The sequence below is a fragment of the Nonomuraea sp. NPDC003201 genome (assembly GCF_053590415.1).
This window is the reverse complement of record NZ_JBSFTC010000038.1, coordinates 1-57,671: the sequence shown is the minus strand read 5'-3', so window position 1 is coordinate 57,671 and position 57,671 is coordinate 1. Positions and strand designations below refer to the sequence as shown.

Annotated in this window: 45 protein-coding genes (1 of these 45 running past the window's edge); 26 read left to right on the top strand and 19 right to left on the bottom strand. The window is 69.2% G+C overall.

Annotated elements, in window-relative coordinates:
- On the bottom strand, positions 1 to 385 hold the 5' portion of the coding sequence (locus ACWDX9_RS17190) for an SDR family oxidoreductase (protein ID WP_449954582.1). It extends 377 nt beyond the left edge of the window; only the first 385 of its 762 coding nucleotides appear in the window; it begins with the start codon at positions 383 to 385; its stop codon lies off the left edge, out of view.
- Between ACWDX9_RS17190 and ACWDX9_RS17185 the strand changes: the two genes are divergently transcribed.
- The 3 genes from ACWDX9_RS17185 (at position 292) to ACWDX9_RS17175 (ending at position 4,982) form a co-directional block, all read left to right on the top strand.
- Entirely contained in the window at positions 292 to 807 is a 516-nt protein-coding gene (locus ACWDX9_RS17185) for an RrF2 family transcriptional regulator (protein WP_449954580.1), read from the top strand. The two genes, ACWDX9_RS17190 and ACWDX9_RS17185, sit on opposite strands and share 94 nt — an antisense overlap.
- Before the next feature lie 61 nt (positions 808 to 868).
- Positions 869 to 1,363, top strand: a complete 495-nt coding sequence (locus ACWDX9_RS17180; protein ID WP_350724303.1) for a hypothetical protein — start codon at positions 869 to 871, stop codon at positions 1,361 to 1,363.
- A 73-nt stretch (positions 1,364 to 1,436) separates the two neighbouring features.
- Positions 1,437 to 4,982: a WD40 repeat domain-containing serine/threonine protein kinase gene (locus tag ACWDX9_RS17175; protein WP_449954577.1), complete on the top strand. Its 3,546-nt coding sequence runs from the start codon at positions 1,437 to 1,439 to the stop codon at positions 4,980 to 4,982.
- 57 nt (positions 4,983 to 5,039) lie between these two features.
- On the opposite strand, the gene ACWDX9_RS17170 is transcribed toward ACWDX9_RS17175, so the two are convergent.
- Positions 5,040 to 5,585, bottom strand: a complete 546-nt coding sequence (locus tag ACWDX9_RS17170) for a helix-turn-helix domain-containing protein (RefSeq protein ID WP_449954574.1) — start codon at positions 5,583 to 5,585, stop codon at positions 5,040 to 5,042.
- 46 nt (positions 5,586 to 5,631) lie between these two features.
- Here ACWDX9_RS17170 and ACWDX9_RS17165 point away from each other — a divergent pair, with 46 nt between their 5' ends.
- Positions 5,632 to 6,792: a pyridoxal phosphate-dependent aminotransferase gene (locus ACWDX9_RS17165; RefSeq protein WP_449954571.1), complete on the top strand. Its 1,161-nt coding sequence runs from the start codon at positions 5,632 to 5,634 to the stop codon at positions 6,790 to 6,792.
- A gap of 26 nt (positions 6,793 to 6,818) precedes the next feature.
- Here ACWDX9_RS17165 and ACWDX9_RS17160 read toward each other — a convergent pair whose 3' ends face one another.
- From ACWDX9_RS17160 to ACWDX9_RS17145, 4 genes are all read right to left on the bottom strand, one after another.
- Positions 6,819 to 7,571 carry a hypothetical protein gene (locus ACWDX9_RS17160; RefSeq protein WP_449954569.1) on the bottom strand — a complete coding sequence of 251 codons (753 nt, stop codon included), beginning with the start codon at positions 7,569 to 7,571 and terminating at the stop codon, positions 6,819 to 6,821.
- Between the two features lie 65 nt (positions 7,572 to 7,636).
- Positions 7,637 to 7,903, bottom strand: a complete 267-nt coding sequence (locus ACWDX9_RS17155; RefSeq protein ID WP_350724289.1) for a hypothetical protein — start codon at positions 7,901 to 7,903, stop codon at positions 7,637 to 7,639.
- Positions 7,896 to 8,441 carry an RNA polymerase sigma factor gene (locus tag ACWDX9_RS17150; RefSeq protein ID WP_449954566.1) on the bottom strand — a complete coding sequence of 182 codons (546 nt, stop codon included), beginning with the start codon at positions 8,439 to 8,441 and terminating at the stop codon, positions 7,896 to 7,898. Before ACWDX9_RS17150 ends, ACWDX9_RS17155 begins: the two co-directional genes overlap by 8 nt.
- Positions 8,442 to 8,728: 287 nt before the next feature.
- A complete protein-coding gene (locus ACWDX9_RS17145; protein WP_449954563.1) occupies positions 8,729 to 9,469 on the bottom strand; it encodes an AfsR/SARP family transcriptional regulator in 741 nt (246 codons plus the stop codon).
- A gap of 164 nt (positions 9,470 to 9,633) precedes the next feature.
- Here ACWDX9_RS17145 and ACWDX9_RS17140 point away from each other — a divergent pair, with 164 nt between their 5' ends.
- The 9 genes from ACWDX9_RS17140 to ACWDX9_RS17100 all read left to right on the top strand — a co-directional run bounded on the left by ACWDX9_RS17140 (position 9,634) and on the right by ACWDX9_RS17100 (position 21,670).
- Positions 9,634 to 12,492 (top strand): tetratricopeptide repeat protein, encoded by a 2,859-nt coding sequence (locus tag ACWDX9_RS17140; RefSeq protein ID WP_449954560.1) that lies wholly within the window; start codon positions 9,634 to 9,636, stop codon positions 12,490 to 12,492.
- Entirely contained in the window at positions 12,489 to 12,800 is a 312-nt protein-coding gene (locus ACWDX9_RS17135; RefSeq protein ID WP_449954557.1) for a hypothetical protein, read from the top strand. Before ACWDX9_RS17140 ends, ACWDX9_RS17135 begins: the two co-directional genes overlap by 4 nt.
- A gap of 76 nt (positions 12,801 to 12,876) precedes the next feature.
- Positions 12,877 to 13,896, top strand: a complete 1,020-nt coding sequence (locus tag ACWDX9_RS17130; RefSeq protein ID WP_449954555.1) for an aKG-HExxH-type peptide beta-hydroxylase — start codon at positions 12,877 to 12,879, stop codon at positions 13,894 to 13,896.
- A 47-nt stretch (positions 13,897 to 13,943) separates the two neighbouring features.
- Positions 13,944 to 15,053 (top strand): ThiF family adenylyltransferase, encoded by a 1,110-nt coding sequence (locus ACWDX9_RS17125; protein ID WP_449954553.1) that lies wholly within the window; start codon positions 13,944 to 13,946, stop codon positions 15,051 to 15,053.
- 4 nt (positions 15,054 to 15,057) lie between these two features.
- Positions 15,058 to 16,260: a YcaO-like family protein gene (locus ACWDX9_RS17120; RefSeq protein WP_449954549.1), complete on the top strand. Its 1,203-nt coding sequence runs from the start codon at positions 15,058 to 15,060 to the stop codon at positions 16,258 to 16,260.
- Positions 16,261 to 16,272: 12 nt separating this feature from the next.
- Positions 16,273 to 17,274 carry an aspartyl/asparaginyl beta-hydroxylase domain-containing protein gene (locus ACWDX9_RS17115; RefSeq protein ID WP_449954547.1) on the top strand — a complete coding sequence of 334 codons (1,002 nt, stop codon included), beginning with the start codon at positions 16,273 to 16,275 and terminating at the stop codon, positions 17,272 to 17,274.
- Between the two features lie 15 nt (positions 17,275 to 17,289).
- Positions 17,290 to 19,188 (top strand): prolyl oligopeptidase family serine peptidase, encoded by a 1,899-nt coding sequence (locus ACWDX9_RS17110; RefSeq protein WP_449954545.1) that lies wholly within the window; start codon positions 17,290 to 17,292, stop codon positions 19,186 to 19,188.
- Positions 19,188 to 20,417, top strand: a complete 1,230-nt coding sequence (locus ACWDX9_RS17105) for a cytochrome P450 (RefSeq protein WP_449954542.1) — start codon at positions 19,188 to 19,190, stop codon at positions 20,415 to 20,417. Before ACWDX9_RS17110 ends, ACWDX9_RS17105 begins: the two co-directional genes overlap by 1 nt.
- Before the next feature lie 11 nt (positions 20,418 to 20,428).
- The gene (locus ACWDX9_RS17100; RefSeq protein ID WP_449954539.1) at positions 20,429 to 21,670 is read left to right on the top strand and encodes an MFS transporter; all 1,242 of its coding nucleotides are present in this window, start codon (positions 20,429 to 20,431) and stop codon (positions 21,668 to 21,670) included.
- A 48-nt stretch (positions 21,671 to 21,718) separates the two neighbouring features.
- On the opposite strand, the gene ACWDX9_RS17095 is transcribed toward ACWDX9_RS17100, so the two are convergent.
- The 3 genes from ACWDX9_RS17095 to ACWDX9_RS17085 all read right to left on the bottom strand — a co-directional run bounded on the left by ACWDX9_RS17095 (position 21,719) and on the right by ACWDX9_RS17085 (position 25,977).
- Entirely contained in the window at positions 21,719 to 22,642 is a 924-nt protein-coding gene (locus ACWDX9_RS17095) for a MarR family transcriptional regulator (protein ID WP_449954536.1), read from the bottom strand.
- Between the two features lie 162 nt (positions 22,643 to 22,804).
- Positions 22,805 to 23,230 (bottom strand): roadblock/LC7 domain-containing protein, encoded by a 426-nt coding sequence (locus tag ACWDX9_RS17090; protein ID WP_449954534.1) that lies wholly within the window; start codon positions 23,228 to 23,230, stop codon positions 22,805 to 22,807.
- Entirely contained in the window at positions 23,227 to 25,977 is a 2,751-nt protein-coding gene (locus ACWDX9_RS17085) for a sensor histidine kinase (RefSeq protein WP_449954531.1), read from the bottom strand. The genes ACWDX9_RS17090 and ACWDX9_RS17085 overlap by 4 nt, the downstream gene beginning before the upstream one ends.
- A gap of 425 nt (positions 25,978 to 26,402) precedes the next feature.
- Between ACWDX9_RS17085 and ACWDX9_RS17080 the strand changes: the two genes are divergently transcribed.
- From ACWDX9_RS17080 to ACWDX9_RS17065, 4 genes are read left to right on the top strand one after another with little or no spacing between them, the layout of a single operon-like run.
- The gene (locus ACWDX9_RS17080; protein WP_449954529.1) at positions 26,403 to 27,371 is read left to right on the top strand and encodes an ABC transporter substrate-binding protein; all 969 of its coding nucleotides are present in this window, start codon (positions 26,403 to 26,405) and stop codon (positions 27,369 to 27,371) included.
- Positions 27,368 to 28,144, top strand: coding sequence for an ABC transporter permease (locus tag ACWDX9_RS17075; RefSeq protein ID WP_449954526.1), 777 nt, complete (start codon positions 27,368 to 27,370; stop codon positions 28,142 to 28,144). The genes ACWDX9_RS17080 and ACWDX9_RS17075 overlap by 4 nt, the downstream gene beginning before the upstream one ends.
- Positions 28,141 to 28,920 (top strand): ABC transporter permease, encoded by a 780-nt coding sequence (locus ACWDX9_RS17070; protein ID WP_449954525.1) that lies wholly within the window; start codon positions 28,141 to 28,143, stop codon positions 28,918 to 28,920. Before ACWDX9_RS17075 ends, ACWDX9_RS17070 begins: the two co-directional genes overlap by 4 nt.
- Positions 28,917 to 29,942 carry a methyltransferase gene (locus tag ACWDX9_RS17065; RefSeq protein WP_449954522.1) on the top strand — a complete coding sequence of 342 codons (1,026 nt, stop codon included), beginning with the start codon at positions 28,917 to 28,919 and terminating at the stop codon, positions 29,940 to 29,942. Before ACWDX9_RS17070 ends, ACWDX9_RS17065 begins: the two co-directional genes overlap by 4 nt.
- A gap of 35 nt (positions 29,943 to 29,977) precedes the next feature.
- On the opposite strand, the gene ACWDX9_RS17060 is transcribed toward ACWDX9_RS17065, so the two are convergent.
- Both ACWDX9_RS17060 and ACWDX9_RS17055 read right to left on the bottom strand, forming a co-directional pair.
- Positions 29,978 to 30,622 carry a TetR/AcrR family transcriptional regulator gene (locus tag ACWDX9_RS17060; RefSeq protein WP_449954519.1) on the bottom strand — a complete coding sequence of 215 codons (645 nt, stop codon included), beginning with the start codon at positions 30,620 to 30,622 and terminating at the stop codon, positions 29,978 to 29,980.
- The gene (locus tag ACWDX9_RS17055) at positions 30,622 to 31,224 is read right to left on the bottom strand and encodes an NADPH-dependent FMN reductase (RefSeq protein WP_449954516.1); all 603 of its coding nucleotides are present in this window, start codon (positions 31,222 to 31,224) and stop codon (positions 30,622 to 30,624) included. Before ACWDX9_RS17055 ends, ACWDX9_RS17060 begins: the two co-directional genes overlap by 1 nt.
- A 58-nt stretch (positions 31,225 to 31,282) precedes the next feature.
- Here ACWDX9_RS17055 and ACWDX9_RS17050 point away from each other — a divergent pair, with 58 nt between their 5' ends.
- A complete protein-coding gene (locus tag ACWDX9_RS17050) occupies positions 31,283 to 31,798 on the top strand; it encodes an MFS transporter (protein ID WP_449954513.1) in 516 nt (171 codons plus the stop codon).
- A complete protein-coding gene (locus ACWDX9_RS17045; protein ID WP_449954511.1) occupies positions 31,798 to 32,388 on the top strand; it encodes an MFS transporter in 591 nt (196 codons plus the stop codon). The genes ACWDX9_RS17050 and ACWDX9_RS17045 overlap by 1 nt, the downstream gene beginning before the upstream one ends.
- Here the strand turns inward: ACWDX9_RS17045 and ACWDX9_RS17040 are convergent.
- Positions 32,324 to 33,520, bottom strand: coding sequence for an MFS transporter (locus ACWDX9_RS17040; RefSeq protein WP_449954595.1), 1,197 nt, complete (start codon positions 33,518 to 33,520; stop codon positions 32,324 to 32,326). The two genes, ACWDX9_RS17045 and ACWDX9_RS17040, sit on opposite strands and share 65 nt — an antisense overlap.
- A gap of 61 nt (positions 33,521 to 33,581) precedes the next feature.
- Here ACWDX9_RS17040 and ACWDX9_RS17035 point away from each other — a divergent pair, with 61 nt between their 5' ends.
- The 3 genes from ACWDX9_RS17035 (at position 33,582) to ACWDX9_RS17025 (ending at position 37,469) form a co-directional block, all read left to right on the top strand.
- Positions 33,582 to 34,616 (top strand): LacI family DNA-binding transcriptional regulator, encoded by a 1,035-nt coding sequence (locus ACWDX9_RS17035; RefSeq protein WP_449954508.1) that lies wholly within the window; start codon positions 33,582 to 33,584, stop codon positions 34,614 to 34,616.
- Between the two features lie 93 nt (positions 34,617 to 34,709).
- Entirely contained in the window at positions 34,710 to 35,996 is a 1,287-nt protein-coding gene (nhaA, locus tag ACWDX9_RS17030; protein ID WP_449954505.1) for a Na+/H+ antiporter NhaA, read from the top strand.
- A gap of 228 nt (positions 35,997 to 36,224) precedes the next feature.
- The gene (locus ACWDX9_RS17025) at positions 36,225 to 37,469 is read left to right on the top strand and encodes an esterase/lipase family protein (RefSeq protein ID WP_449954502.1); all 1,245 of its coding nucleotides are present in this window, start codon (positions 36,225 to 36,227) and stop codon (positions 37,467 to 37,469) included.
- 23 nt (positions 37,470 to 37,492) lie between these two features.
- On the opposite strand, the gene ACWDX9_RS17020 is transcribed toward ACWDX9_RS17025, so the two are convergent.
- The 3 genes from ACWDX9_RS17020 to ACWDX9_RS17010 all read right to left on the bottom strand — a co-directional run bounded on the left by ACWDX9_RS17020 (position 37,493) and on the right by ACWDX9_RS17010 (position 41,155).
- Positions 37,493 to 39,055 (bottom strand): DUF4214 domain-containing protein, encoded by a 1,563-nt coding sequence (locus ACWDX9_RS17020; protein WP_449954499.1) that lies wholly within the window; start codon positions 39,053 to 39,055, stop codon positions 37,493 to 37,495.
- 142 nt (positions 39,056 to 39,197) lie between these two features.
- Positions 39,198 to 39,884, bottom strand: coding sequence for a hypothetical protein (locus ACWDX9_RS17015; protein ID WP_449954496.1), 687 nt, complete (start codon positions 39,882 to 39,884; stop codon positions 39,198 to 39,200).
- Between the two features lie 392 nt (positions 39,885 to 40,276).
- Complete coding sequence (locus ACWDX9_RS17010) at positions 40,277 to 41,155, bottom strand: potassium channel family protein (protein ID WP_449954493.1); 879 nt, start codon at positions 41,153 to 41,155, stop codon at positions 40,277 to 40,279.
- 372 nt (positions 41,156 to 41,527) lie between these two features.
- Between ACWDX9_RS17010 and dnaE the strand changes: the two genes are divergently transcribed.
- Positions 41,528 to 45,082, top strand: a complete 3,555-nt coding sequence (gene dnaE, locus ACWDX9_RS17005; protein WP_449954490.1) for a DNA polymerase III subunit alpha — start codon at positions 41,528 to 41,530, stop codon at positions 45,080 to 45,082.
- A complete protein-coding gene (locus ACWDX9_RS17000; RefSeq protein ID WP_449954488.1) occupies positions 45,007 to 45,420 on the top strand; it encodes a DUF6300 family protein in 414 nt (137 codons plus the stop codon). Before dnaE ends, ACWDX9_RS17000 begins: the two co-directional genes overlap by 76 nt.
- 42 nt (positions 45,421 to 45,462) lie before the next feature.
- Here ACWDX9_RS17000 and ACWDX9_RS16995 read toward each other — a convergent pair whose 3' ends face one another.
- From ACWDX9_RS16995 to ACWDX9_RS16985, 3 genes are read right to left on the bottom strand one after another with little or no spacing between them, the layout of a single operon-like run.
- Positions 45,463 to 47,928, bottom strand: a complete 2,466-nt coding sequence (locus tag ACWDX9_RS16995; RefSeq protein WP_449954485.1) for an NACHT domain-containing protein — start codon at positions 47,926 to 47,928, stop codon at positions 45,463 to 45,465.
- A complete protein-coding gene (locus tag ACWDX9_RS16990) occupies positions 47,925 to 48,578 on the bottom strand; it encodes a hypothetical protein (protein ID WP_449954482.1) in 654 nt (217 codons plus the stop codon). The genes ACWDX9_RS16995 and ACWDX9_RS16990 overlap by 4 nt, the downstream gene beginning before the upstream one ends.
- 29 nt (positions 48,579 to 48,607) lie before the next feature.
- The gene (locus ACWDX9_RS16985; protein WP_449954479.1) at positions 48,608 to 52,132 is read right to left on the bottom strand and encodes an nSTAND1 domain-containing NTPase; all 3,525 of its coding nucleotides are present in this window, start codon (positions 52,130 to 52,132) and stop codon (positions 48,608 to 48,610) included.
- Between the two features lie 184 nt (positions 52,133 to 52,316).
- Here ACWDX9_RS16985 and ACWDX9_RS16980 point away from each other — a divergent pair, with 184 nt between their 5' ends.
- Both ACWDX9_RS16980 and ACWDX9_RS16975 read left to right on the top strand, forming a co-directional pair.
- On the top strand, positions 52,317 to 53,612 hold the full coding sequence (locus tag ACWDX9_RS16980; protein WP_449954477.1) for an NB-ARC domain-containing protein: 1,296 nt from the start codon (positions 52,317 to 52,319) through the stop codon (positions 53,610 to 53,612).
- A 28-nt stretch (positions 53,613 to 53,640) separates the two neighbouring features.
- Positions 53,641 to 54,090, top strand: a complete 450-nt coding sequence (locus ACWDX9_RS16975; RefSeq protein ID WP_449954475.1) for a TetR family transcriptional regulator C-terminal domain-containing protein — start codon at positions 53,641 to 53,643, stop codon at positions 54,088 to 54,090.
- A 223-nt stretch (positions 54,091 to 54,313) separates the two neighbouring features.
- Here ACWDX9_RS16975 and ACWDX9_RS16970 read toward each other — a convergent pair whose 3' ends face one another.
- Entirely contained in the window at positions 54,314 to 57,385 is a 3,072-nt protein-coding gene (locus tag ACWDX9_RS16970) for an NACHT domain-containing protein (protein ID WP_449954473.1), read from the bottom strand.
- Positions 57,386 to 57,671: the final 286 nt, after the last annotated feature.

Below are 57,671 nucleotides of genomic sequence, written 5' to 3'. Positions count from 1 at the left end.
CCGGGCCCTCGGCCACCAGGCGTTCCTGCTCCCGCTTGCCTGCGTAGTGCGCATTGCCGTCGATCCGGCCCACCCCGGCGATCGACAGCAGCACATGGTGGCGCACGCCGGGCCGCTCCTCGGCGGCGAGCAGGTTACGGGTGGCCGCCGCGAAGTAGGCCACCGTCTCGGCCCGATCCCCCTCCGGCCCGTTGGTGACGTCGATGACGGCCTCGACCCCGGCGAGGGCGTCGTCGAGCCCGTCACCGGTGAGCAGGTCCAGGCCGACGAACGGCTGATGCGTACGACGTCGTGCCCGTCCCGTTCGAGGGCGGCCACGGTCAGGGAACCGATGTTGCCGGTCGCGCCGGCGACGGCGCGCAGCTCGAACCGGGGACCACCGCATCGGCCGCCCAGCTGGCGGACTACTACGACCTGCCCGCGCCCTACCTCGCCAAGCAGCTCCAGTCGCTCGTCAAGGCGGGCGTGCTGTCGGCGACGACAGGGCCGCGCGGCGGGTTCCGGCTCGCGCGCGAGCCCGCGGAGATCACGTTGCTGCAGATCGTGGAGGCGGTGGACGGAGCCTCCGCTCCGTACGAATGCCGCGAGATCCGCAGGCAGGGCCGCGGCGCGCTTCCGGCCGAGGAGTGCCGGCAGGCCTGCATCCTCGCCGTGAAGATGGCCGAGGCGCATCGGCTGTGGCGCGGCAGCCTGGCCGGGGTCTCGCTCGCCGATGTCCTCGCCGACCTGCCTCCGTCGGCGCCGGCCCGCACTCGATCGCTGCTCACCGGGCAGACCCGTCCCCCTGAAGATGACGTCCTCCGCTGAGAGATCCATCCCATTGCGTCATGGCAGGATCTGTGGAGGACTGCGAAGTTCGGAGGACGTGATGAACGACGAGACGGCCACGTTGCTCTTCGACGTGATCGGCCGGCTGGAGAAGAGCATCCTCGCCCGCGACTGCCCGGCCATCGTGGCGCTCCAGGGTGAACGCCAACTCGTGCTCAGCGACTACGACTACCTTCGCGATCAGCAGTCGGCCACGGACTTCGAGAATCGAGCCGCCACCAGGGCCCAGGAGATCGCCGCGACGCGATGGATCTTCGCGGTCCCCCAGGTGTGGGTGATCACGCCGGACAAGGTCTTCAGCCGGGCCGTCTCCAACCTCCCGCTGCTCGAAGGGGAGCAGGAGGCGATCACCTGGATGAGCTTCGACCAGAGCGACGGCGTGGACTACGGGCGCGTCCCGTACGCACGCCGCCCGAACGGAGAGCCGGTGTTCGACGAGCCGGAGATGTTCACGGTGAGCGTGCGTCCGGCCGAACGCATGCCGGGCTACACGCTCCTTCAGGGGCTCTTCCCCGACCATGGCGCCGCCGGGTGATCGACGAAGGACAACTTCCGCCGCCGGGGCCGCATCTAAGGACGTAGAAGATCCGAGATGACGGGGTGATCAGATGGCGTCGGCCCTGCTGCCTGGGGATCCTCTTCGGCTGGGGGACTTCTGGCTGGCCGGGCGGCTGGGTGCCGGGGGCCAGGGGGTGGTCTACGAGGCTTACGACGCGCAGGGCGACCGGGTGGCCGTCAAGGTGCTGCACGGTGACGCCGCCGGCGATCCGGATCTGCGGTCGCGCTTCGGCAAGGAGGCCACGGCGGCCCGGCGGGTGGCCTCGTTCTGCACGGCACGCGTGCTGGCGGTCGATCTGGACGCGCCCAAGCCGTACATCGTCAGCGACTACGTCGAAGGGCCGAGCCTGCGTCAGGCCGTCGCCGACGGGCGCCGCTTCAGCGGCGACGAGCTGCACCGCCTGGCCACCGCGGTGGCCACGGCGCTGACCGCGATCCATGACGCCGGCGTCGTGCACCGCGACCTCAAACCGGACAACGTGCTGCTCGGCCCCGACGGTCCGCGCGTCATCGACTTCGGGGTGGCGCGGACCCTGGAGATGTCGCTGACCGCCACCGGTCTGGTGGCCGGCACCCCGACCTACATGGCGCCGGAGGTGTTCACCGGCCAGCGTGCCGGTGCTCCCGCCGACGTGTTCTCCTGGGGTGCGATCGTGCTCTACGCCGCCAACGGCGACGACCCCTTCCGGGCCGAGAGCCTGGGCGCGGTCATGCACCGCGTCCTGTCCGCCGAACCCGACCTCTCCGCGTTGCCGCCTTCGCTGCGGCCGCTGGTCTCGGCAGCGCTGGCCAAGGACCCACTCGCCCGGCCTACCGCGCGCGAGCTGTTGCTCGGCCTGATCAGCGGGTTCCAGGGCGGCCAGGCCGACCTGCTCACCGTCGGCAGCGCCGAGGCCGGGCTGCTCAGCCGGGGAGCCGCGGCCGATCCCGCCCTCGGCACGCTTGCGGAGGACGCCTACGGCTTTCTCAGCCCCGGCGAACGCGACCTGGTGCCCGACCTGTTCCTGCGCATGGTGGCCGTCACCGACGCCGGTGAGGTGACCGTACGCACCGCGTCGCATGAGGAGCTGTTCGAGGCGAGGACACCGGACGAGCGGGCCGCGCTCGAACGGGTCCTGGAGGTCTTCTCCTACGTGATCGCCGTTCGAGGCGACGACGTCGCGCTGGCCCGGCCCGCCCTGTTACAGGCCTGGCCACGGCTGCGGTCCTGGGTCGGCGACGAGCGCGAGGGCCTGCCCACGCACGACCTGATCCGCGCCACCGCACGCCACTGGAAGACCCACGGGCGCCGTGAAGGCGACGTATTCCAGGGCAGCCGCCTGGAGACGGCCCTGCGCTGGGCCGCCACCGGACGCCGCCATCTCACGCTCAGCAAGCTCGAACGCGACTTCCTCGACGCCTGCAACGCCGCCACCCGCCACCGGATCCGGCGCCGCCGTCTCCTCACCGTCACCCTGTCCGCCCTGCTCGTCCTCGCCCTGATCGGCGGCGGCGTCGCCGTACGGCAAAGCCTCGTCATCTCGGAGCAGAGCAGGATCGTCGCCGCGCAGCGGGACGAGGCGGTCGCGGGCAAGGTGGCGGCACAGGCCGACGCGATGCGCACGGCGGACCCGGTACGGGCGATGCTGCTCAGCGTCGCCGCCTGGCGGCTGGCCCCGGTCACCGCGACGCGGGCGACGCTGCAGAACGCCTGGGCGCAGCGCGAGCGCGCGGCGTTCTCCGACCCGGACTCGGGCGCGGAGACCGTACGGCAGATCACCAGGGACGGGCGCACGTTCGTCAGCGTGTCCCCGCAGGGGGTGCGGATCTACGACCTGCGGACCGGGAAGAAGACCGGCGGCTGGGACGACCTGAAGATCGGCGGGGAGAAGTTCCTGGGCGCCGGCCTCAGCCCGAGCGGCCGGATGCTGGCCGTGGCGGCGGGCGATGAGATCCATGTCTGGGACACGAGCACCGGCAGGCAGACCGGAGCCGGACGCAGGATCGATATGCCGGAAAACTTCAACGGGGTCAAGTTCCAGACCGGCGACCGGTACGTCAACGTGCTGGGATCCCAGGCCGGCAGCCTCTGGGACACGCGGACCGGCGCGGACATCGAGGCGGAGGACGGCATGCTCGAACCCTCCGTCACCCTGGCCAACGACCTGGTCGTGAACGGGGGTGTCATGGGCCGGTTCAGCCTGCTGAGGCTGCCGAGCGGGAAACCGGTGGCACCATGGCCCCGCTCGGGTGGCTGCGCCAAGAAGGTGTGGACGGCTGCCATCAGCCCGGACGGACGGACCATCGCCTGCGCCACCGATTCAGGGGTCTCCCTCGTCGACGCACACACGGGACGCGACCTCGCCGGCCAGCCGGCGCTCGGGGGGAACGGCTACGGCGGCACCAGAATGTGGTTCAGCCCGGACGGCCGCTACCTCGTGGTCAGGAAGAACAACAACCTTGAGCTTGTCCGGGTCTCGGACGGGAACACCGTGCTCTCCTACCGGAGCGCACCCGAGAGCGTGGGCTTCGACGGCACGACCCTGCGTTACCTGACCGACGAGACCGTGGTGAGCCTGGACATCTCCGATGTCCTCCACCGCACGCGGCTGCCCGGCCACGCCCCTGAGTCCGCCGTGTTCAGCCCTGATGGACGGTTCCTCGCCACGCACCAGTACGAGGCGAAGCAGCTCGTGCTCTGGGACGCGGAGAAGCTCCGCCCGCTGGGATCGCCCCTGAAGATAAGGATCGGGGACGGCACCCTGGGCTTCGCGTTCAGCGGAGACGGGCGGCTGCTGGCGGCCTTCAGCGGCATGGGGAAGCCGCTGGAGATGTGGGACACCGCGCAGCCGTCGCGCGTCACCAGGGCCCAGTTGCCGGGTGAGTGGATGGCGGACGCCGTGGCCGTGAACGAGCACGGGACGCTTGTCGCGATCGCCGCCACCGATACCAGCGGCGCATCCCGAAACCGGCTTTTCGTCTGGGACGTGCCGCATCACAAGTGGTTGCGGCCCATCGACACGAACTACCTGGTGGGCATCGTGTTCCGGCCGGGCGGCACGATCATCGCTCCGATGAGCGACTCGGCCAACCACCTGATCGATCTCTCCTCAGGGCAGCCGGTCGGCCCCGCCTTCGGTCCAGGAGGGCTGAGCAGCGGTTTGAGGAGCATCGCCTTCAGTCCTGATGGGGCGAGCCTCGCCGCCTACAGCCAGTCGGGCAGGCTCGCGTTCTGGGATCTGCGCACGGGTAAGAGGCGTGGTCCGACGTTGCGTCCGTATCCGGACGACGCCACCGGGATCATCCAGCTGGTCTTCTCCCGTACGGGCGGCGTGACCGCGTCCCTCACTGAGAGGGAGGTCCAGCTCTGGGACCCCATCACGCCTCGCAAGCTCGGGACGTCGATCGCAGGGGCGGACGAGCCGCTGATGGCGGCCGGGTTCGGAGCCGGTGGCGCGGTGCTCCGTACCATCGACGAGGCGGGTGTGCTGCGCGCGGTCTCCGTCGATCCGGAGCGCACGGCCGCGGCCGTCTGCACCCGGGCCGGGCGCTCGCTGACGCGCGCGGAGTGGCAGGAGTATCTGCCCGGCTTGCCGTACCGGAAGATCTGCCCCTGATGTCCTCGAACAGCCGCTCGTGCGCAGTTCGGACACATCGGGGACGGTCATGACGGGTCAGCCCTCCGGGTGGACCATGAGAAGCACAGCACGATTGTCCGGGGTGTGGCCTCGGTACAGGTGCGGGTGAGCGGCGTCGAACCGGATGGAATCGCCTTCGGCCAGGTCGGTGGGGGAATCGGCGGGTCCGGTGGTGACGCGTCCGTGGGTGAGCACGAGGCACTCCTCGACGCCGGGCAGGTGGGCGTCGGAGTGCTGGGCACTCTCGGCGATGGCGATCTCGTAGACCTCCACGGTGCCGCGCACCCTGATGCGGTGCAGGAGACGCGCGCTGACCGCGTCGCCCTCGACCCGCGGCCGCCTGTCGTCGGCGCGTACCACCTCGACCGTCGTGGCGGGCGCTTCCAGCAGCTCGCCGAGGGACGCCTTCAGCGCGGTGGCCAGGGCCCACAGGGTGCTCAGGGTCGGGTTGCCCTGGCCCTGCTCGATGCCGTGCAGGGTGGTCTTGCTGATGCCGCCGGCGGACGCCAGGTCGGCCAGCGATATCCCGGCCGCCGTACGCAGCCGGTGCACGTTCGTCCCCACCACTTGCGCGAGCTCCATGCGTATCAGCATAGTGGTATGAACGTACCAATATAAAGGAGGCGGCATGACGGTGACGCGGCTGCGCGACATCCCGGGCATCGGCGTGGACGCCGTCGGCGACGCGGCCGACGCCGTGGGCGACCCGGAGTTCCTGCGGCTGGAGAACCTCGACACCGACCTGCGGCCGCCCGCCGTCGCCGTCGCCGCCACGCATGCCGCCGTCGACGACGACGCGGCCAACAGCTATCTGCCGTTCCAGGGGCGCCGCTCGCTTCGCGCGGCCGCCGCGGCGCACGTCGGGCGCATCTCCGGGCACGTCTACGACGCCGACACCGAGTGCGTCAGCGTGGCCGGCGGGCTCAACGGCATCCTCAACACGCTGCTGGCGACCGTCGAGCCCGGGCAGGAGGTCGTGCTGTGCGACCCCATCTACGCCGGCCTGGTCAATCGGGTCCGGCTCGCGGGCGGCATCCCCCGCTTCGTCCCCGCTCAGCCCACCGCGGACGGCTGGACCGTCGACGCCGAACGGCTCGCCGACGCCGTCGGACCCGACACGGCGGCGGTCCTGATGATGGGGCCGGCGATGCCGACCGGCCTCGTCCTGGACGAGCGCCACTGGTCCGCCCTCGCCGACGCCTGCGAACGCCACGACGCCTGGTTGATCTACGACGCGGCCATGGAACGCATCCGCTTCGACGGCCGCCCTCCCAGCCACCCGGCGGCCCACGAGGGCCTGGCACGGCGCACCATCACCGTCGGTTCGGCCTCCAAGGAGCTGCGGCTCATCGGCTGGCGCGTCGGCTGGGTGACCGGCCCCGCCGACATCGTCGCCGACATCCGCCTGGTGGGCCTGACCAACGTCGTCTGCCAGGTCGGCCTGGCACAGGACGCCGTGGCCGCCGCGCTGGACGCGCCCGACGCCGATGCCGACGTCGCCGCCGCCACCGCCGAGTGGCAACGGCGCTGCGAGACGGTCCTGCGCCGGCTCGCCGCGTACCCGGTCGTCCGGCCGCACGGCGGGTGGTCACTTCTCATCGACACCAGGCCCCTGGAGCTGACCCCCGCCGAGCTGTCCCGGCGCCTGTTCGACCGGGCGAAGGTCGCCGCCACCCCCATGGACGGTTGGGGTCCCAGCGGTGGGCACTACCTGCGGCTCGTGTTCGCCAACGAACCCGTCGAACGCCTCGCCGACCTCGGCGACCGCTTCCGCCTGGCCATCGGCTGAACCATGGACGTTTCGGACGCAGCCAGCTAGGCGTGAGTCAGCCGGATGTATCCGTACGGGTTGAAGAACAGATCGTCCTCGTCATAGCGGTCGCACGCGCCGGTGCGCAGCAACCAGCGCGGAGCGTCCTCGGCCATCCGGAACCCGGCGCCGTCCTCGATCTCCTCCGCGCGGGGATCGGTCAGCAGGTAGATGGCGAGCGTGTCCAGGTGCGCGACGAGCTCCGCCAGCCTGTCCTCCGTCGGAAGCTCCGCACCGACCTCGATCTCCACATCCGGCGCGCCGAGCAGGTGCATGCCGCAGCTGTAGAGCACCTGACCGTCGTGGAGCGGCCGCTGCACCCAGGCGCTGACCAGCGCGTCGGCCAGGGCCTCGTCCGTGGCCTCGGCCGCGCGATCGGCCAGCGCGAGCCAGCGGTCCCGGCCGTGCGCGATCCCGCTGCTCTCGTTCTTCACCGCCGTGGCTCCGGACCGCAGCAGCGCGGCCGTCACCGCCAGCAGCCGCCGGGAGGTGTCGAACGCCAGCTCCCGCATCATCGGCGCGGACAGCAGGTAGCCGACGGTGTCATGGGACTCCACTGCGGCCCAGTCCGCCTCGTCGAACGAGGCCGCCGCCATGCTGGCCTCGAACGCCTCCGGCATCCGGGGGTCGGGCTCGGCCTCGGAGTATTCGCGGTCGAGGACGAAACCGCCGAAGCCGGCCGCAGTCCGTTCTATCTCCGACAGGTCCAGCCCGGCGCCGAGCACGCAGAGCACGTGCCGAGGAAACGCATCACTCATCCCGGCACGCTATCGATCATTGCCGACGTCTCGGGGCGATTCCCCCGATCTCCCGGAGATGCCGGCTACGTCCTCTTGGCGACGTGCAGCTCGCACACGCCGTCCGTACACGACCGCCGTAACCGTCCCATCGAGACGGTCTGCGCCAGACCGATCAGCCAGCACGTCGGGCACCCGCGGAAGGCCAGGAGCGCCACCGGCGCCAGCACCAGGCTGACCGGCCCGATCACCGGGATCAGCGCGACCGAGCCGATCAACGCCCCGAACCCCACCACGCCACGCGCCAGATGCCGAGGCAGCGACGCGCTGGCGAACTCGTGTCCGTCAGTCATCGCACACCCCCTCGCCCAGCCGGTCCCGCACGGCCGCGCGGGCGCGGTGCAGGCGCGACTTCATCGCCGCCACGCTCAGGCCCAGCGCGTCGGCGGTCATCCGGCCGCTGAGGCCCTGGACGTCCCGCATGATCAGCACCTGCCGCTGGTCGGCCGGCAGCGCCGCGATGGCCGCCGCCACCCGCGCCGCCTCCAGCCGCTCGAACACCTCTTCCTCCGCGGACCGCATGGCGGCGCCGTGAAGGGGAGGCGGTGGCCGCAGCTGCCAGCCTGCCCGGCGTACGCATTCGTTGCGGATGATCCGGAACATCCACGACACCAGGGCGCCGGTGGCGCGCAGCGTACCGATCTTGCGATAGAGGACGATCAACGCCTCCTGCGCCGCGTCCTCGGCATCCTCCGGCGTGGCGCACAGGTGGCGGGCGAAGCGCCGCACGTGCGGGTGCGCGCCCGACACCAGCGCGGCGATCGACTCGGCGTCGCCGTCGCGGGCCGCCGCGATCACCGCCTCGTCCGGCCAGGTCGTCGTCTCAGCCACGCGTACGCCTCCTCCGCCGCAGCACGACCACGCTACAGGTGCAGATGAGTACGACGGCGACCGCGACTCCCACAGCTACGATCACGACAACCTCTCCTTCGTCGATGACGGAACGCATATGAGAGGCGCCGGACCCGCCAGAGGATTCACCCGCCACGCGCGTCATCGATGGTGCGGGCTCGTGCCGGGGTGGCTGCGCCGACGGCAGCACGACGGGGAGATCAGCGACGCGCCATCACCGGAGCTGAAGCGGACGAAGCAGGCGGGGCGCCGGTGGGTGCGCACTCTCACCGCTGGAGATTGGTGACGGGCCACTGAACCGCGGAGTCGAGGGCAGGATCAGCTGCGAGGATTCTCCGATGGAGTTCCTGTACAGCCCTGCCCGGCTCCAGGCCCAGCTCGTTGATCAGCGTTGCCCGTAGGCCGGCGTACACGGACAAGGCCTCAACCTGGCGTCCCGACCGGTACAGGGCGAGCATGAGCAGCGCATGCAGCGGTTCCCGCAGAGGGTGGGCGGCAGTGAGTTCGCGGAGCACGGGGATCACCACCGTCTGCCGGCCGAGTTCGACATCGGCCTCAAGCGTGGCCTGGACGGCGAGTAGACGCGCCTCCTCCAGCCGGTTGGCATGCGCCTGGACCAGTGGGCCCGCAGGCACATCGACGAGCGCGGGTCCGCGCCAGAGAGACAGTGCGGCACCCAGCCGCTTGTGGGCCAGCTCCGGGTCATGGGCTCGAAGTGCCGTCTGACCGTCGGCGAGCAGCCGCTCAAAGCGGGCGGCGTCAGTCGCATGCGGGGTTTCGCGCAGTTCGTAGCCACCCCCTTGGGTGATCAGGTATTCGCCGAGGACACGGCGCAACCGCCAGATGTATCCCTGCAGCGTCTTACGAGCGAACTTGGGTTCGGAGCCCTGCCAGAGCTCCTCGATGATCCGGTCGGCCGGGACCGGACGGCCGAAGTTGATCGCGAGGACGGCGAGGACGGCACGGTGCTTGGGCGCGGGAATCGAGATCACACCTGCGCCGCTCACGACCTGGAGTGGGCCGAGCAGACCGAGCTGGGGTCCGCGGGGCGTCAAGGGCACGGGCACCTCCTGAACTAGGACAGGCCGAATCCGTGTTATTGGACGGCGCCAATGTTGATCTAGACTGCCATGCCAGACTTGCGTGGGGCTTGCGCGCTCAAGGGGGCAGCGTGGAATTCCGCATCCTCGGGGCTCTGGAACTCTGGCGCGAGGGCCTCCAGGTGCCGCTGACCGCGCCGAAGCAGCGTGCGCTACTGGCGATCCTGCTGATCAAGGCGGGACGAACCGTTCCCGTCGAACGCCTGGTCGACGAGCTGTGGGGGACGGTACCGCCGCCGAGTGTGGAAAGCACCCTGCACTCGCTGATTTCTCGGCTGCGCGCGAAGGGCGTCACCCGGCTGGTCCGGGAGCCGGGCGGCTATCGACTGGGGCTCGAGGACGCCACGCTGGACGCCTGGACCTTCGAGCAGTTTGCCGTCCAGGCACGGGAACTGGCGCAGGCCGGCGACCTGGAGCAGGCCGTCCAACGCCTCCAGGAGGCCCTGGGCCTGTGGCGGGCAGGAGCGCTCGCGGACGTGCCCGAGTCATCGCTGGTCGCGGCAGAGCGGATCCGGCTCGACGGACTTCGACTGGTCGTCTTCGAGGAGTACGCCGACACGCTGGCCAAGCTCGGCCGGCACGCCATCGTCGCCGGAGATCTTCGCGGGATGCTGGCGGAACACCCGCTGCGCGAGTCCCTATGGAGCAGGCTGATCGACGCCCTTGACCGCTCGGGGCAGCCCAGGGAGGCGCTGGCCGCCTACGACGAAGCGCGCAGGGTGTTCGCCGAGGAACTCGGCCTGGATCCCGGACCGGAGCTGCGCCGCTTGCAGACCAGGATCCTCCAGCGGGAAGAGGCTCGTCAGAAGTGTGCCGATCCGCCCGTACCGCAGCAGCTTCCGCCCGACCTGGTCAACTTCACCGGGCGGGGTACCGCTCTGCGAGAACTTACCGAACTGGCCGAGACCAGCCTGGCGGCGGTGGCCGTAGTCAGCGGCATGCCCGGCGTCGGCAAATCCGCCTTCGCGGTGCACTGGGCTCACCGGATGGCCGAGCGCTTCCCCGACGGGCAGCTCTTCATCGACCTGCGTGGACACCGGCCGCACGAGGCGATCACCTCCCGGGAGGCGCTGGATCGGTTCGTCCGTGCCCTGGGCATGCCCCCGGAACAGGTCCCCACGAGGGAAGCCGAACTGGCCGCCGCCTATCGGCGGTTGCTGACCGGCCGACGGGTGCTGGTGCTGCTGGACAACGCGGCCAACTCCGCCCAGGTCCTGCCGCTGCTGCCAAGCACCGAGGGGTGCCTGGCGCTGGTCACCAGCCGGTGCCTCATGTCAGGCCTGGCCTTGCACAACGTGACGCGCCCCATCGACCTTGAGATCATGACCACCCCTGAAGCGGTCGCTCTGCTGTCCGCTGTCATCGGGCGCCGCTCCGAGAACGAGCCGGTCGCCGTGGCGGAACTCGCCCGCCAGTGCGGACACCTGCCGCTTGCCCTACGGATCGCCGCCGCCCACCTGGGCGGCCACCCCCATCGCCGGATCGCCACGTACGTGGCCGACCTCTCTGACCGCGGGAGACTGAGTGCGCTGCGCCTCGCCGATACCCCGTCCATGGCCGTCCGAGCCGCTTTCGATCTGTCCTACCAGGCTCTGGCCGAGGCCGACCGGATCGCCTTCCGCCGCCTGGGCCTGATCCCCGGTGGCGGCGGCTGCACCGCCCAGGCACTGGCCGCGATGCTCGACGTCTCTCCTGCCCAGGCTCGCTCCCACCTGGACGCGCTACGGACCGGGAGCCTGATTCACGCCCGCCGCAGCGGGCTGTCCGAGGAGCGCTACCACGTCCATGATCTCCTTCTCGACTATGCTCGCCACCGAGCCGAGATCGAGGACGACGAGGCGGTCCGCGAGGAAACCGTGCGTCGGTTGCTGGAGTGGTACCACACCATCGACGACCCGCTCATGCTGCAGGATGAGTACGAAAACGTGTTGGCCGCCACTCGTCACGCCGCCGAACGCGACCTGGATGCTGCCTGGAGCCTACCCACGGCACTGGCCCCGCTGCTGCGATTACGTCACTGCCTGACCGGCACCTCGGAGCTGCACACCCTGGCCACGACCGCCGCCGAGCGGGCCGGCAGGCGGCTGGAGGCCGCTGTGGCCCACAACAATCTCGGCGAAGCCCTGGAGCACCTGGGCCGCTACCCTGAAGCCCTGGCCGAGCACCGCAGAGCGTTGGAGATCTACCGGCGCCTCGGAGACTTGCACGGGATGGGCACCGCGCTGCGCAGCGTCGGCGCCGTTTGCTGGCTGCTCGGCCGGTATGGCGAAGCCCTCACCGAGCTGGGCGAGGCACGGCGCATCCTTGAGGAAACGGGCGACGATGATGCCGTGGGACGGACGCTGAACCTGCTCGGCATCGTGCTGCGGCACTTGGGCCACCTTGAGGAGGCCGTCGCCCACTACGAGGACGCGCTGGCCATCCACCGGCGTACGAACGACCTTCACGGCGAGGCCAACACGCTCAACAACCTGGGTGTTGTGGCCGAGAAACGCGGCCGCTACGCCGAGGCGCTGGGACTCTACCGGAAGGCGCTCGCCCTGCGCCGATCCACGGGCAGCCGCAGGGGCGAAGCTCGCGCCCTGAACAATATCGGCCTGATCGTGACGAAGCTCGGCCGGCGCGAATCCGCGCTCGGGTACCTCCTGCGCGCTCTGGCCATCCATCGGGAGACCGGCGACGCAAGAGGCGAGGGCCAGGTGACCAATGACCTGGCCTGCCTCTTCCACAAGCTCGGACGGGAGGAGGAGGCGCTCGCGCATTTCGCCATGGCGCTGCGCATCCGATCCGACATCGGCGATCGCAGAGGGCTCGCCGAGACCCACAAGGACCTCGGCGAGGCCCACACGGACCTGGGCGACACCGCCACCGCCGACCATCATCTGGCCACCGCCGAACAGATCTTCAAGGAGCTCGGTGTGAACCCGTGACCTGGGATTCCCAGGAATCCACGGTCGCGATGAGCCAGGCCGCGGCGGGAACCTTTCCCAAGATCCCCCGTGGCGCAATGGGGTGCGCACGGCCGATCCGCGACATGGAACAGGCGGAAGAGATCGCCACCACACCGGCCCCACACCCGAGCCTCCTAAATTCGAATTACTACCGCGACGAGAAAGGAGTGCGCATGACACCGCCCACCGCAATCCAGGAGACCGCCGCCAGTGACGATCTCGTTGTCGAGCAGGTAAGCGACGAACTGCTTCCCGAGTTCGCGCTGCTGGTGCACGTCGAGTACTGATTCATGATGCGTGGAGCAGGAGTGCGTGACGCACTTCTGCTCCACGCGTCGAACTTCCATAAACGGAGGTAGGAGCGTGCGCCGGATCTGGCCGGACAGTCATGGCTTCGCCCGGGACGAAAGGCACCTCGAACAACTTCTCCGCCGACGGATTCCACTCGCCGAGCCGGACGGCCCAGCCGGTGAGGGCGACAAGGATGCCGATCTTGAAAGCCTGCCGGCGGAGATGTCGGACATTTCCCCACTCGGACACCCTGCCATTTTCTCGGCCGTGTCAGAAGCACGCGTCCAACCGAGCCGGCCCGTGTGGGACATCGCATTCGAGGCTGTTTCGAAGGCCCGGACGAGTGCTTCAAGAATGGTGTCCATCGGGCCCGAATGGAACGTGGACCTGCCGCCCGGCGAGGATTACCTGAATGCCTGTGTGGTCCGGGCGGCCGAACATCTGCCTGATAGATTTCGGTCGGAGTCCCGGTCGGCCCTTCAGGTCGTCGATTGGCGTGACGATCAGGTGGAGGTGATCCGCCGGAGCGTGCGGGCGCTGTATCGGGCGTGGCCGGAGATGACGGCGGAGCTCCGGACAGGAGTGAAACAAATCGTGATGGTCGGCGGCCGAGGAATAGTCGGTTTTACCGACTTCGCTGCGCACGGCGCGATTTTCGTCGGCGAGCGGCGGCTGCGCGAGGCCGATGGGCTACCCGTCCATCTACGCCTGGCGGAATCGCTGGTCCACGAGGGCACGCACACCAGATGCAACTCCGCGGCCGTCGCGGAGCCGTTCTTCACCGGCCAGGGTTCGCAAAATCCAGACACTCTGGTGGAGACGCCCCTCCGGGCGGACCCCAGGCCGATCTCCGGCCTCTTTCAGCAACTGGTCGTATTGGTCCGTTGCGGTGTCCTCTACGAGCGACTTGTCGGCCAATGCGATGCTGACACCGCCGATCGATGTCGGATGGAGGCACGGACGCTATTCGGGCAGGCGTCTGACGCGGCGCGAACGCTGCGCGCTCACGAATCCCTGCTCTCCATGTCCGGCCGCGAGATCGTATACGACGCCGTCCGCATTCTGGAAGGTAGTGGTGTGTCATGCAGCTAGCGTCCGACGTTCACGTGGCGTTGAAGAGATCCGTACATGTCATACCGATGTCCACGCCACCCGGCTATGAAAAGAAGGGCACGGGCGAGGTCGTGTCCGTTGCATTGATGCAGGAGAATCACCAGCCGGTCCTGTTGCGGAGCGACCGCCATCCTCTCCTGTCCGCGCTGGAGCGACTGCAGGCCGGCACAACCGTCGGCGAACTCGCAGCCGACTACTTCGCGGGCAGCGATACCGACGCGATGGAACTGCTGTCCACATTGCTGGACAAAGGATGTCTCATGCGTCCCGTACCGTCAGCGGCTTTGCCGCCCCAGACCGTGCGTGAGCGCTTTGATCGGCTCTTGGCCTATTTCGCGGAATTTGAAACCGCGGAGACGAACCGGTACGACTATCTGCGCCGTGTCCAGGAATCTCATGTGGTCTTCCTCGGCCTCGGCAGCATGACCAGTTGGATCCTCAGCCATCTTGTGGCCTCCGGCGTGGGCCGGATCACCGGAGTCGATCCCGATCGCGTGGAACCGTCGAACTTGGCTCGCCAGGCGTTCTACCGGGAATCAGATGTCGGCACCGTCAAAGTCACCGCGACGTCCGGCATCGTCCATAGCCTCAACTCCACTACACGCTTCGACGGGATCGAGGCGCAGCTGAGATCCGCGACCGACGCGTTCGAGATCCTCGGCAGGCTGGACCGTCCCGATCTCGTCATTCTCACCGCGGACCAGCCGCTGTGGGTGATCGCCGAATGGGCGGCCCACGCGTGCAACCTTCTGGACCTGCCACTCCTGCGGGTGAACGTCCGCTCGGTGGGGCCGTTCAAGAATGGCGCCGGCACCGCCTGTCCCGCCTGTGAACTGGGCAGGCTTCGCCAATCGCCAGGCGCGGAGGCGATATTGTCGTACCGATCCTCAAGCTCTTACCGAAGCGCGTTCAACAGCGCGACGATCAGTACGGAAATCGCCGTTCAGGCCTCCATCGCCGCGCATGAGGCGGTCGGGCATCTGACCGGCGCATGGGCCCCACTGTCGATCAACGCATCGCTTCAGGTCACCCCACCACCGGCCTTGCATGCGGAGCGGCGTGCGGTGATGCCGAACGCCGATTGCTCAGCCTGTGGAACTTCCGCGCGGGCCCGGGACGGGGCCGCGCCGAGGTGATGAAGTGACGTCCGTACCGGCAATCAGCGATGTCAATGTGGTGCAGCCGTACCCTGCGGTCCCTTTCTACATCGGGCGAGTCGCGGCTCGCTCGCCTGCGTTCAAAGCGACGTCAGCCACCGGCGGGCTTGGCGTCGTGGTGGGAAGCGCCGCCGGATGTGATCCCGCTGAGGTACGGGTGCGAGCACGGGCGGAGTTGATCGAGCGGGTCAGCAATATCCTGGCGGCACGGCGAGCGGAGCGCGCCGCCGAGTGTCTCGGTTCGTACAGCGACCTTCGGCGGCGCGGTCTGCCCGTGGTCGATCCGGCGATGTGGTCGGCAACGGTGGGAACTTCACCTGAAGAGTTACGAGCCATGCCCATGATGTGGGTTCACGGCCGCCGGGTGAACAGCGGTCCCGATGACGTGCTGGTACCGGCGAGTGCCGTCTTCCTCCATCACACCCCGCCTGAGGGCTGCAATCTCATGGTGCGCGCCACATCCACCGGACTTGCCGCCGGCCGCGATCAGATGCACGCGTTCAATCACGCTCTGACCGAGATCATCGAACGGGACCTTCTCTTCCGGTCGTGGTACTGGGGAGCACCGGCACCGCAACCCGCAGACGCCGGTGCGGCCTCCGCGCGACTGCTGGAGATCCTCGATGATCTCGGACTCAAGGCATCCGTCTTTCACATTGCCGGGGAAAAAGGCGTGACCTGCGTCGTCGCCGCCGTACACACTCCGGACGAGACGCAGCAGGCGTTCGGCGCACGATGTGCCTCGACCGGTTCCCCAGAACTCGTGGCGGCGACCGATACGGCGATCTGCGAAGCGCTCATGGTCCACTGGAGCATGTCCACAGCGGTCGCTCGACGGGCGTGGGTCGAGTACCAGGACATGAAGGCGCACAATCCCGGGGCGGCCTGGCCGCGTAACCCTCTCGAACATGCGGCACTCGCGTTCCACTCGTCAACGGCGCTGCGGGAGTTGCGGCGACGCTCGAAGCCCGGTGCCGAATCCATCCGGCCCTCCTCGACGGCGCCGACCTGCGATGACTTCGGGAACGCGGAGACGATCTTCTGCGACACCGCCGTTCTCCTCACCGGTGGTGAACCGCTGGCCGTCATCCGGGTGCTCGTTCCCAGTGCTTTCGATCTCACGTCCGCCCATCACGCCCCCGACAAGCCGCTGGGCCTGGAGATTCAACCGCATCCCTTCGGATGAACAAGGAGCGCCGTGACTCAGATCAGCCACTTCGACTCAACCGCGGCCGGCGGGCCACCACCGATGGCGCGGCTTGGGCTCCAGTTCGACGCTGAACGGCTCCAGGAGGAGCTGGAGTGTCTGCGTGGCACCTCGTGGTTGCCGGAGCGGCCGTTCGTGGCCTCCGGCTTTTCCGAACCAATCACGCCGAAGTGGCGCGCGTTGCCGCTGCGCAGTCAGGGCGGCGACCCCACCCGGACGGATCCGGGAGGGCCGGGCACCGCCGAGTTCGCGGACACCGAATTTCTCCGCCAGGCTCCGTATCTTGCGGAAGTGCTCGCGTCGCTTCCGTGCGAGCTTCGCAGCGCACGACTGCTGTCCCTCGCTGAGGGGGGCTCCGTGGCCGAACACGTCGATGCCCATCACGGATTCAAGTACGGCCAGGTCAGACTACACGTACCGATCACGACCAACCCCGAGGCGCTGCTGTTCATCGAAGGGCAGGCCTACCACTGGGAGGTCGGCCAGCTCTGGTACGGCGACTTCGGCCGACCGCACGCTCTCCGCAACGACGGTGCGACTGAGCGGGTCCATCTCGTCATCGACTGCCTGGTGAGCCCTCAGCTCCTCCAACTGTTTCCAGCCGACTTCCGCGCCACCATGGACGAGGGAGAGATTCTTCACAACCGCCGGCCGTACGCCGGCGACGTTGCCCGGCTGCGGAACCACCAATGCCAGTTCGACGTTCCGGCGGCAATCCTGCGCTCGGGCGCGGACAAGGCGGCAGCAATGACTGAGAACCGACCCGCCACCGTCCAGTTACACGAGGACCGGCTAATGCTCACCATCGGTGACTCGGTCAGATTCGCCCTGACGCATCTGGGCGCCGACGAGTTCCGGTTCGCCGGTTGGACCGAAGAACGTACGGTGCGGTTCTCTCATGAGGCGCACGGCGTCGATGCTGTGATCTTCAGGATCAGACACGGAAACCGAGCGCGTGACCTCCGCTGTCCCGCTCGTCCCCTGCCACGCTGAAAAGAACGGCCGCACATGATCGAGAGTATCGATGGGCGGGTGGATCCATACGCGCGGTTTGACCACTCGCGCGTGTCGTACGAGCGCTTCGCGGACATCGCGTACCGACGCAGCTTCACCTGGACGTCCGATGCCAAGTCCGTCTGCTTCATTTCCAACGAGCGGGTCCAGCCCAATATCTGGCGTCTCGACGTCGAGGAGCACATGCGATGTGCAGTCACTGCCTTCGCGGACGTAGCCGTACGAGATTTCTGGCTCTCGGACGTGCGTCCGCTCGCCGTCGCGCAAACCGATGCAGGTTCGGAGCGGCCGAGCCTGCATCTCGTCGACATTGACCAAGCGACAACGCGGCCGTTGAGCATTCCTTCGTCCATCCGGCTCCTGAGCTGTGGCACGGCCGGATTCCGGCCCGGGACGACCCAACTGTGCCTGTGCGTTGGATCACCGGGAGCAACCGGATCGCAAATCTGCCTGCTGGAGGTCGACACCGGTCGGCTGGAAACGCTGTGGAGCGGTGGCGGTGTCCTGGTCCCGGTGGCGTTCTCCGTCGATGGTGGCTCGGTGGTCCTCCGAGGCGCGTCATCCAACATGAGCAGCAATCTCTATCGTCTGGACGCGTCCGGTGCGCTCACCGCCTTGACCTCGACAGGCGGGCAATCCTCCTTTCGGGTGGTAGGCCGCACAGTCCCGGTCTCGAAGATTCCGGTGATCACCGACCATGGTGCTGATCGTCCGTACCTCGCGGAGATCAACCCGGACACGCGCGAAGTGTCGACAATTCTCCGAGCACCAGCCGACGTCGAGTCCGCCGTACAACTCCGCGACGGCACGTATGTCTGTGGGCTCAACGATCGCGGACTCTCCAGAATTGTCGCGATCACGCCAGCCGGCGATCAGATCGCCTGTGCTGCCCCACCAGGCGTCATCACCGAGTTGGCTGTGTCAGCATGCCCGGACACGGCTCAGCAGCTTGTCATCGGCCTGGCCACGCCGGCTCACCCTCCAGATCTGCTGGTGGCGGAGGTGTCCGGCGCGGCCGACGCCGGAGGCATGGGGTGGCGGACACTGGCGACAGGACGTTTGTCCGCGGAACCGGCGCCGGCGGTCTGGCCCGAGATCTGCGAACTGGGTGGCGTGCCATGCCTGTTCTACCGGCCTCGTGGGCACGCCCGGTCATTTCCTGTCGTGTTGTCGCTCCATGGCGGACCCGAGGCCCAAGAGCGGCCTGACTTCGCTTACAACGGCATGTACCAGGCCCTGCTTCATCGGGGCATCGGGGTCGTGGCACCCAATGTCAGCGGTTCGACCGGCTACGGGCGGTCATACCAGTCCCGGGTCTACGGCGACTGGGGAGGACAGGACCTGGACGACCTGACCAGCGTCCTGCATGCACTGGACGACCTTGACGGGTGTTCCGGCACGCTGCGGGCAGCGTACGGGGTCTCTTACGGCGGCTTTCTGGCGCTGTCCCTGATCAGCCGCATGCGGCGGGATCGCCTGGTCGCCGTGGCGGCCATCAACGCCCCCTCCCATCTGCCGACGCTCAGAGAGGATCTTCCAGCACCATGGCGCCCCTTCGCCGACACCTGGATGGGATCTCCTGCTGACGACGACGGGCTGGCCCGGCGTAGCCCACTGAACATGCTCGACAGCCGGACACCGCCTCTCCTTCTTGTTCACGGAAAGCTGGATCCCCGTGTGCCGCTGCGGCAGTCACAACGGTTGACGGAACGGGCGGACGAACTGGGGATCGACGCCCAGCTCATCGTGGTGGACGGCGGCCACGGATTCACCCGTAACGAAGATTGGAAGAGGACGTTCGGGCTGGTGACCGATTTCCTGACGGCAGCCCTTGCCGACGCCGAATCCATTGATCAGTCGCACGTGGCCACACGCAAGAAAGGGGATGCGTAATGGCGCTTTCGACCAGCCAGACCTCGGTGGAGACGCTCCTTGCCGACCTCCTCATCGGCGAGGGAGGCAGAACGGATCCCCATTCGTTGTGTACGAAGATCCGTGAACTGGGACCGGTGCATTCGACGAAGTACGGGCTCTGGTTCACGACTACTTACCAGGAGACCCGGACAGCACTGCGTGATGCGCGCTTCACCCGCGGCGACGTCAACGCCAGGGTGGAGCGCGATCCGCGGTTAAAGGGATCCCTGCTGTTCGAATGGGAGAAGACCGTACTGCCGTTCATCGATCCTCCGGACCACACGCGGCTTCGCCGGCTGATGGGCAGCGCGCTGACCGTGCAGTACATGATGAGTCAGGCACCGAAGGCTCGGGAGTTCGCCGCCCGCGTCCTGAGGCGAGCGGAGGCCGACGGCGCGGTTGACCTTGTCCGGGACCTGGCCGAGCCGTTGCCTTTCTGGCTCACCGCGGAGATGCTGGCGATACCGGAGAATGACCGGCCCGCGATACACCGCTGGACCGCCATACGGGCGGAGTCCCTGCAGCGGATGACCGCTGCCACTCCTCTGGAGCCGACGAACCAGGCGCTGCAGGAGAGCCACGAGTACTTGCTCCGGCTTATCGCGGCACGCCGTCGGGAGCTGTCGGACGATCTCCTCAGCAGACTCATCACCGCGGAGGTGGATGGGGAGCACCTGAGCGACTTCGAGATCGCCGCGAATATCAACCAGCTCTTCAGCGCGGGTCTGGACACTGTCAAGTACCTGATCGGCAACGCGTTCCATGCGCTGCTCACCGATCCGGCCGAGCTCAACCGGCTCCGCGGTGCGCCCGAACTGGGGAGGAACGCTGTGGAAGAGACGCTGCGGTACGAAGGTGGCATGGTCATCGCCCCGGCAAGAATGCTGGCCGAGGACGTCAGGTTGGGTGGCAGGGACATCCCGTCCGGCAGCTATGTCTGTCCCATCCTGCTCAGCGGCAACCGAGATCCGCAACGGCACGACGATCCCGACCGTTTCCGGATCGACCGGCCCAATCCGCAGCCGCTCACCTTCGGCGGCGGGATTCACCGGTGCCTTGGAGCCGCCTTGGCCAGGGTCCAGGCGACAGAATGTCTCATTGCCTTCGCCGGCATGTCCGCACGCGTCGAACTGGTGCCGGAGCGATGTGTCTTCTCCACCGATATCGGTCGCCGCGGTCCCGATCGCCTGCCTGTCGTACTGGCGTAGCTGTGGCGAGCATGGCGGAGAAGGAAACGGCATCTCACACGCGCGCCAAGCACCACGCCAGACTGGACGTCTTCAGGAACGTCAACTTCCGGCTGCTCTGGCTGGGCCAAACGGTCTCGTCCATCGGCGACCAGATGTTTCCGGTCGCGGTCGCGATCGCTGTCCTGAACCAGGGCGGCAGCGCTACCGATCTCGGTCTGGTGTTGGCGGCTCGGACGCTGGCGCTGGTCCTGTTCGTCCTGGTCGGTGGAGTCTGGGCGGACCGGCTACCCCGACGCCTGCAGATGCTCGCGGCGGACGCCCTCCGTGCCGTGGCGGTCTCATGCCTGGCGGCAGCAGTCATCATCACGGATGTGAGCGTCTGGCTACTGGCGGCCATGGTCTTCCTCATCGGAATCGGTGAGGCTTTCTTCCGGCCCGCACAGGGTGCCTTGCTGCCCAGTATCGTGCCCGCCGAAAGCCGAGCCGCCGGCAACGCGATGATGAGCGTGTCGCTACGCGCAGCCGCCATAGCCGGCCCTGCGGCCGCTGGGGTGCTGGTACTCAGCGTAGGAGTAGTTGGCACGCTCCTGATCGACGCCGCGACATTCGGCTGGAGCATGATCATGCTCTGGTGGATACGGGAACCGCCCTACAAGCGGCCGCCACGCAACTCGATGCTCACTGACATTCGGGATGGCTTCAAGGAGGTGTGGACCCGCCCCTGGATCAAGGCGCTGCTGCTTTTGTCCATGGTCCAACTCGCCCTGGTCACAGCGCCGAGTACGGTGCTTCTTCCGATCGTCGGCAGGCAAAGCTTCGGCTCGGACACCGTGTTCAGCCTGTCACTGGCCGCGCTGGCGGTCGGCGGGCTCGCCGGTGCTTTCGCCGCCGCAGTCTGGAGCCCTCCGCGACCCGGTGTCAGCGCGATGCTGCTGCTTACTTTGGGCACGGCAGTGCCGCTCGCGCTGATGTTTCCGTTTGCGGCCTGGACGGTGGTGCTTGCCCACTTCCTCGGCGGCTTCGCCGTCGAACCTTTCATCGTCTTTTGGTACACGGCTCTACAGAAGTCGATACCAGAAGACAAGGTGGCACGAGTGCTGTCGCTGGACTGGTTGGCGACCGTTGCGTTACTGCCATTGGCACTTGCTCTCGTGGGACCGGTGGTCGCTCTGGCAGGGAGCACGCTGGTGCTTGCCTGCGCACTGGCCGCCAGTCTTCTGCCGCCGCTGCTGGTGCTGCTCGTACCAGGAGTCGCACGTCTCAGCGACTGACACAGATGCTTCGATCACCATGAGCCCTTTAACGCTGTCGATCCGAGGTCAGGAGGTGAAGAGATCGAGAAGGGCCGTGCCGCGCCTGGTCAGGTGGACGTAGATCTCCCTGCCGTCGCGCCGCCGGGTGACCAGCCCCGCCGATTCGAGGCGCTTGCAGTGGTAGGTGATCACGCTGGGGTGGCATTTGATGCGCCTGGCCAGAACGCCCATCGACATCGGCTGGTCGACGCTGGCCAGGATGGTCGCCCGTGCGTCGCCGAAGAGGAACTGGAGCTGCTCCTCGGTGTCCTTCGGCCTGGGCACCGTCAGGTACGGCGGGGGATAGCCGATCCAGGCGGCGTCCGGGCCGTCGAAGCGGACGATGAGCGCGCTCGGCCCGGCGAGCATGGGGATCAGCACCAGGCCCCTGGAGCCGATGGAGAACTCGTCGGGGCCGTAGCCGGGGACGCTCAGCACGCCCTCCCCGAACGTGCAGTCGGCGTGCAGGTCATTGAGCACGACATCGAGTGCTCTTCGGGCGCCGGCCACGGCGATCCGCTCGACTTCGCGTTCGAACAGCGCGCGGGTCTGCTGCCATTCCGGATGCATGACCGACCACGCCTGCCCCAGCAGGTTGGCGAACCCGTGCAGCCAGCGGCGAGGGTGCTTCATCGCGGGCTGCCAGTGGGGCGGCGGTCGCCCGTCGGTAATGGAGTCCAGCTCGATTTGTAACGCGTCGGGCGGCAGATCGCGAATCATTTCGAGCTGCGTGGGAACGTCCAGATCTCGGCTGAAGTCTCCGGGGAACGCGACATCGGGAATGATGGTGTAGCCGGGGGCCGCGAGCGAATCCACCACCATTCCGTCGGGGGTCACCGCGGCAGAGCGCACCAGTTGCCGCCATCGTTCGGGGGCGCCCCTGTCCCGGCCCGCGAGCGCATCGCAGATCAGCGCGAGCATGGACAATCCGGGGACCATCGTCACGGTCACGGGTACCCGATCAAGTCGCTCAATGACCAGGCGCGTGCGCATTGGTAACTCTTCCTCTCGAGCTTCGGCCAATAGGAAGCAGCGATGCTATCCATGTCACGATGGCGGATACAGGCTGGCGGTCGGCTGGGTGATCGCCCGCGTCCTACTCCCTCGTCCGCATCACCTGATCTGGCTGGCGCGCAGATGTTCGCGTACGGCGGGAGTCAGCACCTGACCCGCACGGTCCGCCATGAGCGTCATGTGGTAGGCGACCAGCGCCGCGTCGCAGTCGGGCTCGGAGAGCACGGCCAGGCAAGCGCTTTCGCCGATCGACATGGTGGTCAGCATCATGCCGTTCCGCATCTCCACCATGCTCAGAACGACCCCACCGCCGTCGAGGGCGCAGGACGCGGCCACCGACAGGCCGACCAGCCCAGAGGTGATCGCGGCCAGCCGGCCGGCCCGGTCGACGGGGAAGCCCGAGGACGTCGCCAACGGCAGGCCATCGGCGGAGAAGAGAACGACGTGGACGACTCCTGGAACGATGCCGACGAATTCGCTGATCAGCCAGTCGACCTCGTACGCCATGTAGCTCACGTCGTTCATGCGCCCTGTCCTCTGTGCTTCGGGTCAGGGGCGGCCCTGCCCATGCTGATGTCGTCGCGAGCGGACCGGTACCCCTGCTGGAAGCTGGACAGGCGGCTGCGTACCCGGTCCGCCGAGACGGACGGCATCGGCGGGACATCTTGGGGCGAGGAGGCCATGGTCGCCGAGCCGGGCACCAGGTTGGCCTTGGGCACCCGCTTGGGCAGCCCGGTCGAGGTCTCGCCGTCCCGCACCGGCTCCACGGCGGCGGCTTTGGCGGCGTTCCATCCAGCGTCGGCCGCCCCCCAGCTGACTCCCTGCTCGAACCACGCCGACTCGATCGAGGCGTAGATCGGCAGATACTCGTCCGAGGCCGCTTTGGCGGCCGGGATGGGACCGGTGGACGCCGACGCCGTGTCGGGGAAGTCATAGCCGGACGGCCACTGCGGCGCGTCGTCCATGCCGCCGCGCAGGCCCAGGTTGGGACGCCTGGGGAAGATCGTGTCCTGGCTCGGCAGGTCGTGCGGTCTCCTCGGCGGCGCCCACGGGTCGGCGACGGCGTACGAGCCGGTGTCGGCGGGCGGCCGGCCTCCGGATCCCCCCGGCCTCTCGGACGGCGTGAGCCAGGCGCCGGACGGGTTGGACGGGTACGAAGGATGGGCCGGACCCATCTGGTACGAGCCCCACTGCGGCGGGGTGGGGACAGCCTCGGCGGAGCCGCCGGGATAGCTGGGCGCCTGCGCGGCGAGCATCCCCTCGGGCATGAGGATCATCGCGGTGAGCCCCCCGGATTCGTGCGGGCGCAGCTGCACCCGGACGCCGTGGCGGTGGGCCAGACGCGCGACCACGAACAGGCCCATGCGCCGCGACACCGACACGTCCACGGTGGGAGCGTCGATGAGGCGCTCGTTGGCCAGGGTGAGCTCGTCCGGGGTCATGCCGATGCCGGAGTCGGTGATCGACAGCATCATGCCGCCCCCGTCGATCCTGCTGCCCGACACCGTCACCTGGGTCTCCTGCGGCGAGAACGACAACGCGTTCTCCACCAGCTCGGCGAGCAGGTGGATGATGTCGTTGACGGCCTGGCCGGCCACGGCGACGCCGTCGGGCACCTGGAGGATGACCCGCTCGTAGTTCTCGACCTCCGACAGCGAGGCGCGCGCGACGTCGACCAGCTTGACGGGCTTGCTCCAGCGGCGGGGCGTCTCCTGGCCGGCGAGAACCAGCAGGTTCTCGCTGTTACGCCGCATACGGGTGGCGAGGTGGTCCAGCCTGAACAGGTTGCCGAGCCGCTGCTCGTCCTGCTCGCCCTGCTCCAGCCCGTCGATGAGGGTGATCTGCCGCTCCACCAGCGTCTGGCTGCGCCGCGACAGGTTCACGAACATCGCGTTGACATTGGCGCGCAGGCGGGCCTCCTCGCCCGCCAGCCGGACCGCCTCACGGTGGACCTCGTCGAAGGCCCGCGCCACTTCGCCGATCTCGTCCTTGGAGGAGATGGCGATCGGCGGCACGTGTATCGCCTTCGTGTCGACCTCGCTGTTGCGCAGCTGCCGCACGAGCTCGGGGAGCCGCTGGCTGGCGATCATGAGCGCGTCCCTGCGCAACCGCCTGAGCGGCCGGACGAGCGAGCGGGCCATGACCGCGGTGATGGCGAGGACCAGGAGCAGCAGCACGGCGAGGATGATGATGTTGAGCGTGGCCGCGGACCGGTCGCTGGACTGAATGTCGGCGCTTCGGGTGCCGACCTGCTCCAGCAACGCCCGCTGAACGGTGTGCAGCCGGTCGACGGTGTCGCTGATGGCGTTGAACCACAGGGTGACGTCGTTGGACGTCGAGGTGTCGAGCCGCCGCAGGGGCAGGCCGGCATTGGCGAGGAACACGGCCCTGTTGATGTAGAACTCGCCCCGGCCGACCTCCACGCTGGCGACCGTGTTGTCGTGGAACTGCCGCTGGGCCAGCGTGGCCACGGCGCGGAACGAGGCGCGTTCGCTCTCGCGGTTGGAGCGCGCGTCGAGGAAAGCCTTGCGCTCGGGCTCTTCGAACGAGCCTTTGACAAGCGCGATCGTCAGCAGGCCGCGCAGCTTGGCGGCCTCCTCCTCCGATCGGGCGACGGCTCGCATCGCGGCGCTGGTGGAGATCAGCTGCTCGTCCGTCGAGCCCTGCGCCACCTCGTCGTACAGCTGCAGCATCTCCGCGATGGCCTCGGAGTACTTCTCCATCGTCGGGAGCGGCGGCAGCTGCGCGTTCGGCCCGGACACGGTGGCGCGCAGCGAGGCGAGCTGGGTCAGCCTGGTGCGGACGACGGCCAGCTTCCTGCGACCGAGATCGGACAGCGAGTCGCCGACCTCCGCGGCCGTCGCGTTCGTACGCTGCACGCTGGAATCGACGATCCGCCGCTGGGCCGTGAGCCGCTCCAGCTGCGCCGATTCCCTGTCGGAGGCGACATAGTACGCGGAAAGGTCTCGCTCGAGTGCCATTTCGCGGGACAGCTCGCCGAGCTGCGCCACCAAGGAGCCCACATTGCTGATGCGCTGATTCTGCTCCGCGCTGCTGATCGATATGCCGACCCGCAGCGCGCCCAGGACCACGGCCACCAGGGTCGGAATGGCGATAAGCGTGATGAGGCGGGTTCGCACCCGCCAGTTCCGCAACGCCATCGGGTTCCCGTGAGCGGGAACCTGCTCCACCGACGCCTGCTCCGGTGACTTCTCGTCGGCCACGAACCGTTCCTGCAGAACGGGAACGCCGGCACGACCAACTTGGGTCATCTTTGTCCTTACCGATGGCAAGCGTCCCCCGGACGGCCTGCCTCGGGAGACTTCAGCCACGTCGCTGACTGAACGCGGGCAAGCTCCGGCGCCACTGACCGAGCACGGGCAAGCTCCGGCGCAATTCGACCACAAACCCCATTAGCTGGCCAACGCCAATCAAGGTACTAGATAAATCAACATTTGCACGTCTCTGCAAACATCACACACAGTAACTCGGCAGTTCGATCCCAGGAGCATCGGGTCATTCGGCGCCGCACCCACTGTTAGCGCTGGTGACGCAATTCATTTGCAGAGAAATCCAAGAGAAACGTCATCCGTCGCGCTTCAGCATCGATCTCGCCTTCGGTAATCTTCACGCTCGGTGCCCCGGTGCCGATCACCGGAGGCTTCCTGTGTTAGGAGAACCTCAAATGACCTGCAAAGTGCGCCGTCGCACTCTCGTGCTCGGCGTTACCGCCACTCTGTTATTCACCGGCTGCGGCGGAAACGGCCAGTCGGCCGGCTCGGGCGGCAACGGCCTGGAGAAGACCACCATCAGGGTCGGCGCCATGCCGATTCCCGACCCCGTCTCCCTCTACATCGCCATCAACAAGGGCTTTTTCAAACAGGAGGGCCTGACGGTCGAGCCGGTCGCCATCGTCGGCGGCGCCGCGGCCCTTCCGCAGATCAAGAGCGGTCAGCTGGACATCACCCAGACCAACTACGTCTCGACCTTCCTGGCGGTGAGCAAGGGCGAGAAGTTCAAGCTCGTCGCGGACATGTACCAGGCCGGTCCGAACGCCTACAACATCATGGTCACGAAGGATTCGCCGATCAAGACGGTCGCGGATCTCAAGGGCAAGACCGTCCTGGTCAACAACCTCCGGAACATCGCCACGTTGGCCGTCACGACACAGCTGAAGGTGGCGGGCCTCACCGAGAACGACGTCAAATTCGCCGAGAAGCCCTTCCCCGACATGGGCAACGCGCTCCAGACCGGACAGGCCGACGCCGCCTGGATCACCGAGCCGTTCATCACCGCCAACCAGAGCAAGTTGGGCTTCCGCAAGATCGCCGACACCATGACGGGGCAGACCGAGGACCTGCCGATCGCGGGCTGGATGGCCTCCGACGACTGGGTCAGAAAGAACCCGAAGACGCTGGCCGCCTTTCAGCGAGCCATCGCCAAGGCGCAGGGCCTCGCGTCGAGCGACCGTAAGGAGATCGAGGCGATCCTGCCCAAGTACACGAAGATCGATGCGAAGACCGCTTCGGTCATCACGCTGGGCACCTTCCCGAGCGCGCTGAGCGCGAACAGGCTGCAAAAAGTCGCCGACCTCATGCTTGAGTACAAGTACCTCGAGAGTCCGATCGACGTGAAGTCGGTCATCGCGACGCCGTCGGACGGATGAGTCATTCGCGGTCGTTCCGCAGCGTCGCAGGCGTTGCGGGGTTCCTCGTCGCGGGAGAGCTGGTGATCCGGTTCGGGCTGGGCGACGGCGTGATCTTCCCCGCGCCCTCCGCCATCCTGATGGAGGCCGTGCGGCTGGCGGTCGACGGAGAGTTCCTGTTGGGAGCGCTCACGACGCTCACGAACTGGGCACTCGGCCTGCTGGTGGCGGTGGCGGTGGCGGTCCCGGCAGGCGTCCTGCTCGGCGCGCTGGCCCCGTTGGAGCGCGCCGCCCGGCCCGTACTGGAGTTCCTGCGGCCCATTCCCTCGGTCGCGGTCATCCCGCTGGCGATCCTGCTGATCCCGGTGGACGGCCTGATGAAGGTCGGCGTCATCGTGTACGCGTCCGTCTGGCCGATCCTGTTCAACACGTTGTACGGCATGCACGACGTCGACCCGCTGGCGAAGGATTCGCTGCGTAGCTTCGGATTCGGGCCGGTGGCCGTGCTCGGCAGAGTGAGCCTGCCCAGCGCCGCGCCTTTCGTCGCGACCGGTGTCCGGATCGCCTCCGGGGTCGCGCTGATCATCGCCGTCAGCGCCGAACTGTTCGCCGGTGGAACCGGGGGCCTGGGCGTCTTCGTCATCCAGGCAGGCAGCGGAAACAGGACCGACCTCGTCATGGCGGCCACACTGTGGGCCGGCCTGTTCGGCCTGCTGGCCAACGCCTCGCTGCGGGCGGCCGAGCGCCGTCTGTTCGGCTGGCACCTGGCGCGGACGGGTGCGGCGCAGACGTGAGATCACTTGCCGGGGTCCTGGTGATCCTCCCTGTCATCGCCGCCTGGGAGCTCGTCACGCGACGGCTCGGAGACACCGACTTCCCACCGCCCACGGGCATCGTCGCCCGCATGCACGAGCTGTGGTTCTCAGGCCCGGCCGCGCGCCTGTTCCTCACCGACGACGCCGTGGACAACATCCTGCCCAGCATGGGACGCATGTTCTCCGGCTGGTTGCTGGCCGCGTTCATCGGAGTGGTGGCGGGGGTGGCACTGGGACGCTCGCGGGTCGCGGCCGACTACGTGGACGCGCTGATCGAGTTCGGTCGCGCCGTTCCGCCGCCCCTGCTGCTGCCGCTGTTCCTGGCGCTGTTCCAGGCCGGCCTGGCCATGCAGCTCGCGGCGATCGTCTCCGGCGTGATCTGGCCCGTACTGCTCAATTCGATCGACGGAGCCAGGAACGTCGACCGCACCTACACCGAGACCGCCACGGTCTTCGGGCTGTCGAGACCGCAGCGGCTACGCCGGATCGTCATTCCCGCCGCCTCTCCCAAGATCTTCGCGGGCCTGCGGCTGAGCCTGTCCCTCGCGCTGATCCTCATGGTGATCTCCGAGGTGTTCGGCAGCACGAACGGCATCGGCTACCAACTGCTGGTGGCGCAGCGGAGCTTCGACACGCCCGGTGTCTGGGCGACGATCGCCCTGCTGGGCATTCTCGGTTACATCGTCAACGCGCTGTTCGTGCTCGCGGAGCGCCGGCTGCTGATCTGGCACAGGCAGGCGAACCGTACGCCATGACCTCTGGAAAAGGACACATGCCGTCATCCGACAAGCTCCTCTGGGAAGCGGTTTCCGGTATCTCCCGATTCGCTGCACTCTTGACCATGGCGGAGCTCGGCGTGGCCGATCAGCTCGCGCATGGGCCGCTCGACACCGAAGAGCTCGCCGCACGGTGCGGCGCGCACGCTCCCTCGCTCCGCCGGGTCCTGCGCGAGCTGGCGGGCATCGGAGTCGTCCGTCCGTCCGGCGCCGACCGATACGCCCTCACCGAGGAGGGCTCGGCGCTCCGCTCGGACATCCCCGGCTCGATCCGCTCCTCCATGCGCATGCTGGGCGAGGAGAGCTTCTGGTACGCCATGGGCAAACTGCCGGACACGGTACGCGAGGGCAGCTCCGCGTTCGTCACCAGGTACGGAGAGCTCTACGAGCACCTGGCCCGCCATCCCGACATCAGCCACATCTTCGACGACTACATGACCGCCAGGGCCGACGCCTTCACGCGGGGCCTGGTCACGCGTTATGACTTCACCGGCGTCGGCACCATGGTCGACGTCGCCGGAGGCAGCGGCTCGATCCTGGCCATGGTCTTGCGCGCCAATCCCGGCATGCGGGGCATCCTCCTCGATCTCGACCACGTGGTGGCCCATGCCGGGGACGTGCTGGCCGCCGAGAACCTGGCTGATCGGTGCGAGGTGGTGGCCGGGAACTTCTTCGACTCGGTGCCCTCGGGAGGGGACGTCTACCTGCTCGCCAGCGTCCTGCACAATTGGAGCGACGACGACGCCGTGCGCATTCTCCGAAATGTCCGGCACGCCATGAAACCCGGCGGGCGCGTGCTGATCCTGGAAGTGGTGCTGCCCGACGACGCGGAGCCGCATCTGGGCAAGGACCTGGACCTGCGGATGCTGGCCATCTTCAACGGCGGCTCGGAACGGAGCCGGCAGGAGTACGCGAAGCTCTTGGCCTCGGCCGATCTGGAGCTGGGAGAGGTTGTGGAGCTGGGCGCGGGAGCGAGCCTCCTCGAGGCCAAGCCCAGCTGACCCGGTCCGCATCGAGTGGCGCCTCAGGGTTCGTGCTACGCGGAGGAGGCAGCGTAACTACGGAGGAAGGCCCGCACGCCCGCGGTGACGAGCCGGTCGACCTCTTCCTGGGGAAGGGGGACGGCGCCGTAGAACGTCTGCTGGTTCACGTCGGTGATGGTCAGCAGGGTGAGGTGGGCGGCGGCGAGGTCGGCGTCGTCGAGCCGCAGCAGGCCGCGCTCGGCGATCTGCCGCAGGTACGGGGCGAGGCGCAGGTGCCCGGTCTGCGGTCCCGCCGCGATCCACGCCTGGAGGATCGGCGGCGGGATGTGGGCCGCCTCCGCCTCGATGGCCCGTACCAGGGCGAAGTGGTCGGGGAAGGCGGTGACCGCGGCGACCCTGTCGAGGGAGAAGTCGATGAGGTCCCGCTCCAGATCCACGATCTTGTGCAGGTGCCGGTCCATGATCTGCGCGATCGCGGCGGTGACCTCGTCGGCGCCCTCCAGCGCGACGGTCAGGAAGAGCTGCTCCTTGTCGGTGAAGTGCCGGTAGATCGTGCGTTTGGACACCCCCGCCTCGGCGGCGATCGCGTCCATGCCGGCCCGGGTGTAGCCGTCGCGGCCGAACACGCGGCGGGCGGCTCGGGTGATCGCCTGACGCTTCTCCGGTCGGCCGTACGGCTCGGCCTGGCGCAGGGTCATCAGCGTCCTTCCGGCTGGAAACTCCTCGATGCAGTGTAGGGGCGGCCCGCGTGCCGGCGGGCCTTGCGGGCCAGGGCGTCGAGCAGTTCCCGCAGCAGGTCGGCGGTGTAGGGGTCGGTCAGCCGGCGGTCGTCGTGGGCGAAGCGGGTGTCGCTGTAGAAGACCGTCACCTCCGGCTTGACCAGGACTTCCGCTCCCACCGAGGCCAGGATCTGGCGGAGGGCGAGCTGGGCGCGTACGGAGCCGAACGGCCCCGGCGAGGCGCCCGCGATGGCCACCGGCTTGCCGCGCAGCAGCCCTTCGGGGGCGGTGCTGACCCAGTCGATGGCGTTCTTCAGCGCCGCGGGGACGGAGGCGTTGTGCTCGGGCGTGGCGATCAGCAGCGCATCGGCCGCCGCGACACGGGCCCGCAACTCGGTGACCGGCGCCGGGGGTGCGACGGTGTCCAGGTCCTGGTTGTAGAGGGGCAACCGGCCCAGGTCGTGATCGATGTCGATCGCCAGCCCGCCGGAATGCAGCGTGCGGGCCGCGTGCAGCAGGGCCGTGTTGTGGGAGTCCGCGCGCAGGCTGCCGGACAGAGCCAGGACGTCGACCTTGTTCATGCCGGTAAGGTACACCAAGTAGTGTCACTAGGAAACTAATGGGTATACTTTGGGCCATGTGATCGCCGAATCCGTACACAAGGGACAAATCGCAGTCCGATACCTCGCTCTCCTGGCCACGCCGACCTCGCTCAGCGCCAACAGCACCACCACCGTCATCCCCGACCTGGCCCGGGCCCTGGGCGTCTCGACCGCCGACGCCACCTGGGCCGCCACAGCGTTCGGCTGGGGCGGCGTCCTCGGCGCGCCGCTCACCGCCGCGCTGCTGCGTACCCGCGGCATCCGCGCCGCCACACTCGTCAACGGCGCCCTCGTACTCCTCGGCACGCTCCTGGTGGCCGGCGCACCGACGCTGCCAATGCTGCTGGCCGGACGCGCCGCCCAGGCCGCCGGCGGAGGGGGCCTGGTCACCATCGCCATCTCCCTGGCCGGGACCGCCTCGCGAGCAGGCGCCGTCACCGCCGGCGTCGGCCTGATCGGCGCGTTCGGCCCGCTGGCCGGCTCCACCCTGTCGGCGATCTCCTGGCGGGTGCCGCCGCCACCCGTACCGACACCATCGGGATCCTGCTCGTGATGACGCTGGTCAGCGCATTCGTCCTGGTCCCGCGCCTGGAGCTGGTGGCGGTTGCCGCCGCGGCCGTTGCGGGCCTGCTGCTGACCCTGCACGTCCGCACGAAGCCTGCCGGGTTCATCCCTCATCCGGTGGTCCGCTCCCGGGCGTTCGTGACCGCGGCAGCGGTGGCGAGCACGCTGTCCACCTCCTACTTCGCCCTGCTCTACACCGTGCCCCGGCTGCTGGAACACCACTGGACGACCGGGCGGATCGGGCTGGTGACGCTCATCATGCTGGCCACCGGCTCCATCGCCTCGCTGTCGTTCACCCGGCGGGCCGCTCGGCTCGGTCCCGCCGTCACCCGATCCGTCCTGCTGACGGCGGGCGCCGCGGCCGTCGCCCTGCCGTCGCTCGCCCCGTGGCCGGTGCTCGTCGCGGCGTCCACAGCGTTCGCGGTGTTCGCCGCCACAGCGGCGATGGCCTGGTACGCGACCCGCGTCGGCGCCGTCGTACCGGACGAGCACCGGGCCACCGCCGTGAGCCTGCTCACTCTGTGCTACCAGCTCGGCGGCGCCTTCGGCCCCGCGCTGGCCATCCTCCTGCTCGCTTGAGTGCCGGCAGCGCCGGGATCGCCGCCGGCACCACGGCGGTCAGTGCGGCGATACCGAGGAACGTCCTCTGCACCCCGGTGACGTCGGCGATCAGCCCGAAGTACGCCGGGCCGGCGAGATAGCCGAGATAGGCAACCGTGGAGATGGCGGACGTGGCGCGTCCTCGTGACCCGTCGGGGACAGGTCGAAGCCCGTAGGACAGCAGGGTGGGGAAGAGCGCCGAGGTGCCGACGGCGGCGGCGATGACGCCTCCCAGGGCGAGCGGCAGCGTGGCCGCGAACGCCGTCAGCACGCCACCGGCCGTGGCGATCGCGCTTGCCACGACCAGCGTGGCGATCGGGCGGCGCAGCGTGACCGTACCGGTGGCGAAACGGGTCAGTGCCGCCGTCGTGGCGAACACCGCCGGCGCGACGGCGGCCAGCGCCGGCGAGGCGGTGAACGCGTCGGTCAGCAGGACGGCGCTCCAGGACTGGTACGCGTTCTCCGCCGCGAACGCGAACGCGCCGATCGCCCCGACCATGACCAGCGCGATCCACCCCGACATGCGACCAGGACGCGTGGCGGCACCCTCGGGTGCGGCGGCGTCATCGGCATGGGCCGGTCGCGTCGCGGTGACGACGGCCAGGCCGAGCGCCACGACCACCACCGCGCCCGCGGCGAAGTTCACCAGCAGGCTGTCCGCGATCGCGGTGAGCGCACCGGTGGCCAGGCTCGAAAGCGCGACCGTGGCGGAGAACGCCGCGTGCGAACGGGTCACGACAGGACGTCCGGTTCGCTTCTCGACCGTCGCCGCCAGCGTGTTGAGCGCCACATCGGCCGCTCCCGAACTGGCTCCCATCAACAGGATGCCGGCGCACAACGCGGCATAGTTCACCGCGGCGGCGGAGAGCACGACCCCCATGACACCCAGCAGCGCGAGCAGCACTCCGGTGACACGCAGACCGAGCGCGTCGACCAGCCGCCCGGCCAGCAGCATGGCGGGCAGAGCTCCGGCGCCGATGAAGAGCAGTACGACGCCGAACTCCGCATCGCTCACACCGGCCTGGGCTCGCAGCAGGGGCAAACTGGCACCCCACACACCCCAGAAGGCGCCGAACCCTGCGAAGCCGAGGAACGGCGCCGCGCGAAACATGCCCGCGGGGCGAGCGATCACTGTGCACACATGTGTAACGCTACACAACTAGAATGGCGCCGTGCCAACCGACCGCAGACGCGTGACACTGAAAGATGTGGCGGCTCGTGCCGGGGTGTCACCCATGACCGCCTCCTACGCCTTCACCCGGCCTGCCCGGGTCGCGACCGACACCCGCGAACGCGTGCACCGCGCCGCCGACGAGCTGGGCTATCACCCCGACGCCGTGGGCCGCGCGCTGAAATCCGGTCGAACGCATCAGATCGGGGTGGTCTTCAGCGAGCATCTGGCGTACGCCTTCGACGATCCCCAAGCAGCGCAGTTCCTGGCCGGGGTCGCGGAGGTCTGCGTCGAGGAAGGCCGGGGCCTCACGTTCATCCCCACTCGGGGCGATGCCGCCGATGCCGATCGCGTGCTGTCCGCGGCGGTCGACGGCTTCGTGCTGTGGACCACCGCAGAGGACGACCCGGTGCTGTCGGCAGTAGCCGGCGACCCCCGTCCCGCCGTCATCCAGGGCGGTCCATCGCGCCAGGGGATCGCGTGCGTCACCCAGGACGACTACCGGGCCGCGCTCGCGGTCGCCTCCCAGGGACTTCGCGAAGACCGGACGCCCGTCGTGATCTCGTTCCCGCTCGATCGCGACCGCGAGCACATGGTGACGACCGGCGCCGATCTGCCGCCACGCGCCCCGTTCCCCGTCACCGACGCCCGCCTGCGTGGCTACCGCACCGCCATCGAACAGGCCGGGCTCGACTGGACGAGCACGCCGATCGCCGTCGTGGCCCGCAACACCCAACAGGACGGCCTCGCCGCAGCCCGAGAACTCGCACCCCAGCTCACCCCCACCGCGCTCATCATCGCCATGAGCGACGAACTCGTCCTGGGAGCCCATCAGGCCCTCCAGGAGACTCACCCGGAGGCTGCCTACCTCGGCTGGGATGCCTCACCGGCCGGCCGGCGGCTCGGCATCACGTCCGTCACCAACCCGCTGCGCGATCAAGGCCGCCGCTGCGCGCACCTGGCACTCGACCCCGGCCACCCGAACGACCAAGAGATCCCGTGGACCATCACAGCCGGACGAGAGTCCGTTATGTAGCTCTTTACGTGTCCTGATACTTTATTGATAGGTGTGCCGGGAAGTCTGGTCGGCAAGTGAGCGACCCGACCCCTGCTGAAGGAGCGGAGTTCCATGCCCGGCACCAGCGCTACTCGCCTTCCCCGCCTGTTCAACCGGAGCACCTGGCCCGAAGCGCGCCGCATCGCCGACATCCTGCGCAAGGAGACCATCGGCGGGGCGCTGCTGCTCGCCGCCGCGCTCGCCGCGCTGATCTGGGCCAACTCGCCGTGGGCGCAGACCTACCAGGACCTGCGGGCCATCGAGGCCGGCCCTGCCGCGCTGCACCTGAACCTCGACCTGGCCACCTGGGCCGCGGACGGGCTGCTGGCCATCTTCTTCTTCGTGGCCGGTCTGGAGCTGAAACGGGAGTTCGTCGCCGGCGATCTGCGTGACCTGCGCCGGGCCGTGGTGCCGGTGGCCGCGGCCGTCGGCGGCGTGGTGGCGCCCGCACTGGTGTATCTGGCGGTCGCCGGCGGAACGGCGGCCAGGGGGTGGGCGATCCCGACCGCCACCGACATCGCCTTCGCGCTGGCGGTGCTCGCGGTGATCGGCCGCTCCCTGCCGGACGCGCTGCGCACGTTCCTGCTGACCCTGGCGGTGGTGGACGACCTGATCGCCATCGTCATCATCGCCACCTTCTACACCTCGCACCTGTCGGTGCTCCCGCTGCTGGCGGCCGTGGTGCCGCTGGCGATCTTCGCTGTGCTGGTACGGCGCGGAGTGCGGGCGTGGTGGCTGCTGCTACCGCCGGCGATCGCCTGCTGGGCACTGGTGCACGCCTCAGGGGTGCACGCCACCGTGGCCGGGGTGCTGCTGGCTCTGACCGTCCCCGTACTGTCCCGGACACCGCCGGGCGGCACGGAGGAACCGGGCCTGGCCGAACGTTTCGAGCACCGGTTCCGCCCGCTGTCCGCCGGCGTGGCCGTGCCTGTGTTCGCGTTCTTCTCCGCCGGGGTCAGCCTCAGCGGGCCGGCAGGAGCGTTGAGTGACCCCGTGGCGATGGGGATCGTGGCCGGGCTGCTGGTCGGCAAGCCGGTCGGGATCCTGACCGCCACCTGGCTGGTGGCCCGCTTCACCCGCGCCACTCTGGACGAAGGGCTGGCCTGGATCGACATGGCCGGGCTGGCCGTCCTGGGCGGCATCGGGTTCACCGTGTCGCTGCTGATCGGGGAGCTGGCGTTCGGCACGGGCGAGGCCGACGCGCGGTTCAAGATCGCGGTCCTGGCCGGTTCCCTGACCTCGGCCCTGCTGGCCACGGTGATCCTTCGGCTGCGCGCCCGCGTCTACCGGCGCATCCACCGGTCCGAGACCGCCGACTCCGACCATGACGGGATCCCCGATCTCTACCAGCGGCCCTAGCTACCCTTGGCTGCCCTCCGCAGGTGTGCCGCACGCACACGTCCGGTGCGGCAAAGGTGTGGCGGGCGGCACTGGAACGGCCGCGGCGCGCAAGTGACGATGGCGGGCGGTCTCGGGGTTGCCGACCGACTCAGGGAGCACTCATGCCCGACACGCGCCATCCCACGATCCTGCTCGCCGCGCGCGTTGCCGCCGCGGTCACCGAAATCCCGTAGACAGGAGGCCCACATGCGTTGCTTATGGACGGTCGCGGTGATGCTGACCGCACTGCTGGTACCGACCGCGGCCCATGCCGCGACCCCCTCGTACCTGACGCTGGAAGCCACGTACGCCAACGTCGCGAACGGTTGGTCCGCGGTGGAGCGGTATCTGGACACCACGTCCGGATTCACCCAAGAGAGCTACCCGCCGGACGGCCGCGGAGATCAGGACGGCCAGCGGCTGAGCTTCTTCGGCGGCGTCAAGCGGCCGTTCTCGGGCCGTTTCCTGCTGTACCACGCACCCGGTTGGAACTCCAACCCCAAGACCACTCCGGTGCTGCTGGTCCACGGCGCCAACGACAATCCGGACCGGGCGTGGGCCAATCCCGGCGAGTCGGGCGGCTTCGGCTGCGGCGCCATAAGCTGCCCGAGCACCGGCCTGATGCAGCACCTGTCGAACGCCGGATACCGGGTCTTCGCCATCGGGTTCGCGCACAAGGAAGGCGACAACCTGATGCAGGCCCAGGAGGTCGGCGACGCGATCGCGATCATCAAGGCCAAGCTCGGTGTGTCCGCTGTGGATCTGGTGGGCTGGAGCAAGGGTGAGATGTCGGCGCGGATGTACGTGTCGTCGGTCAAGCCGAGCTGGGGCCGTTCGTACGCCGGCGACGTGCGCAAGCTCATCACGCTCGGCGGCCCGAACGCAGGCTACGACTATCCGTTCGCGCACGGCTGGGCGCACGACTTCTCGATCTGGCCGGAGTGCGGCGGCAGCGTCAACTCCCCCGCGCCGCACACGTACATGACCTGCTACGGCATCTACGCCAACCATCCGGAGTTCTCGTTCGTACCCGCCGGCGGGTTCGACTGCTATCCCGGGCAGCGGCAGATGCTGGCGCGCTTCGACGGCACCTACGGCATCGACCAGACGCAGCAGGACTGGTACACCACGTACTACGGCGGGCAGGGCTTCTACACCTCCGGGCCCGGCATCCAGGCCGCGATCAACGCGGGCTCGCTGATCTCGCGAATCCAGCAGGCGGGCGTGCCGGCGTCGGTGGCGACGTACCTGCTGGCCGGCGGGTCGCCCAGCGTCGTGGGCATCTACAACGAGAACCGTGGGCCCAGCGACGGCGTGGTGTTCGTCAGCAGCGCGCTGTCCAAGGTGGGCATCGGTACGGTGGCCGGCACCGCGCTGATCGCCGGTGCCAACCATCTCCAACTCGGCTGGTACCCCGCGGTCGAGTCGCAGGTCGCGAGCTGGCTCGGCTGACAGGACCAGACCTCCTGGGGGATTCAGTGGCCTATGCAGCCTCCCCCGGAGGGGTTGGTGAAGTCGACCGGCGTGGCGCCGGGCTGGAAGTCGCCGTCCTGGGCGTGCCCCTCCTGGTCCACGCCGAAGTTCACGTGCGGGCAGGAGCTGATCGCCCGCACCGACAGCCGCAGGTCGTTGCCCTGGACGGTGGCGCGGTTCATGCCGCCGACCGCGATCCCGGTGCCGACGACCGCCGTCAGGCCGTTGGTGGTGTTGTCGCGTACCGACACGCCGGCGCCGTCGTCGGCGCGCTCGCCGAACCACATCCGGGTCCCGGCCGCGATGCCGATGTCGGCGTGCGTGTCCGGGCCGGTCCAGAAGGCGTTCCCCGACACGGTCGCGCCGGTGAAGTCGTGCGTCACGTCCCCGCCGTACAGGGGGTCCACGACGATCGCCCCGTACGCCGCGTTGCCGGCGTTCAGCACGACATTGCCCCGCACGCTCGATCGCTGGGTCGCCGGGCTCGAACGGAACAGCACGATCCCCACGTCCGTCGCGTCCACGATCCCGTTACCCTCGATGACGGCGTTCTCGCAGGAGACGGAGATGCCGTCGGTCCAGCGGCCCGCGCCGTCGTGCATCACATGCTCCGACGAGTACGCGGTGACAAGGTTGCCGCTGATCACGGCCCTCGGGCACGGCCGATTGTCGCCGCTGCCGAGCGCCAGCAGACTGCTCCAACCCCGGCTGTCGGAGATCTTCGAGCCGCTGACCTCGGTGCCGTCGCCGCCCATGAGCTGGACGTTGACGGCGTTCAAGGTGAAGTTCGTGTACGCGCCGCGCTGGCCGTCCACCCAGACGCCGCGCAGGCGGGCGCCGCTCTGCAGCCGCACGACCGGCTCGCCGAAGGAGGAAGCGCGCACCAGGCGCCCCTGCCGGGCATACTCGCGGGGCGACGGCGTCCCGGTGGTGGCCAGCGTACGACCAGGGGGTATGACCAGCATCGCACCGACCCGCACCACCGCCCTCTCCGCCAGGTACACCGTGCCGCCCTCGGGCGTGGCGTCCAGCAGCGCCTGCAGCTGCTCGCCCGTGCCGCCCGCGAACCCGGTCCCCTTGGGGGTGAGCGTCAGCGCGGGCGCGGTGCCGTAGTGGTAGCTCGTGGACGGGCCGCAGATGGTCGCGGCGAGCGAGGCCAGTTCGCCGCTGGAGACGATCGCGTCGACGATCTGCGGCCAGCTCCGCGCGCCGCCGGTCAGCAGCCCGGTGAAGTGGTCGAACCCGCTCCGGTCGGGCTCGCGGTTGAGCGCGCCCCGGTAGAGCGCCAGGACGCGCTCCTCGGCGTCGTAGTTCAGGGCCATGAACTCGGCCGAGGTGTAGAAACCCCCCGCGAAATCTCTGACGCGGTCCGGCGTGCAGCCCTTGGCGGCGAAGTCGGCGACCGCCGCGGACCAGCCGCTGGGGTCGGGCATCCTGCCCAGAGCCTCGCTGTACAGCTTGGCGAAGAACTGGGCCGGGACCTTGCCCGCCGCCGTCGCGGGCGTCGCTCCCACCGACAGGCACGTCGAGAGGAAGGCCAATACAGCGCAGATCGTACGTCTCACGGCGTCGAAAGCTACCGAGGCCGGTCGCCGCCACGCCGACGCTTCAACGAATATGGACGTATCGCCGGCGACATCGTCGCCCGGCTCAAGGAGGAGTCCGAGGTGCCGTTGCGCTCGCACGGCCGCCGGTCTCCCGCCACGTTCAGAAGAGCTTTATGCGCACGGTGCCCGGCGGCGTCGCGGAGGGCGAGCCGGCGGGCCCACCCTGACCCGGCGCCGGGGGCTGCTTGGTCACGTCGGGAGTCCCTTCGGAAGTGGAAGGCTCGGACGGCTCCGGCACGCTCTGCGTCGGCTTCGGCGTCAAAGTGGGTGCCGGCGTGGGGGTGCGGGTGATCGGTGACGTGGAGGGGGTGGAGGACGGAGACGCGCCTGTCGGCGTCGAGGTGTCTGACTCCCGATACGGCGCCGGGGCCGGGGACCCAGCGTGCCTGCTCTTCTTGGATGATGGTTTGCGGGGTTCGGCCCGTTTCCGGGACTTGCCGGTCACCTGGTCGGCCACCGTCTGATCAACGATCACCTGGTAGGTCAGGATGCCGCCCATGCTGACGCAGAACACCAGCGCGGCCGCCACACCCAGCTTGGCCCACGGCAACGCCTTCAGAAGTGCCCCGGCCCGCGCGGACCGCCGCGCCGCGCCATCACCCGCCTCGGCTGTCCGCTCGTGCCACGCGCTCACGGCATGCTGCCTGACCTTGTCGCCGGTGCGCTTGAGATAGTGCGTGTATACGTCGGTGGCCACCGTGCTGGCGAGGCTCATCACGGCGGCGCCGATCACCGTGCCGGCGACGCCCAGGTACGACGCCGCGACCGCCGCCGTGACCGCGGCCATCGCGCTTCCCACGATCTGTGGCACGCTGAGCGCCAGCCTCCGAGGCTTTCTGCCCGCTTCTCGGATTCGGTCCCTCTTGGTCATGCGTGTGGTGGAAGCCTTCTCGTTCGTGGACGCGCACGCGCCCTGTCGTGCCTGTGGCGTGCGGACCTTTCAGGGCCACGCGTGGCTCGGCGCACCGGTGGTGCAGACCCGCTCGCCTGAAGAGGCGGCCGGCTCGACCACTATGGCCCGGCGGACAGAGGCGGCTGATGCGACACACGGCGCCATGTCGGATCGTGACGGCACCCTTGCATTTATGCGGAATTCGCCTGCCGCACCGACCCGAGTCCGGCACACCCGTGCTGGAGGCGTTGCCGAGCGGGTCGCCGTACCGAGGGGATGAGCAGCGCTCAGGCCCCGGTGAGGACGCGACCGTGGTCGGCCGCGTACGCGGCGAACACCTCAGCGGGTGTTCCATTCGTGTGGAGGAAACGCTGGTCAAGGATGGTGGCGAGGTCTTCCAACGCGCCGGCGAGCAGGTCGGCCGTCAGGCGCACATCTGCCCGTCGGGCTGCCTGCCCGCGCCGGGCGAGGCGAGTGGCATAGCCGATCGTGGCCGCCAGGGACGAGTGGTCCTCACCGTCATGGAAGTAGTAGGCCTCCGCGTACTGGGTGAAGTCGATACGGACACGTACCACCTCGGTGGCCAGGCTGCCCAGCAATGACGCACCCGCAGCGCAGTCGAGCTGCCGCATGGACGGGTCCGAGCGGTGCAGCAGCGCCAACCGGATCGCGAGCACCCGCCGGCGGGTCAGCGTCGGATAGATCTCCAGCACCCAGGAGACGGTGGCCGTCAGGAGGACGAAGCCGACGAGGGCTTCCAGGGGCGAGACCACGCGGAGCCAGCCCGCGACAGGCACGATGTCCCCGAGCCCGAGGGTGGCGACCATGACGAGCGACAGGTAGACGGAGTCGAGGAGTGCCGGCTCCTGCGACAGCCCGGAACCGGGTGCGAAGGCGAACGCCTCCGGCATGTGGGGCCAGTAGACGATGGCCCAGCCCAGGATGATGGTGACGGCCCACATGCCGACCACCGTCGCCATGGCGAGCGGACCGACGAGCCCCACAACGCGCCTGCGCGCTCGGAGATGCCGGGCCAGTTTCCACAACGCCCCCATGACGAGCCGGCTCAGTCCTCCGTGGCGGGTGGGGTGCCAGAGTGTGTGGAACAGGTCCCGTAGGGCGGCCATGATGAGCGCGGCCCCGAGCAGCGAGACCAACCACTCCATTCGTCTCTCCCGCAGCGACTGTCCTGTGGATCGGCTGGACAATCCGTGTAGCCAAGGCCGGGGGGATCTGCCGCCCGAGCCGGGCCGCGCTTGGAGCCTAGGCCGCGGGCACAGTCGGTGAACGCAGACTCGCCGTATCGGAGGTGGTCGGGCTGCACAGCTCGCTCATATGTTCGACTCTGCCGAACAGCGGGTATGGACGGAAGATGCGGGCGTTTCCCCAGCTCACGGTCGGTGTGGCATGTCCTTCACGCAGCGTCAACAACAGCCTGGCAACAACCTTCCCGCCCTCCGGGCGCGATGCCCCATGAGCCTCGCGAGACGGAATAGGCTCATGCGAGGATCCGGGCCGATGCGAAGTTGGGGGAACGGGTGAGCAAGTCGTTCGTGCATCTGCACGTCCACACCGAGTACAGCATGCTGGACGGGGCGGCCAAGCTGAAGCCGCTGTTCAAAGAAGCCGAACGATTGGACATGCCGGCGATCGCCATGAGCGACCACGGCAACATGTTCGGTGCGTACGAGTTCCAGAAGGTCGCGTCGGGCTCACCGGTCAAACCGATCATCGGGATCGAAGCGTATGTGGCCCCGCACAGCCGGTTCGTGAAGAAGCCGGTGTTCTGGGGGCAGCGGGCTGAGACCGGCGTGGCGGACGGCGAGGGTGGCAAGGACGTCTCCGGCGGTGGCCGGTTCACCCACATGACCATGTGGGCCAAGGACGCTAACGGGCTACGCAACCTGTTCCGGCTGTCGTCCCTGGCGTCGTTCGAGGGCTACTACTCCAAGCCGCGCATGGATCAGGACCTGATCTCGCAGTATGCGACCGGGATCATCGCCACGACCGGCTGCCCGTCCGGCGCGGTGCAGACCCGGATCCGGCTGGGCCAGTACGACGAAGCCGTCAAGGTCGCCGGCGAGTACCAGGAGATCTTCGGTAAGGAGAACTACTTCCTGGAGCTCATGGACCACGGCATCAGCATCGAGCGGGAGGTCCGCGAGGACCTGCTCAGGTTGGCCAAGCAGCTCGACATTCCGCTGCTGGCCACCAACGACTCCCACTACGTGACCGAGGACCAGGCCGACGCCCACGACAGCCTCCTGTGCGTCGGCGTGGGCAAGAACAAGGACGACCCGAACCGGTTCCGGTTCAACGGATCCGGCTACTACCTCAAGCCCGCCGACGAGATGTACGCCCTGTTCCCGGAACTGCCCGAGGCATGTGACAACACGCTGCTCGTGGCCGAGATGATCGGCGACTACGGCGACGTGTTCGCCCAGGTGGACCGGATGCCCGACTATCCGGACGTGCCCGAGGGGGAGACCCAGGAGTCGTGGCTGCGCAAGGAATGCGAGCGCGGCCTGGAGATGCGGTACGGCACCCCGATTCCGGCCGAGGTGATGGAGCGGTACGAGACCGAGATGAAGGTCATCGGTCCGATGGGGTTCTCCTCGTACTTCCTCGTCGTGGCCGACATCTGCAAGTACGCCCGTGACAACGGCATCCCGGTCGGGCCCGGCCGTGGATCGGCGACCGGCTCGATCGTGGCGTACGCCACCCGCATCACCGAGCTCGACCCGCTGGAGCACGGCCTGCTGTTCGAGCGGTTCCTCAACCCTGAGCGGATCAACCCGCCGGACGTCGACCTCGACTTCGACGACCGCCAGCGCGATCGCATGGTGGCCTACGTCACCCAGAAGTACGGCAGTGAGTTCACCGCGCAGGTCAACACGTTCGGCACGATCAAGGCCAAGGCCGCCGTCAAGGACTCGAGCCGGATTCTCGGCTATCCGTTCGCGATGGGTGACAAGATCACCAAGGCGATGCCGCCGGACGTCATGGGCAAGGGCGTCCCCCTCGCGGACATCTTCAACGAGAGCCACCCCCGCTACAACGAGGGCACCGAGCTGCGCGCCCTGTACGAGAACGACCCCGATGTCAAGAAGGTCATCGACACCGGCCGCGGCATCGAAGGGCTGATCCGCGGCACCGGCGTGCACGCCGCCGCGGTCATCCTGTCCTCGACCCCGCTGCTGGACCTCATCCCCATGCACATGCGGGACAAGGACGGCGTGGTCATCACAGGATTCGACTACCCGTCCTGTGAGGACATGGGCCTGGTCAAGATGGACTTCCTGGGACTGCGGAACCTGGGCATCATCGACCACGCCATCAAGATCATCAAGCAGAACCGGGGCGTCGAGCTCGACACCCTGACGATGCCGCTCGACAACGCCAAGACCTACCAGCTCCTGGCCCGCGGCGACACGCTCGGCGTGTTCCAGCTCGACGGCGGCCCCATGCGGTCGCTGCTGAAGCTGATGGAACCGACCCGGTTCGAGGACATCGCCGCCGTGCTCGCCCTGTACCGGCCGGGCCCGATGGCGGCCAACGCGCACACCAACTACGCCCACCGCAAGAACGGCCGCCAGGACATCGAGCCGATCCACCCGGAGCTCAAGGAAGCGCTCGAACCCATCCTCGGCCCCACCTTCCATCTGCTCGTCTACCAGGAGCAGATCATGGCCGTCGCCCGCGAGCTGGCCGGCTACACCCTCGGCGGCGCCGACCTGCTGCGCCGCGCCATGGGTAAGAAGAAGAAGGAGATCCTGGACGCCGAGTTCGCCAACTTCCAGGCCGGCATGCGCGGCAACGGCTACAGCGACGAGGCGATCCAGGCGCTGTGGGACGTCATGCTGCCCTTCTCCGGGTACGCGTTCAACAAGTCCCACACCGCCGGCTACGGTCTGGTCGCCTACTGGACCGCGTACCTGAAGGCCAACTACCCCGCCGAGTACATGGCCGCCCTGCTCACGTCGGTGGGTGACGACAAGGACAAGGCGGCCGTCTACCTGGCCGAGTGCCGCAAGATGGGCATCCAGGTGCTCCCGCCCGACGTCAACGACTCCCAGCTCGACTTCGTCGCGGTCGGGGACACGCAGGTCCGGTTCGGGATGGGCGCGGTCCGCAACGTCGGGGAGAACGTCGTCGAAGGGATCGTGAAGGCCCGCAAGGAGAAGGGCCGCTTCACCGACTTCAACGACTTCCTCGGCAAGGTGCCGCTCACCGCCTGCAACAAGCGCGTCATCGAATCGCTGATCAAGGCGGGCGCGTACGACTCCCTCGAACATCCGCGCAAGGGCCTGCTCATGATCCACGAGCAGGCCGTCGAGTCCGTCATCGACATCAAGAAGAACGAGGCGCACGGCCAGGACTCGCTGTTCGGCGGGATGGACGACACCGGCGACGACGCGGCGTTCACGATCGCCGTCCCCGAAGGCGAGTGGGACAAGAAGACCAAGCTCGACTTCGAGCGGGAGATGCTCGGCCTGTACGTGTCCGATCATCCGCTGGCCGGCACCGAACGCCTCCTGGCCAGGAACCGGGACACCACGATCGCCGACCTGCTGGACAGCGGCCGCGACGACCGCGGCGACGTCCAGGTGTCCGGCCTGGTCACCAAGGTGGACCGGCGGGTCAACAAGGCAGGCAACACGTGGGCCATCCTCACGGTCGAGGACATGGACGCCGCCGTCGAATGCCTGTTCTTCCCCCGTAACTACGAGCTGTACGGGCCGGAGCTGCGGCCGGACATCGTGGTGTCGGTGAAGGGCCAGATCAACAACCGGGACGGCGCCATCTCGGTCTTCGCCCAGGAGATGGCCCTCATCGACGTGTCCGGCGTCAACAGCGAGTCCGGCGCCCCGATCACGCTTCTCCTGCGGGAAGAACGCATCACTCCGACCCTGCTGGACGAACTGCGCCAGGTGCTCAAGATGCACCAGGGCCGCGTACCGCTGCACATCAACCTGCGGCGGCCGGCGGGCAAGGTCATGGTGATGTCGCTACCGGAGTGGCCGGTCAACGCCGAACCGAGCTTCGCCGCCGATATCAAGGCGCTGCTCGGTCCGGAAGCACTGTCGCTCTGAACCGGCGGATCGAGGTCATCAGCTCCGACGACGCGCCGGAGTGCCCCCGCTGCGGCCGCGAGGGGTTGCTGTACGCCCGCGTGCCGAACGGCTGGTACAACGCCGTCGGCACGCGGGTGGAGGGCTACACCGGGGTGGTGCTGTGCTCGGACTGCGACGCGCAGGATCCGCACGCCGCCCCACTGATCTCGTGGTTCCACGTCAACGGCGAGGCGAACGACGAGGACCCCGATTTCGTGCGGTTGTTCAGTGCATGGGCGACCAACGTGTTCGTCCCGATGCTGAATGAGCAGGCGCTGGAGGACGAGATCGAGCAGTGGCGGCGCAGCGAGCTTTGACGCCCGCCCGGGCGAGCCTCACGCAGCCGAGCGGCCCTGAGCTCACCGGTCACCGTCGGAGGGGGTCAGGAAGTCCTGGAGCTCCCGGTGCCGGAACTGGTACGTGGCGCCGCTGACCCGCAGCAGCCGGGCCTCGCAGGCCCAGTCGAGAAAGGCCCACAACCGCAGCGGCAGCAGGCCGCGCATGGCCGCGACGACCAGCCCGATCATCGTACGGGCCCAGGCGATCGCCCCGAAGGACAGCCCGAAGGTCACGCCGCCGACGAGCGCGCACACCAGCGCCTCCACGACGCCGGTGTTCATGACGAACACGAGGAAGGCGCCGACGCCGCCAGTGAGGCCGAAGGCCAGCCCGATCGTCGGGTTGCGGTGCAGTGCCTCCCGCGGGTGGGCCAGCTCGGCATCCCTGCTCCAGCCCCCGGTAGCGATCTTGAAGACGACCCCCAGCGTGAAGGCGAGGGCGAAGGTCCCGGCGAGCCCCACGGCCAGCGGCAGCGGGCCGGCGTGGGCCAGCCGCAGCGGCACCAGCCCGATGATCGCGCCGCACACCCCGAAGCCCAGCAGCGTGATGGGCTCGGCGTGGAGCACCTCGAGGACGGTCATCCGCTCGGCGCCCCGCTGCCCTGCCGCGGTCAGCCCGATGACCGCGCCCAGCACCAGCCCTCCGGTGCCGCCCGCGGTGACGGCGAAGCCGGGCCCGAAGACCTTCCCCCCGGTCAGCACGAGTCCGGCCAGGCCGCCGAGCACCCCGACGGGCGTGCCCGCCAGGGCGCCCAGCAGGCCGCCGATCACGCGCCGCCGGCGGGGGACCTCGCTGCGCCCACCGGCGGCGGCCGGCCAGGGCGACAACGACAGGCCGGTGGCGATCGCCACCCAGCCCGCCATCAGCGTCAGGGTAAGCAGCCGCTCAGGGCCGGCTCCAGCATCGTCGGCCGCCGACCCCGTCCAGTACGCCAGCATCGCGATGACCGCGAAGAGCGCGCAGACCAGGCAGTGCAGCGCCCAGACCCGCCGCCGGCCGCCGATCGGCCACAGCAGGTGCGGAACGATGTCGATCGCCGTCAGGCCAGGCGGCGGCCGGTCCACCTCCGCGCCCCGGGCGGCCTGCCAGCGCAGGTGGGCGGCCAGGTGCACGAGCCACGACCGCACCTGTTCCGCCTGGTACGGAGCCCCGTGGGCGGTACGGGGCGTCAGCACGGTCGCCGCCGGCACGTACGCCTCCAGCAGCCTCCTGACGATCCGCGCCACCCCTTCACCGGTGTCGAGCCCCGGATCCACGCGGAGCAGCCCGGCGGGATCGGCGCCGGACTCCACGGCGGTCACGGTCAGCACCAGCCGCCAGGGCGTGGCGAGAGCGGCGTGCACGGCCTTGCCCGCCGGCCCGGACAGCGCCCCGTGGATGGCCTCGCGGTGCACGCCGCAGGAGTGCCCGTCCGGCCAGCGGGTGCGCAGGTACGCGCCGATCTGCCGGCCGGTCAGGTTGTGCAGGTGGATCCTGGCGGCGTTGTCGAGCCCGGCCCCGGCCTCGCGCAGTTCGGCGTGACGGTCGGCGCGGCAGGTCACGACGACCGCGCCCGGTCGCCGGCCGGACAGGTCGCTGTAGCGGTTGAGCTCGGCCAGCAGCCCGATCGCCCGGCGCGGCGGGCCCGACGCCGGCTCGGGGTCCAGCTCGTCCAGCCCGTCCACCACCGGCAGCACCCGGCGATCGCGTACCAGCCGTTGCGCGTCCCTGGCCGCGAGCCCGAAGTCCTGCGCCAGTTGCTCGGCCAGCCAGGCCTCGAACGGCCTGCCGAGGGTCCAGCGGGCCGCGCTCAGCCGTACCGGCACCAGTTGCCCCTGGTCGAGCCGGCCGCCGGCGGCGAGCACGGGCTCCAGCAGTTGCAGCACCAGCTCGATCGCCAGCACCGTCTTGCCGGCCCCCGACTCGCCCACGACCAGCAGGCGCCGCAGGCCCAGGTCGCCGAAGAACCGGCCGATCGTGTGCAGGTCGCACTCGGTCTCGCCGGTGTCGCCGTACAGGCTGAAGGAGAGCGCCGCGAGGTTGTAGCCGCCGAGCAGCCCCTTGCGCGCCCGGTCCTCCTCGCGGACCACGCGGCGGGTCAGCAGCTCGACGGCGGGATCGGGCGTGGAGACGGCCGGCGTCGCCGGCGGCTCGGGGACGGGGGCGGACGGTCTCGCCAGGGCCGTCCTGGCCGCCCGCCAGCGTTCGAGCTCGCCGGGGATCAGCTCGGCCGGATAGTCGCAGTAGTGGAAGCAGGCGGTGACGAAGGCCCGGACGAAATCCCACCGCGGCAGCCGGTCCTCCTGCCGAAGGACGTGCGAGACCGTGCTCTTCGGCAACGCGTCGACCGTGGCGCCGTCCGTGGCCGTCGCCTGGCCGCCGAGCGAACGCAGCTTGCTCAGGGACGGCTCGCCCGCCCACTGCTTGAGCCGGGCCAGCGACCGTACGAAGTCGGCCGTGCTGACCGCCTCGGCGGGGTCGGGCGGACGGGGACGCTCCTCGATCATTCCTCTCCCGCCCGCACCAGCGCCCAGCCGAACTCGTCCCTGCCGCGCCGCGGCCACCGGCCCTCCAGGCACCGGCCCTCCAGCGTCTGCACGTGGCGCGACTCCATCAGGAAGTTGCGGGCCTCGTCGGCCTCCACCAGGTCACGGCCGACCGCGATGGGCACGAACCCGTGCCGGGGGATGTACACCCAGCGGCCGCGGTCCCAGTCGTAGGGGTCGAACCAGCGGTGGCGAACCGTGCCGGACACGCGTACCTCCGGTCCGTCCCTGGTCAGCACGAACGACCCCTGCGAGCGCAGCAGGCTCATCCTGCTGACGTAGAACAGCTCCGTACCGATGAAGGCGTTGATCCGCACGTCCCAGTAGTCGTGCAACCAGCTCGACTCCCCCTCCCGCAGCTGCCGCGCCGTGCGGGCGAGCTGCCGTTCGAACCGGCGCTGATTCTTGCGCTCGGCCTTCTTGATCACTTTGAACGAGCGCAACCACCGCAGTGACATCGTCCTCGACGCGCCCGCGCCGTCCATGAAGTGCTCCAGGAAGTCGGACGCGATCGGGTGGAAGTCGCGGCCGCCCTCGACGATCGAACGGAACAACGCGACCAGTTCCGGGACGGGCCTGCCTGTCCGCCGCCGTAAGCCTCGCAGGAACATCCTTGTTCTCTCCGTGGTCGGGTCCAGGGTCAGGGGCACGTCTGGCGGTACTCCTCCTGGGGCACGAGATTCTCCCACTCCTCTCGGGTGAGGGAGCGGCCCGCGTTGGCACACGCCGCGGCCACCAGGTCGGGGGGTGTGCGGACGTTCCACAGCCGCGCGGTCCTGTCTCCCGAGGCCGTGGCGACCGTCGTCCCGTCGTTGCTGTAGACGAGGTCGGTCACGCCCTTGGTGTGGCCTTTCATCGCGGGGCCGAGCCGCCGGTAGGTCAGCAGGTCCCAGAGTTGCACCTCACCGTTGGTGAGTCCGGTGGCGAGGACCTTCCCGTCAGGGCTGAAGGCGAGCGAGGTCGTCATGCCCTCCTCGGCGATCAGGCCGATGCCGACCGCACGGCGGTGCGGCACGTCCCACAGGCGCACGCTGTTGTCGTAGGCCGTGACGGCCAGCCGCTGCCCGTCGGGGCTGAAGGCCAGGTCGTTGACGAATCCGCCGTGAGCCGTGAACGTCGGGCCGGGCAGCTCCCGGCCGGTGGCGACGTCGAAGAGCCGGATCCGGTTGTCGAAGCCCGCGGTCGCCACGATCGTGCCGTCGGGGCTGATCGTCATCGCCGTGATGACGTCGGTGCCGTCGCGTACGGTGATGCGCGCTCCGGTCTCCCTGCGGCTCGCGATGTCCCAGAACACGATGGACTTGTCCCGCTGTGCGGCGACGAACCTGCCGTCGGAGCTGATCCTGGCTCTCCCGAGCGACTTCTCGTGCGCGACCTCGCGGCGGCTCGCGACGTCCCAGAGCCGTATCCCGTCCGAGCCCTCCGACAGGAGTGTGCGCCCGTCGGGAGTGAACTGCACCCGGTACGCCGCCGCACGGCGGGCGCCCTCGGGATGCAGCGGCGGGCCGAGAGGACGCTGGGTGGCCGCGTCCCACATCTGGAGGTCGGGGCTCTTCTCGTCGGCGACGCCGGTGGCCAGAATCCGCCCGTCCGGGCTCAGCGCGACGGCCCCCAGCGCCGGCACGCGGGTCCCCTTCTGCTGGAGGACCTGCGGGTCGGCCAGCCGGACCACGCCGTCATTGCTGGCGGCGGCCAGCACGTTCCCGTCCGGGCTGAACGCGATGTCGTCGACACTGGCGTAGTTGTCCCAGAGCGCGAACAGCTGCTGCCGGCTGGCCGTGTCCCACACCACGGTGCGGCCGCTGTCCCCGCCGGTCGCGATCCGCGTGCCGTCCGGGCTGAAGGCGACCGAGTAGTAACCGGCCGTGCGGTCCTTGAGCATCCCCTTCGGCTTGCGCGTGGCCACGTCCCACACCCGGCCGGTACGGTCCCAGCTCACGGTGGCCAGGGTCGACCCGTCCGGGCTGAGCGCCACGTCGCCGAGGGCCTGCGTGTGCCCCGTGAAGGGGGCGCCGAGCTGGCGGGACGTGGCGGTGTCCCAGAGCCGCGCGGTCTTGTCCTCCCCGGCGGTGACCAGGATCTTCCCGTCCCTGCTGTACGTCACCCCGTGGATGGCGTGCCTCTCGTCCGGACGGCCCATGGGAGCCCCGTGCGGGAGGCGCGTGGCCACATCCCACTGCTGGACCACGCCTTTGCTGTCGCCGGTCGCCAGCGTTCTCCCGTCCGGGTTGAACGCGAGCGCCGCCACGACCCCCTCGGCCTTCACCTGGGCGCCCAGCTCGCGACGGGTGACCACGTCGTAGAACCGGACGCTGTCGAGGCACGCCGTGGCCAGCGTCCGGCCGTCGGGGCTGACAGCCAGCTTCACGCTCGAACAGTCGTACTTCGCCCGGGTGATCGGGGCGCCGAGCTGCCGCCGCGTCGCCGTGTCCCACAACCGCGCCGTCCCGTCGTCGCCCCCCGTCGCGATGGTCGCGCCGTCGGGGCTGAACGCCACCGCGGTGACGCCCCGCTGGTGCCCGGTGAGCGTCCCCCTGCCGGTACGGGTCGCCGCGGTCAGCACCCGGTTCCTGGCCTCGTTGGTGTGCGCGATCCGCCACGCCGCCACGGCGAGCATCGAGGCCAGGGCGGTGTCGCCGGTGACCTCGCTCTGCGCCGCCAGCTGGCGGGAGCTGGCCAGACCGCGTTGCCAGTTCGCGTCGGCCGCCGCGTTGACGGCGGTGCCGGCCGCGGCGAGGGCGAGGACCGACAGCGCTGCCAGACCCGACATGACGAGCCGGCGGCGCCGGGTCACCCGCCGCGCCTCCCGCGTGGAGGCCGCGACGAAGCTCTCTACGGTGGCGCCGGGCGGGGGGAAGCTGTCGGGGTCGCGCTCCCAGCGGGGCCGGCTGTCCTGGACCGCCAGCAGCCGGGGCCCCCGGTAGAGAAAAGCCGGGTCGCGGTGGTTCTCCGCCCACTGGGCGGCGGCCTCCAGGAGCCCGTCGTACACCGTCTGCGCGGCGAGGTCCGGTTCGAGCCACTGCCGCAGGGTGGGCCAGGCCGTCAGGAGCGCGTCGTGGGCGATCTCGACGCTGTCCTCGTGCAGGGTGAGCAGGCGCCGGTCGGCGAACGCGGACAGCAGCGCCGCCGTCCGCTCCAGGTCCTCCGCCGAACGCGCCGACGCGGCGGCGTGCAGCTCGGCCAGCGTCGCCCGGCGCCGCGCCACGCGGCCGCCCGCGGTGATCGTCGTCATCCGCCGGAAGAACCTGAGCGCGGCCTTGCGATCGTCCGGCCGCAGCCCGTCGAGGGCCTCGTCGGCCGTACGTCGTACGGAGTCGCGTACCCGGCCGGAGTCCTCGTACCCCCGAACTGTCAGGGTGTCCTTCTCGCGCCGCTCCCAGGTGTTGCGCAGGGCCTGGGAGAGCAGGGGCAGGGCGCCGGCCTCGTACCGGTCGCCGGCGCGCAGCTCCGCCAGGATGATCTCCACCAGCCCCTGTTCGAGCTCCAGGCCCGCCGCGGCCGCCGGACCGGTGATGGCCAGCCGCAGGTCCGGCTCCGTCATCGGCTCGACGATGACCTGACCGTCCTGGATCGCCTCGGCGAACTGGGGGTAGGCGGCGCACCGGTCCCAGTAGTCGGCGCGTACCCCGACGATCACCCCGCCGCCGTCCGCGCCCTCGGCCAGGGCGTGCAGGGCCCGTACGAACGCCTGTCGCTCCCGCTCGTCGCCCACCAGGGTGAACAGCTCCTCGAACTGGTCGACCACCAGCACGAACCGCCCGGCTCCCGCGACGACCTCCCCCGGATCCTCCCGTAATCGCTCGGCCACGGTCTCGACCAGCCCGCCGAACTCCCCCACCCACACCCCCGCGAGCGCGCCGAACGGCTTCGCGCTCGGCGTCACCAGCAGGCGCGGCCAGTTCTGCGACCCGGCCAGCGGCAACATCCCCTCCGCCAGCGCCGGCATCAGCCCCGCCCGCAGCAGCGACGACTTGCCCACCCCCGAGGCGCCCGAGACCAGCAGGATGGTTCCGTGCCGCGCCAGCCGCCTCTCCAGGCGATCCAGGAGGCTGCGGGTCGCCCGCGTACGCCCGAAGAACAGCTCGGCCTTCGCGCCCTCGAACGGCACCAGACCTTGGTAAGGGCACACGTCGTGGGATCGGCCGCCCCCGCCTCGCTCGCCCATGGCGCTAATTCTCGCCAATCGCCCGCACGCCCTCAATCACGTTTGCGCGGATAGCCGGATTCATCCGCTCCGTCCGATTCCGTCCAATGCCGTCCGACCAGTGGCCTGAACAGCCGGGACGCGGTTTCGATGGTCGTGGCTGTTCGCCGGGGGCGGGACCGATAAAGAAGACGGGGGTGCCGGGATGTCATTGGGGGCGCTGCTACGCATGTGGCGCCGGCGGGCGCTGCTGACGCAGGAGCAACTCGCCGAACGGGCGGGTCTGAATGTCAGGACGGTGCGTCGGCTGGAGAACGACGGACTGTTGCAGCCGCGGACCACCTCGGTTCTGCAGCTGGCGAAGGCGCTGGAGCTGGACGGTGCGGAACGGGCGACCCTGAACGCGGTCGCCCGTGGCCACCCCACCGACCGCCCCATCACGGCCCCGGCTGACCCGAGGCCGTGGACCATCCCCCGGCAGCTGCCCGCCGACGTCGCCGCGCCGGGCGTCCGGGAACGCGAACTCGCGATCGTGGAGGACCACATCACCACCATGCCCGAGCCGAACGAGGGCGTCGTCTTCGTCAACGGCATGGCCGGGATGGGCAAGACGGTGCTGGCCGTACACACCGCCCACCGCCTCGCCCCTCGCTTCCCCGACGGGCAGCTCTTCGTGGACCTGCACGGCCACGCCCCGGCGACGGCACCGGTTGAACCGGACGCCGCCCTCGCCCGCATACTCCGCACCATGGGCGTCCCGGCGGAACACATCCCTTGGCACCTGGACGACCGCGCCGCGCTGTACCGCAGCGTCCTGGCCGGCCGCAGGCTCCTGATCGTCCTGGACGACGCCGCCGACGAGCGCCAGCTCCTCCCGCTCCTGCCCGCCACCCCCGGCTGCCAGGTGATCGTCACCAGCCGCCACCGCCTGACCTGCCCGGGCAACGCCCGCATCCTGTCCCTGGACACCCTGCCTCTGGCAGAGGCGATCACGCTGTTCACCCGCACAGCCGGATGCGACGGGGACACGCCTCGGGACGTCCTGGCCGAGATCGTACGCCGCTGCGGCCTCCTCCCCCTGGCCATCCGCATCGCCGCCGCCTGCCTCCAGGCCCGCCCCGCCTGGAACGCCCACCACCTGCTCGACCGCCTGGCCGCCGACGGCCTCACCGAACTGACAGCCGGCCACCAAAGCGTCACCGCCGCCTTCGACCGCTCCTACGAACGCCTGCCCACCGACCAGCAAGAGGCCTACCGGCTCCTGGGCTCGGCCCTCCACCCGGCCTTCGACCTCGACACCGCCGCTGCCCTCCTGAACACGAACACCACCCAGGCGATCCGGCTCCTGGACCACCTCCTGAACGCCCACCTCCTGCAGGAGCCGGCCCCGGGCCTGTACCGGCTCCACGACCTGATCCACGCGCACGCCTCCGCGCTGTGGCCGCCGGACGGGGTAAGGGCACCCCTCCGAGTCCGCTGCCACACCGCCTTACTGACGTAGCCGGCGGCGCCCGGCCAGTACGCGGGCCGTGCCGCCTGCTGAGCCGGACCCGACGACCGCGGACGTCCTCCGGCGGCCAAGGCCGAGGACGGACGACCTGCCCACGATGATCAGCCGGGTGGCCTCACTGGTCACCCGGCGGATCGTGGAAGACGGCGGCCGCGGGCACCTCGGCCTGGAGTTCGCGGCCCGCGCGGCCCGCGACGAGCACACCAGGGAGATCCTTACCCCGATGCGCCGCGGCCAGCGCGAAGGAGCCGCCCGCTCGATCGCCGAAGTCGCCGAGCGTACCGGCGCCCGTCCCGCCGTCGACCTCGACCAGGCCGCGCTCATCCTGCACTGCCTGACCAACGGCCTGGTCAACGAGCACATCGCCGATCCCGAGGCGGTCGACGCCGAGGCCGTCGAACGAGCGCTGACCACCGTACTGGCCTGCCTGCTGCCACTCCCGCCGAGCAACGACCAAGCATGCTCCTGATCACAAAGGTGACAATCCCCGGGCAAACAAGTCGAGGACCTTACAGGCGTTGAGACCCCTTCGCAGGGGCGATGAGCACCCCAGTCGGCGAAGGCAGGCAGGTCCGCCTCGGGTGTCGGCCGCTCTGCCTGCAACCGGTCGATGTCTCCGCCCGCCATCCTGCTGGAGAAGGCGGAGCACGTACGGCGAGTGTGCGGGGAACGCGACCGCCGGTCGGCGTGCACTACGTACCGAAGGCCTCGCGGGTCCAGTGGTCCACGGCCGGGTGCGACCGCAGCTCGGGGCCGATGAGATCGTGCAGCCGAGCCCGCTCCACGGCGGGGAGACGATCTCGGTCGGCGGCAAGCTGCCGCAGCACGGCCGCCAGATACTCACTCAAGAGATCGGTTTCGCCAGAACGTCTTGCGTCGATGGCGAACAGGCACGTCTCGTAGGCCTCCAGCAGCTGCTCGGACGTGACCGCCCGGCCCGACACCAGCCAGAGTCTCATCATGGCGTGGACGGGAGACATGGCGTGCCCGCCATCCACGGCTCCGAACTGAGTGACTCCCTCCCAAGGCGGGACTTCGCTCTCGCCCGTGGTAGGCGCTGTCTGGAAGGGCTCGATGGCGTGCCAGACGACGTCCTGCCCGGAATCGCAGACGAAGTAGCTCTCCCGGCGCAGGTCCCTTGTGCTCATGGTCCGCAAGCCGGGCCATCCGCGCGCCGGATGGCCCGGCTCCATGTGGTGCGTCCAGTAGATGTCCAGCGCCGGCGGGTCCCAGGCGCCGAGACCGACGACGACGTCCCGGTCGTCCTCGTGCCAGATCCGCTCCACTCGCACCCGTGTGACCAGCTCCCGCCACTGCTCTCCCGTGAACTGCGAACGCCACAACATCGCGCACCTGCGCCATGCCGTCACCGGATGGCGCTCGGCGGGGAAGAGCTCGCCCCCGGTGACGCTCGGCGTGGCCAGCGTCACCAGAAGGAGCAGGTTCGCGGAGTATGCGGCGTATCGGGCGGGGCCGGACAGTTGCGCGGGCTCGTAGCCGCCGCTTGCCTGCTCCCTGCCGGGTTCGAGGCAGGCGGTGAAGAACCTGAGCAGCAGGCGGCGCAGCCCGTCGTCGTGGTGGGTGAGCGACGTGAGGAAGTCCATGACCTGGCCGCGGCTGGTCAGCGGGGCGAAGGACAAGAGCGAACGCAGGAACGCGTCGTCCGCGGACGCCCGGCCGCGCGCCGCAGTCACCTCGTTGACCGCGGACAGGGCAGCCAGTTCTCTGGCGATCAGGCGGGCCACCAGGAACTCGCCGAACGTGGCGTGCAGGAACTCGCTGGTGGTCAGTGTCGAGCCGGCACGGATGGCCTGAGCCTGGTGGACGAAGAAGAACCGGCCGACGACCGTCTGGCCCTGCGTCGAAGGGACCGCGAAACTTGTGGCCGGAGCCGCAGGAGGGATGCCGAGCAGGGCGGTGAGGTCACGGGACAGCTCCTCCTCGGTCGCCCACTGACGGCCCCGGTTGAACATCGCGAACGCTGCCACCGACAGGCGTAGCAGTTCCTGCTCCACGGCAGAGCGCAGCGCGTCCCCTCGCAGGCCTGGCGCGGACTTGCCGATCTCGCGTTCGGCGAACCGCACCAGGATGCGCTCGTACAGCTCCGCCGAACCCAGCTCGGAGCCCTCCATCCGCAGCACGTCGTCGCCCGCGTCGTAGAGCGCGAGCATGAGCAGGAGCAACGGCTGCGAAGCCAGATCCGGCTGGCGCAGCACCGCTGCCGTCGGCAACGGCGACAAGCCGCGGCGGTCGTAAAAGGCGGCATTGGCGGCGTTCCATACCTCCAGCCAGCAGCTCACCTGCTGCTCGTCGAAGGGTTCCAGGCGTACGGCCACAGCTCCGCCGGGCGGGATCCGCGCCCGGTCGGCCACCGCCGTGCGGCTCGTGACGATGACCGCGACCGGTCTGCCCTGGTCGGCCTCCCGTTCCTGGAAGCGTACGACCTGCTCCAGATAGTCGCTCTGGCCGATGTTCGTCGCCTGGAGCAACTCGTCGAATCCGTCGAAGATGATGACGGGGAGCGCGTCACCGGCCGCGCGCACCAGGGACGGCCACGACAACTGCTCGCCCGTCGCGTCGCGGATCGCGTGCTCGATCTGACTCTGCAGGTCGGTGTCGGCCGGCACCTCCCGCAGCACGACGCGCACGGCCATGAAATCCGTGGCGGGTAACCGTGCGGAAAGGATCTTGGTGAGCAGAGACTTGCCCGAACCCGGCTGCCCCAGCACAATCAGCGGCCCCTCCACCGCGTGCAGGGACGTCAGGTGGCTGATGAGGAAGTCCTGCAGGTCGTCCCTGACCTCGTGGTCATGCCACCAGGGCTCCTCATCGAGCCGGTCGGCTCGGATCACCGGAGCCACCCGGTAGCGCGGGTTGACGTAGCCGGCCTCCAATGACGGGATGACGAGCCCTTCCGGTACGTCGCCGGTGGCCACGATCGGCCGCTCCAACTGCCTGCGGTAGCGGCGGGTCAGCGCCTGCCTGCGTTCGTCGGGCGCCCGGCCCGTGGCGATGCTCTTGAGCACGCGGCCTAGGTCCGCCAGCCCCATACCGAGCTCGCGCACCTCGCTCCTGGTCGCCTCGTGGTCAATCCGCGCGGCCCAGTAGGCCACCTCGGGGAATTCCGTGGCCAGGCGGGTGAACAGCTCGTTGTACCGGCGCAGCGCCACGTGCGGCACCTCCTCGCGCAGCACTTGGGCGAAGCGCTCGCGGGCGGCCTCCGGCGCGGCCGCCCACATTGGCTGCTCGGCAAGGTAGGCGATCAGGTCATCGCCGAGCGAGCGGTAGTACAGATCCAGCGAACGGGCCATCGTGTCCTGGCGATCGCGTGGGGAGTGGCTGGGGATGTCGGTATCCAGCAAGATCCCTGCCAGCGTGCCGAGACGGCCGCCTTTCCACGCATTGCCTGTGGCAACGGTCATTTCGACCGGCCTGCTCAGACGCAGCTGGGCGGAGTCGAAGGGCAGTTCGGTCTGCCGTACCGCGTCGAAGTAGGCGGTCAGGACGAGCACCCTCTGCGCGGCGGCCAGCCGGTGGGTCCTTTCGTACCTGCGCAAGCCGCGCAATCTGTCGGCCAGGCCGGTGACCAGGTCGGTGCTCAGCCTGGCCAGTTCGCCCTTTGCGTCGAACAGGCTGACCGCGAGCTCGCTTCCGCCCGCCGTTGCGGTGAGCAGGAGCCCGCCGGTGGCCTTGTTCAGCGCCTCCAGCACCGGGCTCTCGCCCCCGACCAGCTTGGCCGCGTCGGCGTAGGAGAGTTTCGCCATGGGCCCATTCTGTGCGGGTACACCGCCGCCTGGGCACGATCAGCTCTACACGATCACCTCAAGGCGACGTCCAACTCGATCTCGGCCTGGCACCGTTCGAAGGTCTGCCTGCTGTCGATCGGGACCGATCTCTGTCACCTGATGCCAGAGGGTCTTGGTGGCAAATTGGTGGCAAACGATCAAAATGAACGGCTCCGATGCTCCTATGTTTGTCAAGCAGCAACGGGAACCTCGTTGTTAGCGGCGTTTGGGCTGGTGAGGGCTTTGAAGAGCTCTCGAGCGACGT

What these genes read in the sequence shown, in the direction of transcription:
- ACWDX9_RS17100 (WP_449954539.1), top strand. Translation starts at nt 20,429, where the DNA reads ATGGCGGAGAAGGAAACGGCATCTCACACGCGCGCCAAGCACCACGCC.
- ACWDX9_RS16995 (WP_449954485.1), bottom strand. Translation starts at nt 47,928, where the DNA reads ATGATCGAGGAGCGTCCCCGTCCGCCCGACCCCGCCGAGGCGGTCAGC.
- ACWDX9_RS17065 (WP_449954522.1), top strand. Translation starts at nt 28,917, where the DNA reads ATGACCTCTGGAAAAGGACACATGCCGTCATCCGACAAGCTCCTCTGG.
- ACWDX9_RS17170 (WP_449954574.1), bottom strand. Translation starts at nt 5,585, where the DNA reads ATGGAGCTCGCGCAAGTGGTGGGGACGAACGTGCACCGGCTGCGTACG.
- ACWDX9_RS16980 (WP_449954477.1), top strand. Translation starts at nt 52,317, where the DNA reads ATGTCATTGGGGGCGCTGCTACGCATGTGGCGCCGGCGGGCGCTGCTG.
- ACWDX9_RS17040 (WP_449954595.1), bottom strand. Translation starts at nt 33,520, where the DNA reads ATGTTTCGCGCGGCGCCGTTCCTCGGCTTCGCAGGGTTCGGCGCCTTC.
- ACWDX9_RS17090 (WP_449954534.1), bottom strand. Translation starts at nt 23,230, where the DNA reads ATGAACGACGTGAGCTACATGGCGTACGAGGTCGACTGGCTGATCAGC.
- ACWDX9_RS17110 (WP_449954545.1), top strand. Translation starts at nt 17,290, where the DNA reads ATGATCGAGAGTATCGATGGGCGGGTGGATCCATACGCGCGGTTTGAC.
- ACWDX9_RS17085 (WP_449954531.1), bottom strand. Translation starts at nt 25,977, where the DNA reads ATGACCCAAGTTGGTCGTGCCGGCGTTCCCGTTCTGCAGGAACGGTTC.
- ACWDX9_RS17175 (WP_449954577.1), top strand. Translation starts at nt 1,437, where the DNA reads ATGGCGTCGGCCCTGCTGCCTGGGGATCCTCTTCGGCTGGGGGACTTC.
- ACWDX9_RS17075 (WP_449954526.1), top strand. Translation starts at nt 27,368, where the DNA reads ATGAGTCATTCGCGGTCGTTCCGCAGCGTCGCAGGCGTTGCGGGGTTC.
- ACWDX9_RS17015 (WP_449954496.1), bottom strand. Translation starts at nt 39,884, where the DNA reads ATGGCCGCGGTCACGGCGGCGGTCGCGGCGTCGTACCTGGGCGTCGCC.
- ACWDX9_RS16970 (WP_449954473.1), bottom strand. Translation starts at nt 57,385, where the DNA reads ATGGCGAAACTCTCCTACGCCGACGCGGCCAAGCTGGTCGGGGGCGAG.
- ACWDX9_RS17105 (WP_449954542.1), top strand. Translation starts at nt 19,188, where the DNA reads ATGGCGCTTTCGACCAGCCAGACCTCGGTGGAGACGCTCCTTGCCGAC.
- ACWDX9_RS17160 (WP_449954569.1), bottom strand. Translation starts at nt 7,571, where the DNA reads ATGAGTGATGCGTTTCCTCGGCACGTGCTCTGCGTGCTCGGCGCCGGG.
- ACWDX9_RS17125 (WP_449954553.1), top strand. Translation starts at nt 13,944, where the DNA reads ATGTCCACGCCACCCGGCTATGAAAAGAAGGGCACGGGCGAGGTCGTG.
- ACWDX9_RS17055 (WP_449954516.1), bottom strand. Translation starts at nt 31,224, where the DNA reads ATGAACAAGGTCGACGTCCTGGCTCTGTCCGGCAGCCTGCGCGCGGAC.
- ACWDX9_RS17060 (WP_449954519.1), bottom strand. Translation starts at nt 30,622, where the DNA reads ATGACCCTGCGCCAGGCCGAGCCGTACGGCCGACCGGAGAAGCGTCAG.
- nhaA (WP_449954505.1), top strand. Translation starts at nt 34,710, where the DNA reads ATGCCCGGCACCAGCGCTACTCGCCTTCCCCGCCTGTTCAACCGGAGC.
- ACWDX9_RS17025 (WP_449954502.1), top strand. Translation starts at nt 36,225, where the DNA reads ATGCGTTGCTTATGGACGGTCGCGGTGATGCTGACCGCACTGCTGGTA.
- ACWDX9_RS17180 (WP_350724303.1), top strand. Translation starts at nt 869, where the DNA reads ATGAACGACGAGACGGCCACGTTGCTCTTCGACGTGATCGGCCGGCTG.
- ACWDX9_RS17010 (WP_449954493.1), bottom strand. Translation starts at nt 41,155, where the DNA reads ATGGAGTGGTTGGTCTCGCTGCTCGGGGCCGCGCTCATCATGGCCGCC.
- ACWDX9_RS17165 (WP_449954571.1), top strand. Translation starts at nt 5,632, where the DNA reads ATGACGGTGACGCGGCTGCGCGACATCCCGGGCATCGGCGTGGACGCC.
- ACWDX9_RS16985 (WP_449954479.1), bottom strand. Translation starts at nt 52,132, where the DNA reads ATGGGCGAGCGAGGCGGGGGCGGCCGATCCCACGACGTGTGCCCTTAC.
- ACWDX9_RS16990 (WP_449954482.1), bottom strand. Translation starts at nt 48,578, where the DNA reads ATGTTCCTGCGAGGCTTACGGCGGCGGACAGGCAGGCCCGTCCCGGAA.
- ACWDX9_RS17045 (WP_449954511.1), top strand. Translation starts at nt 31,798, where the DNA reads ATGACGCTGGTCAGCGCATTCGTCCTGGTCCCGCGCCTGGAGCTGGTG.
- ACWDX9_RS17155 (WP_350724289.1), bottom strand. Translation starts at nt 7,903, where the DNA reads ATGACTGACGGACACGAGTTCGCCAGCGCGTCGCTGCCTCGGCATCTG.